This window comes from Brevibacillus sp. NRRL NRS-603, from assembly GCF_003013445.1.
In the GTDB taxonomy this organism is placed as follows: domain Bacteria; phylum Bacillota; class Bacilli; order Brevibacillales; family Brevibacillaceae; genus Brevibacillus; species Brevibacillus formosus.
The window spans coordinates 57,672-115,342 of sequence record NZ_PXZN01000009.1 but is presented as its reverse complement, the minus strand read 5'-3'; the positions used below and the strand labels follow the sequence as shown (position 1 = coordinate 115,342).

General features: G+C 47.6%; 49 protein-coding genes (2 of these 49 cut by a window edge). 4 read left to right on the top strand and 45 right to left on the bottom strand.

The annotated features are described in order from the left end of the window. From C7R94_RS05260 to C7R94_RS05250, 3 genes are all read right to left on the bottom strand, one after another. On the bottom strand, positions 1-2,670 hold the 5' portion of the coding sequence (locus tag C7R94_RS05260) for a salicylate synthase (RefSeq protein ID WP_106778771.1). Its footprint begins 291 nt before the window's first position; 2,670 of the gene's 2,961 nt are visible here — the first part of the coding sequence; its start codon is at positions 2,668-2,670; its stop codon lies off the left edge, out of view. A gap of 311 nt (positions 2,671-2,981) precedes the next feature. Next, positions 2,982-3,716 (bottom strand): 4'-phosphopantetheinyl transferase family protein, encoded by a 735-nt coding sequence (locus C7R94_RS05255; RefSeq protein WP_106778769.1) that lies wholly within the window; start codon positions 3,714-3,716, stop codon positions 2,982-2,984. Between the two features lie 4 nt (positions 3,717-3,720). Then, positions 3,721-4,500, bottom strand: coding sequence for a thioesterase II family protein (locus C7R94_RS05250; RefSeq protein ID WP_106778768.1), 780 nt, complete (start codon positions 4,498-4,500; stop codon positions 3,721-3,723). A 444-nt stretch (positions 4,501-4,944) separates the two neighbouring features. On the opposite strand from C7R94_RS05250, the gene C7R94_RS05245 reads away from it, so the two are divergent. Continuing rightward, positions 4,945-5,553, top strand: a complete 609-nt coding sequence (locus tag C7R94_RS05245) for an MptD family putative ECF transporter S component (protein WP_106778767.1) — start codon at positions 4,945-4,947, stop codon at positions 5,551-5,553. An 82-nt stretch (positions 5,554-5,635) separates the two neighbouring features. Here C7R94_RS05245 and C7R94_RS05240 read toward each other — a convergent pair whose 3' ends face one another. From C7R94_RS05240 to C7R94_RS05070, 34 genes are all read right to left on the bottom strand, one after another. After that, on the bottom strand, positions 5,636-5,911 hold the full coding sequence (locus C7R94_RS05240) for a hypothetical protein (RefSeq protein WP_106778766.1): 276 nt from the start codon (positions 5,909-5,911) through the stop codon (positions 5,636-5,638). A gap of 40 nt (positions 5,912-5,951) precedes the next feature. Then, positions 5,952-6,233, bottom strand: coding sequence for a hypothetical protein (locus C7R94_RS05235; RefSeq protein ID WP_106778765.1), 282 nt, complete (start codon positions 6,231-6,233; stop codon positions 5,952-5,954). Between the two features lie 26 nt (positions 6,234-6,259). After that, positions 6,260-6,889 carry a hypothetical protein gene (locus C7R94_RS05230; RefSeq protein WP_106778764.1) on the bottom strand — a complete coding sequence of 210 codons (630 nt, stop codon included), beginning with the start codon at positions 6,887-6,889 and terminating at the stop codon, positions 6,260-6,262. Continuing rightward, on the bottom strand, positions 6,886-7,407 hold the full coding sequence (locus C7R94_RS05225; protein WP_106778763.1) for an imm11 family protein: 522 nt from the start codon (positions 7,405-7,407) through the stop codon (positions 6,886-6,888). Before C7R94_RS05225 ends, C7R94_RS05230 begins: the two co-directional genes overlap by 4 nt. Before the next feature lie 15 nt (positions 7,408-7,422). Beyond that, positions 7,423-8,526, bottom strand: coding sequence for a pentapeptide repeat-containing protein (locus C7R94_RS05220; RefSeq protein ID WP_106778762.1), 1,104 nt, complete (start codon positions 8,524-8,526; stop codon positions 7,423-7,425). Between the two features lie 18 nt (positions 8,527-8,544). Then, the gene (locus C7R94_RS05215; protein ID WP_106778761.1) at positions 8,545-10,020 is read right to left on the bottom strand and encodes a contractile injection system protein, VgrG/Pvc8 family; all 1,476 of its coding nucleotides are present in this window, start codon (positions 10,018-10,020) and stop codon (positions 8,545-8,547) included. A 237-nt stretch (positions 10,021-10,257) separates the two neighbouring features. After that, a complete protein-coding gene (locus C7R94_RS05210; RefSeq protein WP_106778760.1) occupies positions 10,258-10,497 on the bottom strand; it encodes a DUF7660 family protein in 240 nt (79 codons plus the stop codon). A gap of 185 nt (positions 10,498-10,682) precedes the next feature. Further along, positions 10,683-11,378: a hypothetical protein gene (locus C7R94_RS05205; RefSeq protein ID WP_106778759.1), complete on the bottom strand. Its 696-nt coding sequence runs from the start codon at positions 11,376-11,378 to the stop codon at positions 10,683-10,685. A gap of 479 nt (positions 11,379-11,857) precedes the next feature. Then, a complete protein-coding gene (locus C7R94_RS05195) occupies positions 11,858-12,331 on the bottom strand; it encodes a hypothetical protein (protein ID WP_106778757.1) in 474 nt (157 codons plus the stop codon). 22 nt (positions 12,332-12,353) lie between these two features. Next, on the bottom strand, positions 12,354-12,854 hold the full coding sequence (locus C7R94_RS05190; RefSeq protein ID WP_106778756.1) for an SMI1/KNR4 family protein: 501 nt from the start codon (positions 12,852-12,854) through the stop codon (positions 12,354-12,356). 835 nt (positions 12,855-13,689) lie between these two features. Then, positions 13,690-14,202, bottom strand: a complete 513-nt coding sequence (locus C7R94_RS05185) for a hypothetical protein (protein WP_047071488.1) — start codon at positions 14,200-14,202, stop codon at positions 13,690-13,692. A gap of 18 nt (positions 14,203-14,220) precedes the next feature. Next, positions 14,221-19,602 carry an RHS repeat-associated core domain-containing protein gene (locus tag C7R94_RS05180; RefSeq protein ID WP_233220484.1) on the bottom strand — a complete coding sequence of 1,794 codons (5,382 nt, stop codon included), beginning with the start codon at positions 19,600-19,602 and terminating at the stop codon, positions 14,221-14,223. Positions 19,603-19,811: 209 nt separating this feature from the next. Further along, on the bottom strand, positions 19,812-20,267 hold the full coding sequence (locus tag C7R94_RS05175; RefSeq protein WP_106778755.1) for a DUF6630 family protein: 456 nt from the start codon (positions 20,265-20,267) through the stop codon (positions 19,812-19,814). 22 nt (positions 20,268-20,289) lie between these two features. Continuing rightward, positions 20,290-21,264, bottom strand: coding sequence for a hypothetical protein (locus C7R94_RS05170; RefSeq protein ID WP_106778754.1), 975 nt, complete (start codon positions 21,262-21,264; stop codon positions 20,290-20,292). Positions 21,265-21,282: 18 nt separating this feature from the next. Further along, on the bottom strand, positions 21,283-21,408 hold the full coding sequence (locus C7R94_RS30800; protein ID WP_255576533.1) for a hypothetical protein: 126 nt from the start codon (positions 21,406-21,408) through the stop codon (positions 21,283-21,285). 544 nt (positions 21,409-21,952) lie between these two features. Next, positions 21,953-22,546 carry a hypothetical protein gene (locus C7R94_RS05160; protein WP_054974813.1) on the bottom strand — a complete coding sequence of 198 codons (594 nt, stop codon included), beginning with the start codon at positions 22,544-22,546 and terminating at the stop codon, positions 21,953-21,955. Between the two features lie 3 nt (positions 22,547-22,549). Beyond that, positions 22,550-23,377, bottom strand: coding sequence for a hypothetical protein (locus C7R94_RS05155; RefSeq protein WP_106778753.1), 828 nt, complete (start codon positions 23,375-23,377; stop codon positions 22,550-22,552). A gap of 16 nt (positions 23,378-23,393) precedes the next feature. Continuing rightward, a complete protein-coding gene (locus C7R94_RS05150; protein WP_233220483.1) occupies positions 23,394-26,126 on the bottom strand; it encodes a contractile injection system protein, VgrG/Pvc8 family in 2,733 nt (910 codons plus the stop codon). 10 nt (positions 26,127-26,136) lie between these two features. Further along, the gene (locus C7R94_RS05145) at positions 26,137-26,562 is read right to left on the bottom strand and encodes a DUF4280 domain-containing protein (RefSeq protein ID WP_106778752.1); all 426 of its coding nucleotides are present in this window, start codon (positions 26,560-26,562) and stop codon (positions 26,137-26,139) included. Further along, positions 26,549-27,100 carry an imm11 family protein gene (locus C7R94_RS05140; RefSeq protein WP_106778751.1) on the bottom strand — a complete coding sequence of 184 codons (552 nt, stop codon included), beginning with the start codon at positions 27,098-27,100 and terminating at the stop codon, positions 26,549-26,551. Before C7R94_RS05140 ends, C7R94_RS05145 begins: the two co-directional genes overlap by 14 nt. Next, the gene (locus C7R94_RS05135; RefSeq protein ID WP_106778750.1) at positions 27,097-28,242 is read right to left on the bottom strand and encodes a pentapeptide repeat-containing protein; all 1,146 of its coding nucleotides are present in this window, start codon (positions 28,240-28,242) and stop codon (positions 27,097-27,099) included. The genes C7R94_RS05140 and C7R94_RS05135 overlap by 4 nt, the downstream gene beginning before the upstream one ends. A 72-nt stretch (positions 28,243-28,314) precedes the next feature. Continuing rightward, entirely contained in the window at positions 28,315-29,739 is a 1,425-nt protein-coding gene (locus C7R94_RS05130; RefSeq protein ID WP_106778749.1) for a contractile injection system protein, VgrG/Pvc8 family, read from the bottom strand. Then, positions 29,736-30,404 carry a hypothetical protein gene (locus C7R94_RS05125; protein WP_106778748.1) on the bottom strand — a complete coding sequence of 223 codons (669 nt, stop codon included), beginning with the start codon at positions 30,402-30,404 and terminating at the stop codon, positions 29,736-29,738. Before C7R94_RS05125 ends, C7R94_RS05130 begins: the two co-directional genes overlap by 4 nt. A gap of 14 nt (positions 30,405-30,418) precedes the next feature. Further along, a complete protein-coding gene (locus C7R94_RS05120; RefSeq protein WP_106778747.1) occupies positions 30,419-31,198 on the bottom strand; it encodes a DNA and RNA helicase in 780 nt (259 codons plus the stop codon). A 44-nt stretch (positions 31,199-31,242) separates the two neighbouring features. Further along, on the bottom strand, positions 31,243-33,906 hold the full coding sequence (locus C7R94_RS05115) for an acetate and sugar kinases/Hsc70/actin family protein (RefSeq protein ID WP_106778746.1): 2,664 nt from the start codon (positions 33,904-33,906) through the stop codon (positions 31,243-31,245). A gap of 57 nt (positions 33,907-33,963) precedes the next feature. Next, positions 33,964-34,659, bottom strand: coding sequence for an iron-dependent peroxidase (locus C7R94_RS05110; RefSeq protein ID WP_106778745.1), 696 nt, complete (start codon positions 34,657-34,659; stop codon positions 33,964-33,966). Then, positions 34,650-35,927, bottom strand: a complete 1,278-nt coding sequence (locus tag C7R94_RS05105) for a normocyte-binding protein (protein WP_106778744.1) — start codon at positions 35,925-35,927, stop codon at positions 34,650-34,652. The genes C7R94_RS05110 and C7R94_RS05105 overlap by 10 nt, the downstream gene beginning before the upstream one ends. Next, entirely contained in the window at positions 35,924-37,819 is a 1,896-nt protein-coding gene (locus C7R94_RS05100; RefSeq protein WP_106778743.1) for a PP2C family protein-serine/threonine phosphatase, read from the bottom strand. Before C7R94_RS05100 ends, C7R94_RS05105 begins: the two co-directional genes overlap by 4 nt. Positions 37,820-37,839: 20 nt before the next feature. Then, the gene (locus C7R94_RS05095; protein ID WP_106778742.1) at positions 37,840-38,679 is read right to left on the bottom strand and encodes a PP2C family protein-serine/threonine phosphatase; all 840 of its coding nucleotides are present in this window, start codon (positions 38,677-38,679) and stop codon (positions 37,840-37,842) included. 5 nt (positions 38,680-38,684) lie between these two features. After that, positions 38,685-39,215 carry an FHA domain-containing protein gene (locus C7R94_RS05090; protein ID WP_106778741.1) on the bottom strand — a complete coding sequence of 177 codons (531 nt, stop codon included), beginning with the start codon at positions 39,213-39,215 and terminating at the stop codon, positions 38,685-38,687. Between the two features lie 69 nt (positions 39,216-39,284). Further along, positions 39,285-39,839 (bottom strand): FHA domain-containing protein, encoded by a 555-nt coding sequence (locus C7R94_RS05085; RefSeq protein WP_106778740.1) that lies wholly within the window; start codon positions 39,837-39,839, stop codon positions 39,285-39,287. A 193-nt stretch (positions 39,840-40,032) separates the two neighbouring features. Next, positions 40,033-40,485 (bottom strand): J domain-containing protein, encoded by a 453-nt coding sequence (locus C7R94_RS05080; RefSeq protein ID WP_047071458.1) that lies wholly within the window; start codon positions 40,483-40,485, stop codon positions 40,033-40,035. Positions 40,486-40,587: 102 nt separating this feature from the next. After that, positions 40,588-41,013, bottom strand: a complete 426-nt coding sequence (locus tag C7R94_RS05075; RefSeq protein ID WP_047071455.1) for a hypothetical protein — start codon at positions 41,011-41,013, stop codon at positions 40,588-40,590. A 151-nt stretch (positions 41,014-41,164) separates the two neighbouring features. Next, the gene (locus C7R94_RS05070; protein WP_106778832.1) at positions 41,165-43,333 is read right to left on the bottom strand and encodes a transcriptional regulator; all 2,169 of its coding nucleotides are present in this window, start codon (positions 43,331-43,333) and stop codon (positions 41,165-41,167) included. Between the two features lie 550 nt (positions 43,334-43,883). Between C7R94_RS05070 and C7R94_RS05065 the strand changes: the two genes are divergently transcribed. Then, positions 43,884-45,920: a VWA domain-containing protein gene (locus C7R94_RS05065; RefSeq protein WP_106778739.1), complete on the top strand. Its 2,037-nt coding sequence runs from the start codon at positions 43,884-43,886 to the stop codon at positions 45,918-45,920. On the opposite strand, the gene C7R94_RS05060 is transcribed toward C7R94_RS05065, so the two are convergent. Next, positions 45,901-46,827 (bottom strand): serine/threonine protein kinase, encoded by a 927-nt coding sequence (locus tag C7R94_RS05060; RefSeq protein ID WP_106778738.1) that lies wholly within the window; start codon positions 46,825-46,827, stop codon positions 45,901-45,903. The genes C7R94_RS05065 and C7R94_RS05060 overlap by 20 nt on opposite strands. A 98-nt stretch (positions 46,828-46,925) precedes the next feature. On the opposite strand from C7R94_RS05060, the gene C7R94_RS05055 reads away from it, so the two are divergent. After that, positions 46,926-47,297 (top strand): VOC family protein, encoded by a 372-nt coding sequence (locus tag C7R94_RS05055; RefSeq protein WP_106778737.1) that lies wholly within the window; start codon positions 46,926-46,928, stop codon positions 47,295-47,297. Positions 47,298-47,370: 73 nt separating this feature from the next. Here the strand turns inward: C7R94_RS05055 and C7R94_RS05050 are convergent, their stop codons facing one another. Further along, complete coding sequence (locus tag C7R94_RS05050) at positions 47,371-48,591, bottom strand: MDR family MFS transporter (RefSeq protein ID WP_233220482.1); 1,221 nt, start codon at positions 48,589-48,591, stop codon at positions 47,371-47,373. Positions 48,592-48,738: 147 nt separating this feature from the next. On the opposite strand from C7R94_RS05050, the gene C7R94_RS05045 reads away from it, so the two are divergent. Then, entirely contained in the window at positions 48,739-50,592 is a 1,854-nt protein-coding gene (locus C7R94_RS05045; RefSeq protein ID WP_106778735.1) for an SgrR family transcriptional regulator, read from the top strand. Between the two features lie 418 nt (positions 50,593-51,010). On the opposite strand, the gene nagA is transcribed toward C7R94_RS05045, so the two are convergent. From nagA to C7R94_RS05010, 6 genes are all read right to left on the bottom strand, one after another. After that, positions 51,011-52,180, bottom strand: a complete 1,170-nt coding sequence (nagA, locus tag C7R94_RS05035) for an N-acetylglucosamine-6-phosphate deacetylase (RefSeq protein ID WP_106778734.1) — start codon at positions 52,178-52,180, stop codon at positions 51,011-51,013. 44 nt (positions 52,181-52,224) lie between these two features. Then, positions 52,225-53,304: an NAD(P)H-dependent flavin oxidoreductase gene (locus C7R94_RS05030; protein ID WP_106778733.1), complete on the bottom strand. Its 1,080-nt coding sequence runs from the start codon at positions 53,302-53,304 to the stop codon at positions 52,225-52,227. A gap of 54 nt (positions 53,305-53,358) precedes the next feature. Next, complete coding sequence (locus tag C7R94_RS05025; RefSeq protein ID WP_106778732.1) at positions 53,359-54,375, bottom strand: VOC family protein; 1,017 nt, start codon at positions 54,373-54,375, stop codon at positions 53,359-53,361. A 205-nt stretch (positions 54,376-54,580) separates the two neighbouring features. After that, positions 54,581-55,612: a FecCD family ABC transporter permease gene (locus tag C7R94_RS05020; RefSeq protein WP_106778731.1), complete on the bottom strand. Its 1,032-nt coding sequence runs from the start codon at positions 55,610-55,612 to the stop codon at positions 54,581-54,583. Positions 55,613-55,614: 2 nt separating this feature from the next. Further along, positions 55,615-56,670 carry a FecCD family ABC transporter permease gene (locus C7R94_RS05015; protein ID WP_106778730.1) on the bottom strand — a complete coding sequence of 352 codons (1,056 nt, stop codon included), beginning with the start codon at positions 56,668-56,670 and terminating at the stop codon, positions 55,615-55,617. 129 nt (positions 56,671-56,799) lie between these two features. Further along, positions 56,800-57,671 carry the 3' portion of an AraC family transcriptional regulator gene (locus C7R94_RS05010; RefSeq protein ID WP_106778729.1) on the bottom strand. It continues 721 nt past the right edge of the window, so 872 of the gene's 1,593 nt are visible here — the last part of the coding sequence; its start codon lies beyond the right edge, outside the window; it ends in the stop codon at positions 56,800-56,802.

Genomic DNA, 57,671 nt, shown 5'->3' with positions numbered 1-57,671 from the left:
GCGGAAGGCATCCCATGAATTGCATTCTTGTTTCAGTTTCCCTTTCAAGCGAGAAGCGATATGCTGAACCGTTCCTCGGCTAGCTACTGACATAAAATCGTTCAAGACGATACTTGTTGAGTCGCAAACGATTTTCAGCTCTTCGAATGCCAGCTTGACAGAAACAGCGTGCTCGGCAATTTCCTTCGGGTCATTCAGCAGCTCTTCTTTGAGCCGGTTCGCCTCGTCCTCACTGCTGCCTTTTGCCCGTGTTCCCGCGAGTGGGAAGGTACTCACCCATCCGTCGCTATCGACTTCTACTACTGTCTCCGGGCTAAAACCAGCCGCACCGAGACCATCCAAGCTAACGAGGAAAGACCGTGCCGGCGTATTCACTCGTCTGCCCGCAATATAGCTCGCAACCAAATCAAGCTCATGATCAAGCGGAATTTTTCGTGACAAGATGACCTTGTGGTATTGGCGTTCCTGAATTTCGCGTACAGCTTCGGCCACGTTTTGCATATAGGCTTCGGCGTCGTATGTATCGGCTTGCGGGACGGACAGCTTTGGCTTGTCCACTCTTTGGGTCAGCTGTTGCTCGGCTTGCATATTCATCGACAGCTCCCGCAGCAATTGGCTGAATTCGCTTCGCTTCTCTTCACGCAAGGCTCTCAATAGAACCGCGCCTTTGTTGAAGCGCAGCTCGACCTCAGGAATAAACAGCTTGAGCAGGCAATCCTCTTCAGGCATGAGCGGCAAGCCTTGATAATAACGCGCCATGCCAAAGTTGACGGTTCCATAAGCGCGCCAGTTTTGAATCGGCAACTGTGCCATTGCTTTTTCGAGCGTCTCACTAAGCTCGTTGTTGTCGAAACGGAGAGTCTCGTTGCGATAAGTCAATGTCGTCTGCTCCCCATCCACGTAGAGAAGCGCATGAATCCCCATTCCTAGCGACAGCTCATCTCCGTTTTCATAGAGCAGGTAGTTTTCATACCCGCTGCACTCTGCAATCAGCGCCGCTGCCATATGCGCATCACCCGCAAAAGCGAACGTCTCTTCCAGATAAGCGATTTGCGCTGGCTTCGTCTTAGACTTTGGCGCTAACGCCAGTTCTTTTAGCTTGGCTTTATTGACTTTTCCGACGCTGGTCAGCGGCCAGTAATCGATGCGTTCGATTTGGTCTGGCATTTTGTAGCGTGCCACTCCTTTTTCCTGGAAGAAGGCATGGACGTCCGCCAAGCTGATCGTTTCGTCGTCGGTGATCAAAAATGCGCAGCTTTTCTCGCCCAACACAGGATCGGGAAGTGTGATTAGCGCTGCGTCTTTAATTGCTGGGTGCATGCGGAGGTACGTCTCGACTTCAGCCGGCATGATTTTTTCGCCCGCTCGGTTGATTTGCTCTTTGATCCGTCCACCGATTTGAATATTTCCTTCTGGCGTGATCCTAGCCTTGTCCCCAGAGCGATAGAATCCATCGGGTGTAAAGCTCTCGCGGTTTTGTTCCTCCGCTCTGTAGTAGCCGCGAATCGTATACGGTCCCCGTACAATCAGCTCTCCGTATTCACCTGGCGCGACATCGTTTCCATGCTCATCCACGATTCGCACTTCATCGCCTTCGGAAATCGGACGGCCCTGGCAGCTGGTAATGATCGAATCTGGATCATCCAGTGATGTGGAGCAGATGAGCCCCTCGGCCATTCCAAATACTTGCTGGAGCTTGCATTTCCATTCTCGCGTGATACGGCTGGCGAGATTATCGTCCAGCATGGAGCCTCCCACCTGAAGAACCTCCAGACTCGACAGGTCGCTTTCTGTATCCCATTCCAGCACTTCCTGCCATACTTGCACGATCGAAGGCACGAGACCGGTAATGGTCACACGCTCTTTCTCAATCAGCGGAAAAGCTTCGTCGCAGCTGGTAGTTTTACATAGCACGATCTTGCCGCCAACGGACAGTGTGCCTAAGATGCCTGGGCAGCACAGAGGAAAATTATGGGCAATAGGCAGAACTGCGAGATAGACGCTTCGCTCTGTCAGTTGGCAACGAGCTGCGGTTGCTTTTGCATTGTAGACGTAATCTGCGTGGGTTCTAGGAATCAGCTTGGGTATCCCTGTCGTACCGCCAGACAACAGCAATAACGCAGTGTCTTTGTACGAAGGGACTTCCAGCTCAATTGGCGGTCCGCTTATCTCTGCCAAGTTCCTCCCGATCGGACTGTCCCCATCCGTCATGACGAATTTGACCGACGCATGTCTTTTGACTAAATCTTCTGCCATCTTTGTGTAATCAAAACCGAGAAACGTTGTTGGAATGATGTAGGCAACTGGCCTCGCGAGTGCAAAAATCCCGTCCAATTCAGCCTCTCTGTGGGCAGGCAATACGAGAATCGGCACAGCACCGATGCGAAACAGGGCAAAGCAAGTCAGTATGAAAGAAATTCGATTGGGAAGCTGGACGGCTACATGGTCGCCTTTTTGAATACCCATGTGATAAAAACCGGACGCAAGCGCATCCACCTTGCTGTCGAGCTCGCGATAAGTGAGTCTCTCCTCGTCCTCCACGAGCGCTTCTTTGTTCTGGTACTGCTCCGCCCATTTGCGCAATTGCTGCCCAAGTGTAAGCGGTTCCCAATAACCACGCTGTTCATAAGCTATTGCAGCTTGCTCATACCACTCCGTACTTACTTTCATTCCGTCCTCCTCCTGTGTAACTGCGGGTCACTCTTGGCGCCCGAAGCCGGATCATGCAGAGACTGCCTTGCCGGTGTAGGCATCATGTTGTTTGTCTAACAACAAGATATTGATAGTGATTCTCATTGTCAATTTCATATGTAAGCTGTTTTTTCTACATTTGGGAAAAATAGGGTAGATTATCTTCCGTTTTCTCATGATTTCTTCGTTTCTCACAGTGGGATTTCCATATTCTTACACACTTATATAGTTCTATTAAACCCGATAAAGTTTATCAGTATAATAGAAGATTCTCGTTTCAACACTCCGATTTACGGTCTTCCAGTCCCGATTGCAACTGCTCCCGCATAGCCTCTGACCGGCGTAAACCCGTAAACTTCCCACTCTCCGCTTCTGACTCCATCTCCGTTTACCGTGAAGCTGCCATCTTGTTTCTCCATGAAAAAAGAATCGAGAGGACGGCTCAGACCCTCCCCAGTCGCTTTGACAAAAGCCTCCTTGCGTGTCCAGCAATCAAAAAAGGCCTGTTGTCGCTCATCAGAAGATAAACGCAAGATTTGCTCTCGTTCCACAGGATGAAAGTAGCTCATGAGCTGTTCCATTTCCGGGATGTGTCGCATATGCTCCACGTCAACGCCGAGAAGGCGATCGCGTGAAAAAGCGACCGCCACAAGCTCATGCGAATGTGACAAATTGAAAAAAAGTGCTTCGGAATCACTGCTTGGTCCACATAAAAACGGTTTCCCGTTCGAATTGCACTCCCATTGAACCGCATGAGGAGAAATCCCTTGGTACCGCCCAGTCATCCTTCTCAGCAGTCCATGTGCGACAACATAGCGCTCCCTGTCTGCGTGGAAATGAAATCGCGCCCGTTTATCGAGTTCTTCGGCAGACAGATCACCTTCCAGCTCCTGCATCCTGTGTTCCCATGCTTGCACAGACGTCAGCCAAATATGTACTACCCCTTTTGCCAGTTTCAACGAAGACGATTCCTCCAGAGCTGATTTTGTCCCCTCAGACAAGTGGGTTATTCGCACCTGCTGCATCCCTTTAGCGCTCCCCTTTTCCTGCTACCGTACTCCGGTAATGTCCGATCATTTTGGTTACAGATTGCAGGAGCACGTCTTTGTTTGTCGTCAGGAAAAAATGTCCGCCGTCTATCATTTCCAACGTAAATCCGGCACTTGTATGGCTAGCCCAAGCCTCCATTTCTTCCTGCGTGGCTTCCTGATCCTCTGTTCCGCAATACGCAGCAATCGGGCAATCAAGCCGAGGCTCCTCGGCAAACACATAGGTTTCGTCGAGGGTAAAGTCCGCACGCAACAACGGCATGAACAACTGCATGAGCTCCTTGCTTTGTAGGATCGCTTCTGGTGTCCCGGAAAAGCGTCGCAGTGCTGCGACAAATTCATCTTCAGGCAAATGGTAAATAGGCTTCGGCTCCGGGAAGTGTGGAGCTCGTCCTCCTGAAACGATGAGGCCAAGCGGAAGTCGCCCCCATTTGCTCCGTACGGTACGAGCCAGCTCAAAGGCAATTCGAGTCCCCATACTGTGACCGAAAAATAGAAACGGGCGATCCAAATACGGATGAATCACTTGGGCCAGCTCTTCCACCAGCGCTCCCATATCTGAGTACGCTCGCTCGGCAATTCTGTTTTCCCTCCCTGGCAGCTGAACCGGGTAAACACCGACATCACTGGGAAAAGCCTGTGCCCATCCCCTGTAAATCGAGGCCCCTCCCCCTGCGTAAGGAAAACAAAACAGGCGAACGCTGTCTTTTGCTTGCGGCTGAGCAAGCAGCCATGATTTCGCTATCGTATCCATGCTCATATGTACTCCTCCCTTTCGTCTTGCTTAGGCGCTTTGATACAACGTACATGATAATGATTCTCATGCATCGTTGCCAAATACATACAAGTCCCTCCTTTTCCGTTTTCTGGTACATATCCGCGATTATCCCTGATTATCTCGTCCTACGTTCACCAGATTGATTATTTCGCAGATCCTCCAACCTGTAATATTTTGGCGATTGCTCAAGAAAAACGGAAAAATACGGAGCTAACAGGCGAAAAAGCTCGAAAAAATTCCCAAAATGTTGAAATTCGGGCTTTTTTTATTTTGACAACGATTCTCATTATCAATATTGTGTTCTTATACTGACAACCGTGCGCACTACTAGGCAAACTGTTTTCCAGCATTCCTGCAAAAGGGGGATCGCAAGTAGAGAGAGTTATTCAAGCAGATCAGCTACTTATGTCTGAGGGAGGATGTTACATGCAAGCCCAAACATCATTAGCTGCCCAAAGCGGCAGATGGACTATCCGGGATATTATTACGCTCGCGATCTTTAACGTCGTCATGCTGATACTGATGACGATTGCCCCGATTATTACCGTTGTTTCTCATTTACTGGTTGGCGGCTTTACTGCGCTACTCAACGGTCCAATTTATATGGTCATGTCCAATAAAATCGCCAAGCCCGGGACTTTATTTTTTACAGCCGTCTTGACCGGATTGTATTTTGTCGGTTTTGGCTACGCGAATTACTTACTTACCTTAGCTGTTATCGGACTCATCTGCGAATTGATCCTATGGGGAAAAGGCTCTTATCTGAATCCTGTACGCAATGCGATCAGCTACTCTGTTTTTTATGTCGGCTATTCGCTTTGCGGGGTTGTCCCGCTTATTTTCTTCCGCGAATCGTATCTCGCGACTTTGGAAAAAAGCTATACACCCGAGCAGCTTTCTGCGATGCTCTATTACTTTGAAACCCCCAGCATGATTCTCATCATGTGCTCAATTTCGTTTGTCGGTGGATTGCTCGGCTGCTATTTCGGCAATCTGTTGATAAAAAAGCACGTCAAAAAAGCGAAGCTGGTGTAAGGCATTGCGTAAAAAAACAAGGCATATTCCTCCTCGGTGATTCGAGTTGGAATATGCCTGATTGACGTCTTAGTATCGTCCCTTATTGTCCTTCCATGCCGATTAAAATAAACGTGATAATTGCGGTTATCGTACCAAAGAGGAAATATATACCCAAAATAATGGCCATAAATAACAAGCTAGCTTTGGCAAAGTTTTTACGATTCAGATTCCCATCTGAACCAAAAGCCCAGACAAATAAAAAAACAATATTCGCAAACGGAAGCATCAAGAACAACGAGACGGGTATCCAATCTTTCATTTTCATAACCTTTTCGTTTTCCGCTACGCTTCCTTCCACATACGTTTGGTGATCCATTCTATACCCTCCACGTTTTTTTACCATTCAACTGTTCTTGCTATTGTTTAACCGATGTCGCGATGAATGCCACGATCATAAGTAAAAAGAATACGCATAAGTACAATCCGATGCAAACGCCCATAATCAGCAAGTTCGCTTTTGCCCAGTTCTTCCTGTTTAGATTGCCTTCACTGCCAAATGCCCAAACAAAATACATCACGAGATTGACCACGGGCACCATCATAATTAAAAAAGTAATCAGCCATTCCTTGACCGACATGACCCGCTCATTTTCAGGAACACTCACTTGCCATTGCTGTTGATGTTGCTGCTGTTCCAATTGGAAACCTCCCTGTTCTGTCTTGATCAAATGTTCTCTACCCGCAGCGTGCGAATCAACGCATGGGCCAAAGGCTGCCATACGAGCACTTCCTCAGACTCAAAATGAAAGCTCCCGAGTAATGCCCGCCCGTTTACTGATGTCGCGAACAAAATTTGATAGTAGGTTTTGTCCTCGACCGGAATGATGAATTCGCTGCAGGCAACTCTGCATCCATTCAGCTCGATTAGCTCATGATGTACGACCTGCAAGCCTGCCTGCGCCTTTTTGACTTGTGCTGTCATCGCCTGCACAAACGGTTCCACACCGCTCATCGGCAACTGATGTGCCATATGATTCATGCCGAGCATGACCGCGCTCTCTTCCTCTTTAAAGGAAATTTGCTCGTGCTGATGATTCCCTGGGCTATTTGACCCACGTCCCCTCGGCATGAGCTGCATCGAACGGGGCAGCTGAATTCCCAACTGCCCGTCAAAGAGTACATTCTCCGCGAATTCGAATCTGCGTCCTTCGTACTCCAAGTAGCCTTTTCGCACGCCATCCAAACACTCCGCAAGCGTCAATTGCACCTGCTGTTCTTCCATTTCAGCGAGTTGACGCCGTGTCTGGATGCTGTTCCATACATCCAAAATCTTTTCATCCCAATAGATCGTCATAGCTCCCTCCGCAGTGCCTGCTCTACTTTTTGCAAAACAAATCCGTTCAAGCCTCTGCGTAGGAAGCTTTCCGCAGCATCCAGACTTACCACGATATACGGCTCCAAAATCCCTTGAACCTTAAAGAAATGATGTACCTTTATCTTATCGGTATCTAATACAAGCCTCTTTACCGTTCCATTCAAATGAAACGCAGTCTCCATGGAAAGGCAATCTACAACAGGTACTTGCATGGCCCAGTAGACGTTTCGCAGATTGGTTTTGCTGTCGATCAAATCGACGCGCTTCCATTGTATGCTCGGATTGTATTTGGCAGTAATAGTTTTCATCCGCTCTGAAATCATCGGCAGTGGCTTTTCCAACCAATCTGTGTAGGCATGAGAACCATCCGTGTTGACCTCAAGAACGGATATCGGCGGGAGTTGCTCGAAGGTGTTTTCCTTTTGCAGCCCCAGGCCCGATGGTACGACCTTTTGAGCCATTCGACCGTCATCTGCTAGCAAATAATAATCGCGCATGTCATCCCGCCTCCTTTATTCCGTTTTCCACTCAATCTGCTGCATCTGTGTTTCACTCAATGCAAAGCGCTCACGATCCTTCTCGAAAAAAACGGCATTCCGCATATTCGCTCCATGAAAATTCGCATGATACAGACGAGAATGGCGAAAATCTGCTCCTTCCAAATCAGCATAGGCAAATTGGACGCCGAGTAAGCCCGGTACACGATGCAGCTCGTCCGCACTGACTCCCTGGCCCTCGGCATAAGAGAAGATGGCTCCGCTCAAGTCAGCATGACGAAAATCGGCATCACAAAGAAGCGAATGGCTGAAATCGGTGCGTTGAAGCTTGCTTTTTACCCACCTTGTTCCGAATAGGACACACTCACGGAACTGACTGTCTGTAAAATTACTGCCACTAAAATCACAATAGCGCAAATCCAGTGCATCTACATTGCTTCGCGGCAAATCCATGTGGGCGAATGTTTCATGGGTGCAAAATGTTCCTTTTGGTTGCCCAAGCAGGCTTCTGCTCTCCTTCTCCTCCCGCTTGATTCGCTCTTCTACGTACACCACTTCACTGATGTCTTTGAATTCGCCCAATCGTATGTACAGACGATCTGCTTTCCTGATCTGTTGGTACTCAGGCAGGTTAATGACCTCTGGAATTGCCACTCGAGCAAGCGCTGTGACAAACTGAGCGAAAAGCTCCATTTCCCTTAGCACCATAAACTCGACATCAGCAGCGTGTATGATCCCCATGTACATTTTTCGGCGCTCGTCCAGTAGCGAAATGAGCTTGGAAGCCTCTTGCAATGCCCATGCTGCATCGTAACGTGCATAGCATTCCACTGGCTCCCAGTACCATTGCTCCGTATAAGCCTCCATCAAAAATGTGTGCGTGCCATCCAATACGGTTGTCCGAAGCAATGAATAGTGAATAAAACCGACAGGGGGAAGCTCCTGTTTGTTCTGCATGAACTCAATATGCAAGAGCATTTGCCGAAAAGACTCCACGAACTCCCGGACGAGCTTATCCTTGTTTTGCTGGAAATAACGCTCGAGTGCCGCTACGCTTTCAGCCAATGCTGGCCGGAAGGTGTTATCGTGCAGATGCTGGAGCGCTTCCTCTTTCTTCATGGATGCAAATGCCCCCCTCTAGTTCATCTTGATTTCCGAACCTTTCAGCTCGATCTTGTCTTCTAGTTTGATCGTATTTCCCTTTCCACTCAGCTCTATTTTATCCGCACTAATATGAAGAGAAGCAGCTGATAGCTTCATGTCCTTATCCGCCGTTATATTCACGTTCTGGCTACTCTTGATATCGATTCCACTCGTATCACTGATCGTGATCGACATATCTCCTGTCGTGATCACAATTTTGTCAGGAGCCAGCACGATTTCCTTGCCATATTTGGTACGAAACGTCTTTACAGCAGGGTCCTTCATCCGGTCTCCCCCGCCACCTCCCCCCCCACCTGCATTGCTTTTCGGTGCGGCTTTCTTTTTGGGAGCTGGCTTGTCGTCGTCTGGGATTTCCTTGAGAACTGAGCTGATCGCGATACCATCCTCTTCTTTTTTGCTCGGGAAATAAATCCGAATCTGGTCGTTCAGCTCTGGCATGACATACCATCCGGTTTGATCCTCGGAGGCATAAATGGTGGAGTAAGGGAACCAATATGCCGTGCTCTGATCCTGCTGATCATCCATGTCCAGCTTGGCCCGCACATTGTCCTTCTGGACTTGCAGCACCCGGCCCTGGATGGACGCCCCGATGATGGCATGGTTATACTGCTTTTTACGCGCCAGACCTAGGCGTGGATAAAGCTTGTATGTGTGCGTGACAATGCCTTCCTTCATCTCCGTGACCGCTTCTCCGACGACAAGTGGTCTGGACTTGAAGTTCACCTCATTGCCGACCTCCAGCACTCGTTCGCTCTGTACTTCATAAACGGTATAGTCCTGGTCATCGATTCCCGGAACCTTGTTCTCCGCATCACTCTGGTAATCTCCGACACGCTTATGCACCGTATAATGACTAACGGCAAGCTTTCCTTTATCTTGACCTTTTGGCAAACCGAAATAAAACTTGGGAATGTCAAAAGCCGTTGTCGGGATCAAGCCTGTATAAAAACGCGATGCCATCCTCTTCAGAAACTGCCAATCGGTTTCCTCATACTGCATCACAAAAGTATTCAACGCTTTGCCATTCGTAACAGAGTCAATAAAATCAGCTTTTCCGTACCCGGACAGCACCGTTTTTACGAGCCCCGCATAGGTCATCGCCGGGTTTTGAAACGAACGCTTTCTCGTTTTGACATCCAACAAATACGTATGAGAAACAGCCTCAAGCGACAAGTAATATATACCGCGAACCGCTTTGACATGGACGCGCAAGACGATACCCTGGAACCATGTTTTCGGCTTGCCCGATTCATCCCCCAGTGCCACGCTGATCAGTGTTTGCGCATTTGTCTGGTTCACGTAGCTATCTTTTCGCTCTTCAGAAATGATCCCCGTGAGCGTTAGGCGTGCATGCTCGTTCATCTTTTTCACGACTTTCATCGTTTGCAAATGCGTAAACTCATAGGGCGAAACTTGTATATCTCCATAAGTGAGTGTTCGATTGCTCATGGTATCCCCTCCCTGCCAGATGAACCCCCTCCTCCGATACTCCTAGGGAAATGGATTCACCCTTCCAAATTAGACCATTATTTTACACACAATCTTACAATCGGTATTATTTGGTATTTTATGAATGGGTCATTAGTCCTGAATGGTATGATTTTGAGGCATGGAGAGGGCCTTCGCACCTATGATAACCCTTATATCGTCAAAAGCCCTTGAATTTGGTTCAAGAGCTTTTCCTATTTACTCATAACGGCTTCCTGCAATTAAAATGGTAGCAAACAAATTCCAGTCTACACCTTCAAGATCAGCTAACATATTATCGCAATCCTCAATCCATGACTCCATCCCACTTAGGAACTCTTCAAGTGATATATTCGCCCACTCTATTTTATTTTGCTGATAATCCTTAATCAAATGAGAAATGAATTGAACCATATCCTCTCTACTCTCAACCGTACCCGCTCTCTCTAGAATATCCATGTGAAACTCCTCCTGCCCCTATGTATTTATCTTCCATCTTAGTATAGATGGTTCAAAGGAGTTTGACGAATTGAGGAATGAAAAAAGCCCGCTGGCGTGCAACGGGCTTTCTGTCTCTTATGTGAGGGGGAACATCTGTCTAGTCAATAACAGGATTCGGGTGTCACTATTCTCGTAGACGTTCCTTATTGAATAATCTCGGAAATCGCTTGCTTTTGCTCCAAAATCTCGCTTTGTACCTCGATCAATTCTTTCAACAGATCAGCAGCCTCTTGCAAGGATGCAGCTGCTTGCTCCTTGTCACCAGCCTTGAATGCTTCTCTTGCTTCTTTCACTTTGTTCTGCTCATTTGTTTTTAGTTCTTTTGCTTGCTCTTTGTTCTCTTTCTTTTCCGTGCGGATTGGCTTCAATTGTTGGTTCATCTCTTTGAAGGACGCTTTTTTCTCTTTAACTTGGGTCAATTCTGTTTGGATATGCGCCAGTTTTTCTTCGATGGCGGTATGGTTTGCGGCGATTTCAGCCTTGATGCTCGCTACCTTTTCTTTATCCTTTGCTTTTTTCGCTTCTTTCAGTTCAGCAGACAGCGCTTTGTTTGCTTCGCGCAGTGGCTTCGTTTCTTCCAGAGCACTTTTTACCTTTTCACGTACTTCTTTCGTCACATCGCCCCAAAGAACGTCCCATGCCTGTTGGTTGATTTGCGATTGTGCTTTCAGTTTATCTTGCAAAGCTTTTTGCTCTACTTGCAATGCTTTTAGTGATTGAACTTCAGGCAGGCTGCTCCACCCTGCTCCTTTTCCTTCTTTCTCCGCCGCAAAAGCTCCTACCGCACTCGTTACCAGCAAGCTGGCTGCGATTACAGATACGGAAAGCATTTTTTTCATGTGTGAACACTCCCTGGCTCATATGGTTTCTTTCTTACAAACAAATCGTACCGTATGTGCGCCTGGAATGTTCGGCATAACCTCGTGAAAAGTATGGGGAAAGTGTGGGATTTGGGAAAACGCAAAAAGCCTTGGAGAGTCCTAGGCCGATCTGGATTGTTAATTAGAGAAAACTATTCGATATAACCGTTCTTAGTGTAATCTACCTCTACTTGCAGAATGACATCATGTTGCACTATTATGATGAGCCAAAAGTCTTTTCCACAACAGGGACAACATACATATCCTTCCCCTGTTGCATTTCCGCCCGATGGTCTTTTTTGGTGAGGGGGTTTACACTGCCCAGACGCCCATCTGATTTCATCACCAAGGTTGTAGGAATCTAGATTCATATAGCCCATTTTAAATTCTGCTTCTGTACGCTCGATTACGCCACATCTGGGGCATTTTTCTTTTATGATGAGCAGATTATACATGTTTTAGCTCCCATCATTCGATTTCATTTTCAAAACAACAATATTTCCTGCGTTTTCAAAACAAGAAGCATGGTACAATCCTTCCAAAATATGCTCTTTATGAAATTCCCCAACAAATATGCGATCTTCATTCTTTTCATCATGAGCGTATCGAACAAGGATTACTGTGGCATTCTGCACATGCTTGTTTTGCACGAACAATTGAATATTGCGGCTGAAACTTAAAATATCAACTGGTACTTCCTCTCTTTCCAACCACTCGTCAAACTCTCCAATGAATTCTTGATTCACCATTTCAAAAACGCTTGAATGAAGAAAATGTCTCAAATGAGCTATCTTATTGGGCAAAATTTCATCTTTCGGTAACACTTTGAATTGATTGGCAACTTCAAATTCTTTCAAAGATACAGCAACATCAGCTTCATTATCGGAATCAAATGAAATGAACTGTGTACAATCAAATGTTACATATGACATAGCCTCACCTCATACTGCTCGATTAAAATGATGCAAAGTTTACGCTATTCTTCATGATTTTATCTAAAAACTGATTAAACGAAGATGCAATTTGTTCAGCTTCTTCAAATTCAGGTTCAGAACCGCATACGATTGAACCAAATTCACTCCCGAGATCTATTGCATAATAGGTATAACCATTTCTTACAGATAAAGCTATGGGCAAATACCTGTCCCAAAATTTTGTAATCTCTTGCTTCCACGAGTCATCGTCGCACGCCGATTCTAAACTTATTTTCTTAAACTCATCCCAACTAAACGCTAGTTCTACTTCTCGGTTATAATCGTTTACACATAGAAACCAAGATTTTTCGTCTGCTGCTACACAAGTATCTACCCGTTTAAGAAATTGATCAAATTGTTCTGGTATTACTGGATATCGATTAGCGATTTCATTCGTCAATGTTAGTTCACGATCGATCCGTTTTTTAACTTCCCATCCTTTTTCTTCAGCCCAAGTGAGAAATTCTATTATTTTTTCCATCAGGCTATTCCCCCTGATCCAATTTTTTCTTTTCATGATATGAATTACTCTTCTTTGTAAGCTAATCATCTTTACTATGTGTAGTATTTTTATTTGTTCTTGTTTCTCTTGTAATCGTTAACTTTTGGAGATTTATCACCTGATCTGGCCCTTGTTTTACAACTTTGGTAATTGGGACCTTACCGTTCGGGGTGTCAAATGACTTGTTTATTGATTATTATGCAGAATTTACCATTTTAGGGTTAACCTCAATTATGTATCCCCACAGATAACGTCCCGGTCGAGTAAATGCTTTAGCCCGGGAGTGTAATACGGTACCCGCATGTAATACAAACCATTCGGGTCGGCTATTACTCCATCGAGACGATTATAACTAAACGGCTACTTGTGCCATCTCTCGTTCTTTTCCGCTTAATATCCTCGGATAATGTCCGTCCTTATGGTCAACTAACTGGTCAAAGCTCTTAGCCCTCTCGAGTAACATCCCGATATCTGTTGCTACCTATAAGAGCATCTCAACTCTGCCGCCTGTTACCGTAACTCTCGTACTCCTAGCAATAGTCAATGACATCCTCGTAACCGATAACACTGTGCTCATGCCTGAGTAATTAAACCTACTTTATTCTGCACTTGTTTTAGCCATATGCTTTTCTTCTTTCATCTTGGATATGAAAAAAGCTCATTCCTTCTAAATGTTCAAGTTGGAATAAGCTTTCTAAGTTTATTAAGTTTAGTGTATGGTTTGAGGGCTTTATTGTACTGCCTTTGTTGTTATTTAATAGAGATTTAGAATAAATCCATGTGCCTAAAAACTATTATCCGAGATCAATAAATTTTACCATTCTACCTCCTTCCATTCAAAAGAATATGCTAACACATCAATGCAAGAATCATGTCCACGCAATACCCAATGCTTTACTCTAGGGGATATGAAACCAAAAGTTTCTTTTAGGTTCGATTCAACAACTTCATAAAATCCTGGATTTGGGCAAATATCGGTTTTGTTCCACTCATCACCTATAGACAAACCTCCATAATAGTAAGGGTCAAATATGCTGAAATCATATCTCTCATAACCATCCATTTTTCCATATATATTAAAAAGACATATTGGAGTAAATTTAATTTCGATGATTACACTTCCAGCTTTATTATATTCTTCGTCTGGTATGTCACCTCCGTATTTCAACTCTAGGTTAGCAATAACCTTATCATAGTGTTTAGTATTATATCCGCACATAACTTGTACACTTACTTCGCGATTTTCATGACCAATAAAACTAGCAAAATCATGAGATGGACTTATCATCCATGGCACCTTAACAGGTACAACTTTCATTTTGATCATATATTCACCTCCGCATCTCTATGGAAGTCTTACAATATCTAGTATTTCCAAATTGTTCGGTCCAACAGTTACTGGAATTGCTCTCCCAGGCATATTAAATGTCTCACCACGATACTTTATTGGTTTATTTTCCAACAAGCTTGGATCCAATCGATTTAAAACCTCTTGGCTAGGTATTATTTCTTTTGTTTTAGTTGGTTTTAATCCTGCCATACTTAATACTGCAAGAGTTCTATTACTTTCAGCTACTTTTTTTCCACTGTTAGGGTCAATGAAATATTTAACTTCAAATTGATCAGGATGTAATTTACCAGACTCCAAATCTGCCGCTACATCTGCCAATTTCCGTCCCTCAATATAATCTGGTGCACCACTGTTAATTCTAAATGTATCGGATATACGCCTTTGTCCGAAGAGTATTTCCTGAGTATCACCTGTCCCCTTTTTCGCAGGTGCCCATTTCCCTGTTTTATTATTGTAATCATAGGTTCTTTGTTGCTTACGTTTATAATATCCACCATAAGCATCAATACCCGTCTCTTCTTTACACTTCATCAACCCCAACGGATCAATGAACCCAATCGGATCACCATTCACATAAGCAAAACGGTTAAACGTCTGCCCGTCCGTCATATTTCCTTGGAGAACATCTCGATTCAGGAACCGCTTCAATCCGGGATGGTAATACCGTGCCCGCATGTAATACAACCCATTCGGATCGGTCATGACTCCATCGCGGCCGTTATAGCAAAACGGCTGTTTCGTCCTGCCCTCGTGTACTTCCAGTTCACCATACAATCCGTAGGTATAACGGTCAGTGACTCGACCATGCTCGTCAGTCAACAGGGTCGTGCTCCCGCGCGTATCCGCGTGATAGGACAAATAGTCGCCTTGCACATCCTCACGGCCAATGAGCCCCAGTCCATATACATAATACGCTTTGGCTGCTCCATTTTCCTCCAGTTCCATAAGAACTTGAGTCAGATCAGCGTTTTGGTCAACCACATACCGTGTCGTCTTTCCATTCCAAGTCATCGAGGTACGGATGTATTCTGCATCATAGGTGTAGCGAGCTTGTCCAGCACGAACAAGACGATTGCGGGCATCATACGCATACGTTTCTGGCTGATGTTTGCCTGGTAGTAACAGAAGGTTGCCGTCCTCGTCATACTTAACGGATTGACCATCTACCGTGTCCAACCGATTGTCCTTGGCGTACGCCATCGTTGTAGCAAGACTCGAACCTGAATCCCCAATTGCGGTAATATTCCCGCCCTGGTCATAGGTATAGAGAATCTTTCGTCCTGCCATAGCTCCGCTCGTAAGGCGCCGCAGAGCATCATAGGTGTACTGCTTTTCTTCCTCTTGGATGATCTGCCCGAGCTCGTTGTACACAAACCGATATTGCTGGAGCATGACGCCTTGCGCATTTTGATCCCAAAGACGCAGAAGCTGTCCGGCTGCGTCATAGTGACGCTGCTCTACCGTGCCGTTCGGTCGCTCTGTACGGATGAGGCGGTAATTTTCATCGTACGTGTACCTTGTAACACGACCTGCCCAGTCTGTGACCGTGGTCAATTGACCTGCGAGATCGTAGGTATAGCGAACCGTCTTGCCATCTGGATAGACGAGCGTTGCCAGTCTGCCTCCCGCATCGTATGTGTACTGTAGCGTATTCCCATACTGATCTGTGCTGGAGACGATTCGCCCCAAAAGATCGTAGGTACGACGCTTGGTGTCTTTTCCATCTTCTTTGACACTTACTACGCGACCCTCGGCGTCGAAAGTCCTGCGAACAGTCCCCGCTTCGTCCTGCTGCTCAATGAGCTGTCCGGCTGCATCGTAGCGATAGTGCGTTTCCTGACCGCGCGCATTGGTCTTGTCGGTCAGCCATCCGCGCTTGTCATAGCGGTAGGTCGTTCCTTCTCCGGTAGCATTGCGCTCTGCTAATAGCAAGCCACTGGCATCGTAGGAGAAGGTGGTGGTGGTGGCATTGCCATTGGCATCTGTATAGCTAGTTAGGCGGCCTTCTCCGTCGTATTGCTGCTTGTAGACAGCTGCTTCATTTTCCAATACCTCTGTCAGACGTGCGGCTGCATCATAGGAGAACTTGGTTTTCTGTCCAGCCGCATTCGTCGTGGCAATAACTTGATGGAGCTTGTTGAATTGGTATTGGGTTGATCGTCCGAGTCCGTCTATATGGGCAAGAATGTTTCCTGCGCCATCATAGGTGAGCCCGCTCACCTTCTGTCCGGATGCATCATAGACAGCCGTTAAGCGCCCGGCAGCATCGTATTCATAGCGCTGGGTGTTTCCCAAAGGATCTGTGACTGATGTCACTCTGCCCATGGCATCGCGTTCGAGGCTGGTTTTCGCCCCGGTTGGGTCTACCACACCAACGATCTGCCATTCCTTGTCATACTCATAACGAGTGGTTTCACCATACGCATTTGTTATGGATTCTACTTTTTCTGTAATCGTGTACCCGATCTTCGTCGATGCTCCGCTAGGCGTAGTCTCCTCTACTCGACAATCCTGTGTATCATAGGTGAAGGAATGCATCCTTCCGAGAGGATCTATGACACCAACAAGATTATCATTGGCATCGAATACCTGACGCAGCGAACCCCCATAAGCATCTGTAAAGGTTGTCATCCTGCCTGTAGGGTCAAAGCCAACACGGAAGATACGCCCTTCTGGGTCCTGAGCGGAAACAGGCATTCCCTGTCCATCGTAGTGATAAGTGGTTTTTGCTCCTGTAAAATCAATATAAGTGCTTCTTTGCCCGTGCTCGTTATACCCGATGGAAGAGGTGCAGCCGTCTGGTCGTGTAATGCTAACCAGCCGATCGTGCTCATCATAGGCGTAAGTCGTGACTCCGCCTTCCGCGTCTTCTTCTGCTGTCAGTAGGTCATTCTCGTTGTACGTATACGTAGTCGTATTGCCAAGAGGATCTGTCTCCTTTACCAGATTCCCGCGATTGTCATACGTGTAAGTGGTTGTTTCGCCCGCTCCGTTTGTTTCAGATGTCGTTTGTCCCCACTCATTATAGGAGTATTTGGTGACCGTTCCATCCTTCTCAGTCTTCTCCAGCAACTGACCATTGTCGTCATGGATCATGACCTCGACATGCCCATTGCCGTCTGTGAAGGTCGTGACCATCATGCCTGGGCGGCTCTCGGTGTCGTAGTAAATATAACCAGGGATGCCTGCCGCGTCTGTCTGGCAGATGATGCGTCCTTCTTCGTCAAACGTATTCGTGTAGACGATGACGCCATCGGATACCAGAGATTCCAGTTGGTCATCTCCTGTATAGAACAAGTCAGTGACAACACCATTCGGATTGGTGTAGCGTGTCATCCTGCGGTCGGCATCATACGAAAAGCGAAGGGAACGAGTCCCATCGGACAATGCTGACACCAAGCCATCCGCCCCATATTCCAGTGAAAACGCTCGACGACTCCGCTCTTCTGTCAAGCGATTCAGCCTGCCATGCTGGTCATAGCTGAAGAGCAACGACATTCCGGCAGCCACCGTATGGCGAAGTGCTTGTCCATTTCTGGCAAAATCGTACGTCTCTCTCGTTTCCTTGACCCACAGCGTATAGCCGTCTTGTCTTTCCCTCAGTTCGTCAAAAAAGACGTCCGCATCGCTGGACCGATATAAACCGTCCTGAACACGAGTAAAGGTATTCGCGCGGCCAGCATTCCACCAAACCATAATTTCTTCGCGTGTCTCATCCAGGAATTCCAGGCGCATTTCGTAATTGTGCGTCCATGCTTTGCCCAGTGCGCCCTCTTGCAAAAGCAGGGAGTTGTAATGCAGCTCAAACGTCCACGTCTCGGCTCCATACAGCTTGAGGGCAGGATGAACGATAAACTGCGCTCCGGTGCCTCCATGGATAGGGTCTTTGATGCAGCTTTTCGGTTTTACTTTTTTGACGTTCATCTTTCTTACCTTGCCTGGTTTCTTGTGCTTCCCTTTGATTCTTTTCCGAGCCCAGGCCATTCCCGTTACGGTCGAGAAGACACCGTCCGTTGCATAATCTAATGCCTCAGATCCCGCTTCTTTCAACACTTCCTTCACAACAGGCTTCTGCATGAACTTGCCGACCATGCTCTTCTTCAGCTTCTGCACAGCGGCAAGCTTGTCCATACTCTCCTGAATGTTCCGCGCAGCAGTGACGACCTTGCCTTTCACTGCGCTTGCTGCATTGGCCGTCGCCTTTACCGCTTTCGATACACCCAGTGCTTTGTCCGCTGCCTTGACCGCTTTTGTTGCCTTGGTCATCGCTTTTGTTGCCTTCACTGCTTTCGTCGTCAGCTTTGCCGCAGTTACTGCCGTACCCGCACCTGGAATCGCGGCCGCTAGCGACATAGCCGCACCCGCATAATCGCCACGTGCGACAGATATCCCTGCATTGACGACGTCTGCAACCTCTCCGATGACAGGGATCATCCCGACGATATCGAGTCCAAGCTGTAAGCTATCGAGGAAACCCCATCCAGACTTTTCCTCTTCCTGCTCCTCTTCAACGACTTCTTCCTCTTCTTCCTCCTCCTGCGGCAAATCCTCCACAACCACAGGAGCCTTCGTCAGCCCGACCATCTCAATCTTCGGTGCTTGAAGATCCACTTCCCCGTCCAAAATCATGCTGCTGGTGCTGCACATGAGGTAGATCGCTTCCTTGGCCTTGATCTCAACTTTCGTATCTGACGTAATCTCCATATCCTTTTCCGAAGAAAAAACAATGGGATGCATGCTGTGAATCTCGATGCCATCCTCTTCATGTAGCTTGATGAAAATATTGCCTTCCTTGCTCTCCTTGGCAGTAAGAACGAGCTCCTTGCCGCCCATCATTAGCTCTTTGCCAAAGTTGGTTCCCCAGTATTTGATGCCGGGATTACCCGTTTTCGCCGTGCTGCCTCCACCTTTTCGCACAGAACTGACTGCCATGGCGCCTTCTTCATCTGGTGTGGAGAAGTACAGCTTGACGGAGTCGCCCATTTGCGGCATGCAGTGAAAGCCGCTGTTGCCCTCTGCCGAGTAGACCGTGGCATACGGGAACCAGCTCGCCTCTGCCTTGGGCTGCTTCGGATCGATGTCGAGGTGGATTTTGACGGTATCCTTCTGGATGTCGATGATCTTGCCTTCCAGGGCAGCGCCGCATATGTCGTCATTGCGGATGGGATTTTGCCGGATGCCTGCTTCGGGCATGAGCTGATAGGTGTGAATCAGCAAGGCATGGTCGATCCTCGTGGTGGACCCGGCGACGACCAGCTCTTTGCCTTGGTAGTTCACGCGGTCTCCGAGCTGGAGGACCTGTCCGCTTTCTACTTCATAGGTGAGAAAATCGTTTTCCGACATACCTGCCGCGTAGCCGTTTTCTGTCGTTTCCATATAGGGAGAAAGCCTTTTGCTGATAGTGTAGCTAGCGTCTGTCAGTTGAGCTGGAAAGAAAAGCTACAAAAAAAACAGGTCAATCATGTTAGTAAATGCACATGATTGACCTGTCTACCAATGCTAGAATAATATTCTTTTGTTTTAAAATCCTCGTCTTCACGTAGTCACTGCCGCTTTTGAATCATGGATCAGCAGTTTTCCCCATCTTAGGAATAATACTTTATATATCTTTCTTTTAAAGGAATTCTTTCGTCAGCAAGTAGCTCTACTTCCAGTAATCTTGTTTTATTCTCCAGCCGGGCGATGAATAATGCATAAAAGTCACCAGAGGTCGGATAAGTAAATAATCCATATCCCCTTTGTGATAGTATCCTATTTGCTTCCCTTATCTTTTCAGGTACATATTCATACTCAAAATTTCCGAGCTCTTCAAGTTCTTCTTGTGAAGCTAATTCATTTTGAAGATTGAATTCATAATCCAGAATATAATTGACGATCTCCTGATACTGTTCACCTTTATAATCAAGAAACAAAAATTTCTTTGTGGACAGTCCATATTTTAATAAGCTTTCGTGTAAGTCCAGTTCTTCATGATCACTAATAAATTCTTCTAAATCTTTGCTATCTGGGAATATCAGCTGTGCTATACCTTGACCATACATATTGACTTCCCCCGTATATTATTTATCGAAACAATACTCCATGTTTGTTCGGGATATATTCTGGGTAATTTTTACGATAAAAATTATCTATCTGGAGCAACAAAGGGTCCCATTCAGGGTATGGTTCAGGGTCTCCAAACACCATCTTCGCTTCTGGGGTATTCATCAATAGATCTTCAAATTGTTTCGGGACATACAAATCCATTTGTTTCCTCACATAAAGCAAGAACAAAATTTCAAAAGGATAGAATCCATATCTGAAGTCACCAAATTCACCTAGTTGTCCTATTTCTGAGGCTAATTGTGAATGATACAACACCATTTTCCCGACCAAATTTTCGATTTCTTCCGAACTAGGTGTTGACCATCTTTCCAACACTTCACTATAAACACCTATATCTTCAGGTATTAAACCGCATTGTAGCCCAGCATTCTTAAATTTTTCTTTCACATTTAGATGTACTTTTTCTTTAGTTCCCATAATTGTATTATTTCTATATTGCAAATATAACTCTAGTAAAAACCAGGTGTGTTTGTTCCAATCGTTTGCTTCCAATAAATTACTGCCAAAATGTTCAACAATAAAATCAAATAGTACTTTTTCTTCTTTCTCCCAGCCAAACATTGTGAAATGTATTAAGGTTGTTATTACCTCCCTAAATGAATATCCCAGTATCATCTCAGGATAACGAATTTTATAAAGATCTTGCCCCATACATTGATAAAAAACTACCATTAGCATGCTTTTTAATCCTTCGGGTCTGTTACCACCATTAATCAATACATCGTTTTTCCATTGGGACAAGTAGAAAGAGAAAATTTTGTTGAGATTTACCAACAAAATATGATCCTTCTCTATTGCATTCGATTCAACTATACTTTCAATTTTACTTTTGCTAATATCATATTTTTCCTTAATGTCATTAAAATTGATCCCATCAACAAAATTTTTGCTATATCTTTTATAAGCCATGTCTAATTTTTTTTGGTTTAACATTTATACTCTCCTAAAAGTTTAATCTATTTCTTTATTCCAGTCTTTTACCTTTAATTCATCTACACCAAATCCTGTTTTTGTTATCTTTATATCTGTTTCAACCCTAATAAAATCAAATTTAAGTCCAGGGTTTTCTTCCATCAAATTTTTTCTAGCTTCTCCTTAAAATCAGCATACCCAGAATCACCATTATTAAGCATTTGTTGAAAATACTCCTTGCCACCTAATTTTTGTTTATCAGAATAACTGAAACTAGCAGAATCTGATGCTTTCGATTCGATCATTGTTAATTTTGGAGGCCCTTTTGATAAAAATGCCGAGTCTATATCGTTCCTAAGTATTTGGAAGTACTTAAGGTACAGACGACTTATTGGCAAATCCCCCGGCTTAAACGCTGCTACGTTTATCTACCCAATCCACCAAAGTATCGATTAGAACTGTTTATCTTTTGTGAAAGGACAAAATTGACATGAACAAAAAAGCTTATTCCTCCTCTATAGTTCAAGTGGAATAAGCCTTTGAAAGTTGCTAAGCGTGTTTGTCAGGTTTTTTAGTGTTTGGTTTGTTGGTTGTATTGTACGATTTTGTTGCTGGGATTGAAATCTGATTACACAAAAATTTTAGGCAGACCCTGACAGACCCAGGTAACCCTAGAAATATTAAATTGAGATTTAGTTTGTCAAATCTATTAAAACGTCATTAATAAACCTCGCTTCGCTTCTGTTGCATCTTTATAGAGGATTACGAGTTCGTCATAAGCCTCTATTAATTCTGAAAAAGATGCATGATATACTAAATCATTTGACGGCAAACCATTACTTATTAGGTTTCGTTTTAATTCAAGTAGTTCGTTATACATACTAGGTACGTCTTCAGCGTATACAAATCCCAGTCCCATTCCTCCTGGATCAAGAATAAACATTTCTGATTCTAATGGACGCCCGAGAATATAATAATTAGGATCAAATTTAGTAGGTAGCTTAACTAGTGCTTCAATCAGTGCATCCCACAAATAAGATAATCCCTGTTCTTCATCTGGAGAATAGTAACATGTCATAGCAAAATCAGCTAGTTCTTGAACCTCACCATTTTCTAATTCTTGTTCCCACTCTTTATCTAGCAGTTCCCCTGTGTATACAGATCTAACAATTCCCAAATGGTTAAAAATAAACTCCTTCAATAATTTAATATTATTCGTAGTACCCGAAGTAATGATAGTCTCACTTAATTCTTTCATAAAACCATTTGTATCAAATAAATAAGCTTTATGTTCCATACCCATTTTCTATTCGATTCCCCTTTCATTTTGGCGGAGAATCTGAATTGATTTTTCTAGTTCCTTTTTGACATCACCCTTTGCGCGTCCATTCATAATAGGTTCTAACATTAAATAGGCATACTCGGGTGACAATGCTTTTGCAAATATTGCAATGATTTCTTTTGCATAAGAATCTATCTTCATTTTCAACACGTGAGTCCCTACTTCAACTAACTTTTCATTGTATTCAGGATCTAAATTTCTTAACAAGGAACTATCTTCGGCTGCTGTCCAAAGTGCCTCTAATCCTTTAATTATCACATCTTCATATTCATCTTTTTTCATTTTTGCCATCCAGAATTCACTCTTATGAACATACGCTTTCAGTGCATTAATGATAAATTGCACATCTTTCATAGTTAAAACTAAGTTGCTAGAATAATTATATAACAACCCTGTCTTAACAATAGGAAGGATATCTCCCTTGAAAAATGCTTCTTCAGTGCCATTTGGCCCTTTTTCAAGACGTATGAGCACGGACTGGAGAATTGCCTTTTCACTTATCGGAGCGTTAAAATCATCCTCTAAGATCGCTTTCTCCTTTTCTGAAAGTATAGAGACACAGCCAATATCATTTAGACTTAGCAAACTATACATTGCCTCAATTCGTATCCGTTGTGTTTGATGAGAGAGAGCTTCAAGTAGTCTCGGAATATACTTTGTATCGTGTGAAGCACCCATAGCAATTATTATCTCAACAGGTAACTCTACCCCGTTTTTATGAAAAGCTTCATTCAATTGTTCATCTGTAACAATGACCTTATAATTGTTTTCGTTATAAACCTGATACTCCATAAATTCCTCCTATACTTTATGGGATCTTAAAATCATTAGGATCATAGGTTTCACGACCAGCTGGAGCTCCTGTTTTTGGATCATATCGTTCTATTATTATCTGTTTAGGTGGTTCACCATACTTGATCTTATACGCATCAATAAATCTTCTTATTTCTTGCTTGTCTTTAGAAATTGGTCTACCCAGTGGCTTATCATCAATGATATTTCCTTCTGGTGGTCCTTGTACAGCATCGGGTATAGCTTTTTGAGTTTTCTTCGAAGGTCTGCCCTGCTTGTCTATTCTTTTTGGTACTTCAATTGTTTTTCCATCTTTATCTTTTAAAGGTTCATTAACCAAATCGTAATCGCCACTAGCACGACGCTCATCTGCCTTTTGCTTATGGACCTTCTTACCGGTTTTAGTGCTACTAGTTTCACCAGTTATGTTTTTCTTCTCTTCACCCGTCCCCTCACCTTCTTGAGGCTTACTAGGTGGTTTCTCCGTATCTTGACCATTTCCTCCTCCCGACTTCTTATTTGTATCCCCTTTTTTCGGAACTTCCCCGGAATAATCTGAATCTCCATTTGCCACTTTCCGTAACTTCTGTTCATTCGCTTGATCCTTGTCGGGTGACCGATCCTTTTGGGTTGCTTGTGGTTCTGATCTACCCGTGCCAGACCCGCTTGCAGAACCGCCAGTCTTCCTCCCCCTACGCGATCCTGCGACTCCAAATGCCAATGAAGCCACGCCACCTGTTGCCTCGTCCAGAAGTTCCATGCCCACTTCCAGAGCAACTTCTTTTCCAATCTCTATCGATTTCTGTACCGCAGGCTTTTGCATCGCCTTGGCCAGCATGCCATCCTTCATCTTCTGGACAGCCTCCAGCTCGCTCATGTCCTCTTTTGCATTGCGCGCTGCGGTTCTCACTTTTCCCCTGCCATTTCCCGGAGATTTATTCTTCACGATAGCTTTTGCCTTTTTCGTAGCGCTTGTCGCATTCTCTGTGGCCTTGGCAACTTTCTTCCCTTTCGTGACAGCCTTGTGAGCCTTCATCCCCAGCTTTGCACCCGTAGCTCCCCATCCTGCAAAGGGGATACACGCCGCCAGAGATAGCGCCGCTCCTGCATAGTCTCCTCGAGCGAGCGAGATTCCCGCATTCGCCAAATCCGCTATTTCTCCCAGACCCGGAATGAGACCCACCAGATCCAGTCCAAGCTGCAAGCCATCCAGAAATCCACCCCAGCCAGACTCTTCCTCTTCCTGCTGCTCCTCTTCCTCTTCTTCCTCCTCCTGCGGCAAATCCTCCACAACCACAGGCGCCTTCGTCAGCCCGACCATCTCAATCTTCGGCGCTTGGAGATCCACTTCCCCGTCCAAAATCATACTGCTGGTGCTGCACATGAGGTAGATCGCTTCCTTGGCCTTGATCTCAACCTTGGTGTCTGACGTAATCTCCATATCCTTTTCCGAGGAAAAAACAATGGGATGCATGCTGTGAATCTCGATGCCGTCCTCTTCATGAAGCTTGATAAAAATATTGCCTTCCTTGCTCTCCTTGGCAGTAAGAACGAGCTCCTTGCCGCCCATCATCAGCTCTTTGCCAAAGTTCGTTCCCCAGTACTTGATACCGGGATTGCCCGTTTTCGCCGTGCTGCCTCCCCCTTTTCGCACGGAGCTGACTGCCATTGCGCCTTCTTCGTCTGGCGTGGAGAAGTACAGCTTGACGGAGTCGCCCATTTGCGGCATGCAATGAAAACCGCTGTTGCCCTCTGCTGAATAGACCGTGGCATACGGGAACCAGCTCGCCTCTGCCTTGGGCTGCTTCGGATCGATGTCGAGGTGGATTTTGACGGTATCCTTCTGGATGTCGATGATCTTGCCTTCCAGGGCAGCGCCGCATATGTCGTCGTTGCGGATAGGGTTTTGACGAATGCCTGCTTCGGGCATGAGCTGATAGGTGTGAATGAGAAGGGCATGGTCGATCCTCGTTGTTGACCCGGCGACAACAAGCTCTTTTCCCTGGTAGTTCACACGGTCTCCGAGCTGGAGGACCTGTCCGCTTTCTACTTCATAGGTGAGAAAATCGTTTTCCGACATACCTTCCGCATAGCCGTTTTCTGTCGTTTCCATATAGGGAGAAAGCCTTTTGCTGATGGTGTAGCTGGCGTCTGTCAGTTGAGCAGTACGTCCCTCTGGCAAGCCGAACCAGAATTTTGGCGTATCTGCCACTGCCTCAGCGACGAGAATGGAACCGAAGCGGGAGGCCAGTCGCTTTAAAAACTGCCAATCTGTTTCCTGATACTGGATGGCAATGGTCCCAAGCGGCGCTCCGTTCGAAGCATGGTCCAAATAATCCGAGCCGGGGTAGTCCTTTGTGATTTCATCCAGCAGACTGGCATACGTCATTTGTTTATGCTGAAAAGAGCGCATTTTGCGCTGACCATCCATTCGCTGCGTATGCGAGACCGCTTCCAGCTCCAAATGGTACACACCTCGAACGAAGTTCACACTGACGGAATCCACGAGTCCTTTGAACAGTGTCTTTGTAAGCGAACCGTTTTCCACCAAATTCAGCGCGACTGTATCCTCACTCGTCGCCATCTCAATGTAACGGTCGCTTTTTTCCTCCGGGATGATTGCGGTGACGAACAATCTGGCGTGCTCATTGACTTTCTTCACGATTCTGACATCTTGCAGGCTTTGGATTTCAAAGGGCGAGACCAACTGGATGTTCTCGTATCCAGCCAGCTTCTCTGTCGTATTCATACAATCCCCCTCACGATTGCTCCTGTCCGTCGTCTTCGATGCGTATGCAGCCTCCATATATGCACATGTTTGTGCTGGTGTTTAACAGGGCGGGATGGTTTTCCACGAGTACATCTGCCTTGCCATCGATCCAGGGCATGGTGACCACAGGAACGCATGGCATCGGCTTGAGCACGCCGTTGTTGGCAGCAGTAGCAGCTGCGACGGTTGGATTTTTCTCGCATTTGCATTTGCCAAACGGCATAATGTTCACTTTCGGCATATAGTCATTCACGTTCATTTGTGCCTGGTTGCGAATGTACACGCCATGACTAAACGGCGTTTTCAGCTTGTTCTTCTGGCTCCCGTAGTCGCACGAGAGAATCGCACCTGCCACGACGTAGCTTTTCTTCGGAGCGGACGAAGGCACTACATTGACATCTTCAATCATGGGCATGACTCATTCTCCTCCCTGCTTGCTCCACTTTTTTCAAACGGATGCCAGAAAAGTCCCTGCGCAGCAAAGCCTCTGCCAGCCGCAAATCGATGATGATATACGGTTCACGAATCCCTTCGATTTGAAAAATCGTATGGCGTCCAATCTTTTCTGGATCGAGGACTAGCCGTTTGAGTGAGCCGTCCTTGTGAAACTCGCTTTGCTCTGACAGGCAGTTCACACGCGGCAGGATTATCAGCCAGTACAAATCCTGCTTGACCCGCTCCATGTCCACCAACACGACGGATTTGACAAACAGCTTCGGTGCGAACTTGTGGATGATTGTCTTTAAGCGGTTGGAATAAAGCGGGATGGGTCTGTCGAGAAAATCCAGGTAGTTGTTCTCTTTCTTTTGCTTGATGTCGAACTGGATGATCGCCTCGTCCAGCTCTTCCTGATAATCCGGGGTGAGCCACTCCTGCCGGATGACGTCAAAAACGCCAGTTGGCTCTACCGGACTCGCGATGCGCTCGTCCTGTGACAAGATGAAATAATTCATGCCTGACTCCCCTCTCGCCAAACGACATGCCGCTCCTGAAGCTCATCCAACAGAATGGACTCCCTGGCCTCCTCCGAGAATACGGCTCTCTCCAGAAGCGCGCCGCTAAAATTCGCTCCGGTCAAAATCGCATCTGTAAAGTCTGCGCCGCGCAGATCGGCTCCAGTAAAATCAGTTCCGGTCAAGTCCGCCCCGACGAACAAGACGCCATCAAAACCGGGCATCTCCCACGCATCTGGTTCCAAAAGACCCCTTGGCCCGGACGCTTCACGAAAGCTCGCGCCTAGCAGATTCGCTCCGGTAAAATCCGCTCCATGAATGAGACTGTCTCCGAAATCAACCGCTTTTAGCTGGGCACGATGCCATCTCGTTCCGACTAAAACACTTTCGCGAAGGTTTGCTTTCGTTAACTGACTGTCAGAGAGGTCCGAATAACGAAGATCAAGACCATCGAATTGCCCTTGCCCCAGATCGAGGCCAGCCAAAACCTTGTAGCCGTATTCCAGCTCTTGCTTTTCTTCCAGCCAAGCACGGATCATCTCGGAATCTTTGTGGCGAGTGTCCAGACAGTACACGATCTCGCTTTGATCCAGATATTCTCCGACACGCACCTCCAGCTCCGGCTCCTTGTCCACCTGTTGAAAAACCTCCAGCTGAACAGCCTGCACCATGGCATAACGGATCAGGTGAACGACATATTGATGAAACTTCTCTGCCTCCACGAGCTTGATCCGTTCGATATCGGGAAGTCTTACGTGTCCGGCATACGCTCTGGCAGCCTCGTTCCATTCGTCTGCGAGCCGATCCAAAAAGCGGAATGCCCAGCTCGCATCATAGCTGGCTTGACACTCCACCGGATCGAAAAACCAACTGCTGTCCGTAGCTTCCAACAAATACTGACTGCTTCCAAGAAGAAGCTCCGTCCGCAGCATGGAATAGGTCAAGTGCGCCAGCTTGCCTTTTTCCCCTCGCTCCTGCATGTCAACGACTCGTCGGCAAATCTCTTCAAATGAACGGAGAAATTCTTTTGCGAGCCTCTCTTTATTCGCCTGATAGTAAGCATCCAAGGCATGCAGGCTGGCAATGGTTCTCTTCGGCACCTCGTGCTCCTTGAAATGCTGCAAGGCTTCCTCTCTCTCCATGCCAATCCCCCCTTCTTCTCACCGTTTTTGCATACACCAAACACACGGTTACCCGCGTGGCAACCATGTGTGTCAATTGGTTTTGAGCTCCTGCCCGACGATGCTTGTATTTCCGTCCATCTTGATGTTGCTCTCTTTGCAGGTGAGACTGATCTCCTCTTTCGCCGAGATAATCACCTTCGTAGCAGAGTCCATCAAAATGTCCTTTTCGGAGACAACCTTGATATTTTTCTTGCTGAAAATCTGGATGCCGTCCGCGTCGGTCATGCGAATGAGGATTTCCCCGTCCTTTGCGCTAAGCAATACCTCCGACGGGCTGAACATCAGTTCTTTTCCGTTGGCTGTGCGGAAGTATTTGATATCGGGATTCCCGAGCTTGTTCGTTTCGCCCTCGTCTGAATTTTTCCGGACAGAGCTGATCGCAATCCCGTCACTTTCCTTGTTGCTCGGAAAATAGACACGTACGTAGTCATCGAGCTCCGGCATGCAATACCAACCGCTGTTTCCTTCGGCCGTATAAACCGAAGAGTACGGGAACCAGTGCGCTTCGCTCTTACTCTGGCTCTCATCGATATCGAGGTGGATTTTGACGTTGTCTTTTGCGACCTCAATGACTTTCCCCTGAACCGATGCCCCTACGATGAGCGCATTGTGGAGCGGCTTTTGGCTCATTCCTTTTTTGGACGCGAGCAAATACTTGTGCTTGAGCAAGCCTTTCTTCATCTCGGTATGGGCTTCATACACATACAGGCTCTTCCCTTTGAAATCCACACCGTTGCCCAAATCGAGCACGCGATCCGTCTCTACCTCGTAAAAGATGTAGTCATTTTCATCCACGCCCTTGACCCCGTTTTCCGAGGAATGACGGTATTCATTCAAATTTTTGCGCACCCGGTAGTGAAAATCGTCCAGCTTGCCCTTTGAAGCACCCTCTGGCACACCAAAGCTGAACTTCGGCTTTTCAAAAACGGATGCTGGCATCAGTCCAGTCTGAAAACGCGAAGCAAGCCGCTTGAGAAATTGCCAATCCGTCTCCTGATACTGCATAGTAAAGGAGCCCAGCTTCCCGCCATTGGAGGCCATGTCCATAATGTCCATGCCTGGGTATTCTCCTGCGATTGTTTTCAAAAGGGAACCGTAGGTCATCGCTTTGTTTTGAAACGAACGGCTCTTGCGCTTCACGTCGAGATTGTACGTAGGTGAGACAGCTTCGACGTACAAATAATAGACGTCTCGTACGGCTTTGATGCCTATCTCCAAAACGATCCCCGCAAAAAGCGGCGTAGCGTTGCCGTCGTTATCCACCTGACTGATCTCGATCGGGGTCTGTGCTTCTGTCATTTCTACATAGCTGTCCTTCAATTCTTCTGGTACAATCCCCGTAAATGTCAGGCGGGCATGCTCATTGATCTTTTTCGTAATCGTCAGTTCTACCAGATGCGTCAATTGATAAGGAGAGATTTGCAAATTGTTGTAGGCAATGACAGGAAGACTCATATTTTCCCTTCTCCCTTCCCATTCTCATCTGAATTGGCGGATACGAGCGACAAGGAATCCATGATTCCCCAGCCTATTGGCTTCCAATCTGACAGCTCCTGCTCCGTGCAATTGAACGTGCAGAGAAGAGCGCGTCCCTCTAGGGAGACAAAGCTGATCAGGTTGTAAATGTCTGTATCCAATGCTGGTGCAACAAACTCGAAAAATCCGACGCTGGTCCCGGCAATCTCACGTATTCCTTCCTCCTGCCAACGAGCAAGCGGCTGTGTTCTCCGCAAAACCTGCTTCATGACATCCATGAAGCCTTTCAACTGCGCAGGAGAATCCGTCAGCTTGCTCTCGGTATAGGTAAAAGCCAGGTTAATGGACGCTGTTTCGTTCGTAAAAATCAGGGAAGGCCTACGTTCCGATGGATACTTCAGAGCTGCTACTTCTGGACTCATGATGGAAAATGTCTTCGGGAGCCGAATCTGTACGAGATCGTCGAGGACGCGCTTGTCCTCCATGGGAATTCTCTCTTCACCGACTGTAATAAATGATTTGTTCACCACATCCAGTCGGTTTTTGCCCTTAGGACCAAAACGTATTGCTGCTGGCTGTGCATCCTCACCGGAAAGCTCATTCAACATGCCGATAATACTTTCATCCATGCGCGCCATTTCCATTCCCCATCCTCTCGTTAATCAACAATAACCCGCTGACGCCCGCCTGTTTTCCACTCCGTTTTTGAGGACCTTCCGCCGCTCTTGGCGTCATCCAAGATACGTGCGAGGTATTTGAGAATCTGCAGGTTCGTGTACTCGCGGTAACCAGTCCCCAGTCTGTTCCCTATATAATGAAGAATGAGCCCCCGCTCTACTCTGTCTGCATTCAAGCACTGCATGGCAAAGGCAAGATCATACGAGTGATTGGTGACCGTTTTCAGCATTTCATTCGCAAAATACCACAGGATGTAAGGAGCAAGTGTTGGCTCGTTTCGCCCGGCATGTTCGACATGCACGATATTCCACGTATTGAATTCGGTCGCCATATCGGCTAAGTCCTGATAATCCCCGCGAAGCCTTGCCCCTTGCTTGAGCTTGAAGCGCCCCAACTCCCTTTCATCCTGGTTTGACTCTATCTCCTGATCGAGAACATACGACGTCTCGTAAACGTAATAGTCGGTCAGCGAAGTCTCCTCGTGAAAACGAATCTTGAGCACCGTCTCCATGCCTGTGGCCTCATAAGGGACACGCTCTTCGCGGTCGAACAAGTAAATCCGTCCTTGATGCTTGACGATCCCTCTGCCGACAGTGAGGTGCCCCTCGTCTATCGTTACATCCATCCCGGAAATAATGCCGTCTGTATAATCCTGAAAGTATAAATCTACAAAATGCCGCGGGTAATCACGCAGATTTTCAAGCATCTCTCGCTTGAGAATTCGCCCTTTATGAAAATTGGGATAGAGATGGGAAAACACCGCTGTTCCCCCTTCCTGTTCATTTAAGCTGCCTAGTTATTTGATCATTTCATCCCGTCAAAGAAATCCAACTCGGACAAGTCACTCTCGAAAGCAAAGAAAACCTTTTTCCCCAAAGCAAGCTGTTCATTCAGACGAGCTACTGGCACGACATGGAATCCCCACTCGCTGCCGCTCGCAAAAACGAAGTATTTCGACTCGCCATTTTGAATGGAGTCAGTCTCATCCTGCGGGATATGCGTACCGTACTTGTTCGCAATGTCCTCATACAAAACCGTTTTGTATTGAGCAGGATCATCCATGTACAAGTACCGCTGGCGCAGCTGGCCGTCGCTTTCCTTGAGATAAAATTCAACCTCGCTCACACCGTAGGGACGCGAGATAGAGCCATGCACGAGACTCAGCTTTTCCTGACTGTGAATAAGCACTCTCTCTTGCTTGTTATGCGTGAAGGCGGTCACGGAATACGGGACGATCGGCGCATGATTCGTAATGTTCGCTTCGATGAAACCCGCCTTTTTGGCACTTTGATAGCGCAGTGCTCCACGCAGGCAAGACAGCTTCAGGTCTGGCACCTTGCCCGCATCCTCCGACTTTTGCCGGAACTCGATGCTGCGTCCAGGGACAAATTCTTTGAGCGCTTCACGGAAAACATCAATCCGGCACGACTGCCCAGTCAGCTTGATGATCGAGAAGTCAGCCAGCCTTCCCTGTTGGTAAAAATCGTCCAAGAAGACGCGCAAAATCTCGTAAATATCGGCCTTGATCAGGTGATTGATCTCTTTGGCGTTGAAAACGACATCTGGAAAATCAAACACATCCCGGAAGCGACCATCCTCCCGTAACGACAATACCCACCGCTCGACTGCCGTCAGCTTTAGATCAGGCTCTTGACGATTTTCTGTATCGGATGTGAAGCGATTGCGCAGAATGCCTGTCTGACGGAAAAACTCTTTTTTCATATGGTCAGCGAGGTCCCATAAAAAGTGAAAATTGTTGCGGACACGCTGATACTCGTCCCGGCTCTTGTTCTCGTACTCTTTGTAGCGAGTCGGCAAAATTGCCTCAGCTTCCCGATATCTCGCCTCGAAGCGTTCATAGATGGAGTCGACGCCGTATTCATCCACGTATCGGAATATCTCCGAACCAGGGATGTCGATAATCTGGTCGATGTCGGTCACTTGCCGCCCTTTTCCGTAATAGTCCGCGAAGACGATTTTCATAAATTGCATGATGCGGTACGTAATGTTGTTGCCGCCAAAATTGGTGTCGCCGTTTTCATAGGTCGTATCGATATCGATGCGATAGGAGATATGTCCGTCCTCGATCCGGAAATGGCAGGATGACAGATCCGTCGTGCCTCCGCCGCAATCGATGACGAGCGCTTGATAGGTCTCCCCGTCCAGAAAGCTGTTTTTGTCAATTTGATCCGCAATCGTGTTAAAAAGGACAGCCATTCCTTCATCGAGAGCGTGCTCTGCTTCGATGCGATACTCCGGCAAAATCTCGGTGAACATCTCAAGAAACTGCGTTTTCAGCTTGACCGGACTTGTGATATGCAGATGACGAAAGCGACATTTGAATTGATGCTCGGCCATTTGAATGACGTGAAGAAGGTACTGGCGCAGGATGTCGCTTCGTTTCACAGTCGCGGTATTTCCTTGGCTGTCCATGACCTCTTCGATCTTGTGATAGCTGTTCACCCAGCGTTTGATGCCTTGAAATACGGTCGCGTTCGTACTGTATCCATTCTTTTTCATGTGCCGAAGTGCTTCATAACCGATGTGAAAGCGAACGTCATGCGGGGTGGAGCAATCCGCCACGCTGACAGCCGTCGGCAACACCTCTATCCATTCCTCGTTTTTTTGCGTCGTATCGGGGAAAGAGACGTAATTGATCGCATTCAAGCGTATACGTCCATTCAACAAGTCGTTGCTGGAAGGGGAGCTGACATACTGATGGTCGAGAAAAGCACCCGCTGTCGTCGAGGAGGTACCAAAATCAATCGCGAGAACGGCATCTGTTTCTTCCAATTCCCTGATCTCGAGGTCTGTCACCGGTACTTTGTAGTAGTGGAGATTAACAGGCGGCAACGGATGGTCCTGATGATACGCCTTGTACAAATACTCCGAATCCTGCTTGCGGAAAAAGAGCAGGCTGTAGTTTTGATTGACCGTTTTTCTCAGTTGAGCATCTTGGCAAGCGTGCAGCGTAAAATGCCCGGCTCTCCTATCGTCTTTGTCTTTGCGCAGATGCAGAATGCCGCATAGCTCCATATGGTCATTCACCAAAAGCACATTGGATTCGGACAAGCCTTGGGAGGATTCGACGCGATAATTGTCCAGCCTGTCAATGGCAAGACCCATGTACAAGCACATCTTCGCCGGAATTTTGATCGCATCTACACCTGGCAACGGAGTTTTCAAATATTTATGCAAAGCTTCTTCGAGCCGTTCGAAACCTCCTGGAACAACCCGCTCAATCAAGAGTCTCTCCTCTGCGCCGAGAAAACGTAGAACTGTTCGTATTAAGCCTTCCCTGTCTAGGTTGTTCACCAGTGAAGTAACCAGCTTTTCTTTGTAACAGATATTTCGCAGCTGAAAAGTAGTCATCTCCATCAGTTCATCCTGCGTGTATGTTACTCCGCCTTGATTTTTGCCATCCCCGCTGCCCTTTTGGAGATGAAGCTTATATGAATAGGTAGACATTCAAACTCTCCTCTCTCCCATAGTGAAAACGTTACGCACTTCGGGAGTGATTGCCGCCTAATACAGTGCAACACTGTCGATTTGCATCGTTTCCTCGACATCCAAAATGCCGAAATGGTTTCGCCAATAAATCTCTGTATGGAACCGAACCGGTAGAAAAATATCCTTGATTAAAGCGAGCTTGGCATGTGCGGTTTCACTCTCCGACTGCCCGACGTAAATCAGCAGCTCATCTTTTTCTTCGCAATTGGCGTAAATGGTAGAGTGAGAGAATATTTTTCGCATGGTATCCTTGAGCAGGTACACCGCTTCACCGGTCTCATACAAGCGCAAAATATTGCCTGCGATAATCTCTCGCTCCTCTTTGGTAAATAGTCGGATATTTTCCTGTACCCGACTGCCGAACAGCCCCGCTTCCAAGTCGCGCAATACAAAGCGGATGTGGTATTCACGCTTGTTCATCCCTTGCGACAAATCGATCTCGGCCAGCAAATGGATGATGATATCAAACAAGGTATGCCGAAGCTCTGCATCGTCCGAGTAATTGGCATCAAAAAGGTCACGGAAAATATCATCGAAGCGGTAGTACGGATTCACCTCTACTGTCTTTTCCACCGTTTTGGCGTTGATGGCCTCATGACTCAGCTCCATGTAGGGCGAATACACTTTGGCCGCTTTGAACTGGATGTCTTTTTTGGCGATCCCGGCGCGTTTTGCACGAATAACCAAATCCCAGATGTAATTCAAGCCCATTCTCCTTCACACTTGTATTCCGGAAAATACATCTGAACCTCGGAGACGAGAAAGCTCATCATGTCTTGGAGAATAAAGCTGTTCGCCCCGCGTCTCCGAAAGCCGAGAGCCATGATCTTCTTGTCGTTTTCTACACGGACGTTATCGCTAATAAACGGATTCAAACCGTATGTGGCGGCAGGCCGATTGTTTTTATCCCGGATCTCTACATTCACTAGCTCCAGCTGATCAGCCGCCTCAAAGGAATGGACAATTCGGATAATCTCTCCTTTGGCTCGTACGGTCATCGCCTGCTTCCGCGCATAGCTCCCAATAAAGCTGTTTTTGCGACGATTGGACACCAATTCGTAATCGAGTCTTCCGATCCGTGTCGTGACTGGCTGCGTAATTTTGCATACGTTCCAAACTCCCGACTTCTCCTGAGGGGAGACGATCGTCAGCTCTTCCGGTGACCGCTTGATGTAGCGAATCAGCTCTTCATCTCCATCCACCAAATACCCGTGCTCACTGCCTGTCTTGCGTAACGACAGGACATGCTCGAAGTTCACCCGGTCTATAGCAGGTACGGGAAAGCCGATGTTTTTTAAAGCCAAACGTTCGATGTTCCACAACGGGATCACATCCAGCTTTTTGTAAGGCTCCCACTCATCGAGGGTAATCGACATTTCCAGTATCTCTTCGTCTTCTGTAAACGTACCCTCACAGGCAACCAAAATGACATCGAAAAACTTGCTGGCGTAAGGGTGATTCACCGTTTTCCACGGCATCCCGTTCTTTTGAAACATGTTGTACAGCTTTTCCAGCTCATCCATATACACACGACTTTGTTGCAGGCGCACCTCGATTGGATAGTGATTGCCTGCCGTGTTCAGACGCCCCTTGAAGGTTCGCTTGCTCATCATCAGCGCCTGAATCTTGTCGTATTCACATTCTAAAAAGATCGTCATCATGACCGCTTCTTCCCGATTGCTGAGCCTGACCGCCAGCTCTTTGCGATCGCATATCTTCTTTTCCTCATCGCCAGGGATCATCGGGTACAAATACTCGTGGATCGGGTCAAAGTCATCACGATGACAGAGGGTTACGTAGATGTCATGCTTATCTTCCTTGTCCTCGATCTCGGTAAAAACACGCTCCTCCAGCTTCTTCTGCATCTCCTCCTGATACTCGACCAGGTTGAGGAAGACACCGTTCATGATCTGCTTGAGCAACCTGCGCTGCTCCAGCTCCTCCATTTTGTTCAAACGATCCAGTACGATCTCTTTCATGGCGTTTTCGCTGCCTCCTCCTGTGTCGGATTGGCTTTAGCTGGTGGATTAGCTTGCGGTGGCTGAACTGGCTGAGTCGCCGGAGCTGTCGCGGCTGGCGGAATTGCTTGAGTGGTCGGCACGACTGGAGGCACCGGATTAACTGGGACTGTCTGGTGAACCGGGGCCGTTTGGTTATTCGGCGCCGACTGGTTCACCGGTGCCGTCTGATTTACAGGAGCCGTCTGGTTAACTGGTGCGGTCTGGTGAACCGGGGCCGTTTGATTCACCTGAACTGCCGGTGGTTGACTCGCAGCGCTCGTCCCTTGCACAGGTGGCTGTCCTGCTGGCGCACCTGCCGAAGGTGGAGCAGCAGGAGGATTCAGCTTTTCCTCTGCCTTTGTCACCTTGCGTTCCATCGCCAAAACTTTCTCCAGCACACCAATCTCCTGATAAATTTCCTGCGCCATCATATACGACTGGATCGCTCCCTCGAAGTCTTGTGCCGCATAGCTCTCGTCGCCTTGCTTTTCCAGCTTGTCGCCGTCGAGCGTCTTCTTTTCCTTATCGATGCCGGTCTTTTTGGAAGCCACCTCGTCTAGCTTGGTGCGAAGCTCCTTTTCTCCTGTTACAAAAGACGTTTCCAACGCCAGCTTGCGCGCCTTTTGGTAATAGGCCTCCGCACCAGCGTAATCCTGCGCCTCAAACAAGAGATCGCCTTCCTTTTTCCACTGCATGACGAGCACATACGATTGCGTCTTTTCTTTTTTCTCCAAAATCTCCGGTTCGTTAAAATCATCGCGCCCTTTCATTTCCTTGAGCGCCTTGTCGTACTTATCCAATGCTTTGGCGTACTGCTCATCCTTTACAGCCGTATCTCCATCCACGATCAACTGTGTAATGCGGATCTTTTTGGCCAAGAGGGCAGCCTGAACTTTGTTTTTTACAATATTTGCGGCATTTCGTGCATCGCTGTATGCCTTGAGTGCCTTCGGATAATCTCCCTCCGCAATGAAAGCGTCTCCGGCTGTTTCATGCTCAAACATCCCTGTCGCAGCATCCGCGATGCGCTCCGCTTCCTTCATCTTGTACAGCAGAGCTCCGCCTCCAGCCAAGGCAAGCACGAGAAGGATGAGGGCCACCCGTTTGATTATCCGCCATTTTTTTTGCGGGTCTGTCTTAAAAATTTTGTTCGCAAAAATAGCGGCTGCCGTGTAGTTTTGAACGATATGCTCTTGCTTGCTCAAAAGCACATCCTCCAGCGTATCGATCCAGGCTTCAGGATCTTTCGCCTCTTGAAGCCCGTCCTGCATTTCAGCCGGATTCACTTTCTCCCACAGACCAGGGGTGGCAAGCAGAAAAACATCACCGTCATAGAGCGGAAGCTTCTTGGAGACAAACGGACGAAATTCATTGGGTGTCCCCAAATAGCTCAAGAGATTATGTCGCTCCTCGTGCTGATCAAGCGCGTCCTCTGCGATTTCCTCCCCATCCACCATCTGTTGGGCAAGACTCTGATCCTTGCTCTGCCATTGCAATCGGCCATTGCGAAACTGATACAGTCGGGTGTTACCAGCGATCCCGTACCTCACTCTGGCATAGTCCGTTACGACTACGGTCAAGCTCGCTTTTAGCCTAACGCGATGGCTCTCGGCTTGCAGGACACGATGGGCCTCCTGCAAATAGCGGCGAATGCGATACCGCGAAATGGACGGCTTTTGCAAAAAGTAGCCCAGAACACTTTTGGCCGCCAACTCTGCACTTTCTACTTCCTGATCATTGTCCAATCCGCGGGCGATTACCCAGCACGCGATATCATCCAGCTCGGCGTAGGCAAAGTAATCCTTGTTGCGAACAAAGCTGCCTGATTCGGATAGAAACCCGGTAATGAATTCACTGTTGTCCTTTCTCATTCGTACTACCCGCTCCCCCGTTACCAGCCTTTTTCCAGGATGAGAATGGTTGCATTGTCCTGATTGGCTTTTTGCTTGCTTTCCACCGCTTCAATGATTTGGTCAGCCGCGTCATGGGCAGCGATATTTTGGAATAAAACCTGCTCCAGCTCCATCTCGGTTAACGTATCATAGACGCCGTCACTGCACAGAATGACCTTGTCTCCCTTCTCAAGAGGAAACGGCTCACGGCCAATTTCGATATTTTGAAAATTCTCGTAGCCCAAGTAGTTGATCAGCTGTTTTTTCTGCGGATGCTCCAACGCCTCGTCCTTCGTAATCTCGCCGGACAGAAAACGAGCCTCCAGCACCGACTCATAAATGTCTTTTTGATTGATCGGGATGAATTCTCCATTCCGGAAAACGGTAATGATACTGTCTCCAACTGCTCCCCAATACAGCTTGTCCTCTACGATTACACCAGCGACCAGTGTTGTCCCACCCCGACTTCCTCTCAGCGCCTGCAAAATCTCCGAATTCGCAAGAGAAGCAGCCCGGGAAAAGAAGAGGGACATATGCTTCGGGTTGTCCAGCTTTGTAAACTCGCGGATAAATGTAGTCACGGCAAGCGTTGAAGCAAGTCTGCCGTTAGCCAGTCCACTGATTCCATCAGCCAAGACCGCAATCGTCCCATGAGACGATGTTGCTGTCGAAAAGTAATCATCCTGTTCTTCTCGTCTGCCGATCGTCTGTCCATTTCCGATCTGGATGACGGGATTCATTTCTTGCCGGATCAAAGCTGCACGCAGACGAAACAAAAGAGTAATGGCAATAATCACGCCAAGGACGATAAGATACGGGATTGCGCCCTGTTGAAACATGCTCATCATTCCTTGCCTTTGTTAGAGTTGTCCCACTCGAAGTGAACTCCGCACAGCGGGATGAAAATAAAGGTACTCTTTCCGAGCTGGAGAACATCGTACGCAGTGAGCTCGACTGGTGTGTACACCGCTTCATTGTTATGATAGGCAAGTCCCGAAGCATCGCCCGGGAGCAAGTAAAAGTTGCGTTTTTTCGGATCGTAGACAATCACTGCATGATTACGGCGAGAGATCGTGTTGTCTCCGACGATTCGGATATGCATATCCTCTGCGCGACCGATGAAGTTCTTCTCCGCCATAATGCGGTAATCTTGACCTTGTTGCGGCCCCTCAATACATACCAGCCATCCGGTAACAGGTTCGATCCCTTCTGTTTCTCCCAGGTATGGCATCGTCTTATCATCGTCTGCCACTCTCGCTGATGCTTTGTTGTCCGATTTCGCTCCAGGCTCAACGACCATACTGCAATAAGGGCAGGTGCTTCCGTGTTTTCTGGTGCTAAACATGTGACCATTCGCGCATCTTGTCAAACTCATTCTTCTGCTCCCCCGTTTCGTTCCGTGCAAGGACGATATGTATGTGTAAAAGCGATGTTTCCCCCGTTGTTATTTCAGCAACAAGCGGGTATTGGCTATGTAAATGATGTCGCCAGCCTTCACTTTATGCGGCTGTTCGATTTCCAGCTTGCTCTTGTCGCGTTTGTTCGGCTGCTTGATGCCTGTGCCGTTTTTGGAATGAATATCCTCGATGAACCAGTCCCCGGACGCTTGATTCAGAACCGCGTGCTGCTTGCTGATCAAGGCAGCGTATTCCGCGTCCGCCAAGTCGATGTCGACCTCGTTTTGAGCGGAGCTTTTACCGATCAACAGGGATGTTTCCCCTTGGATAAACCACTCCTTCACGCTCTCTCCCTCTTCATCTAACAGAACCAGTTTGGTGACGCCATCCACTTTTTTGGGCGCCGGTTCGTCAGGGCTTCCGAATTTGACGATAATGACCCCGAACAAAAAGAGTCCGAAGGCAATTCCTGTAAAGATTTTCAGGGTGTTGCTGTCCGTATAACCAAATACATAAATAAGTGCACTAATCACAAGAATGGAAATCAGCAGCTCTATGAGCTTCACTCTGATGGACTTTTGATACCCTTTTTTCTTCGCCACGTCTTTCCCCCCAATCAACTACCTCTTGCATGTAAATCGTGATCAAAAAACGAATTTTTGAACTTCGTCTTATGAAAAATGCTCCGAGCTTTGGGAGAATGGTGTATGTATGGACATCCATCCAAAGACAGGAGCAGGTTGCTACTACCTCTATGTCATGAAAGAGCTGTCATCCAAGCCCGATTTTTCCCTCTTATTTTTTCTTCATGCGGAAAAACTGTTCAAACATATCCGTCGTATCCAGTGGATTTTTCTTTTCGGATTTCATGGTGTTTGGATTAATCTCGCCTGTCTTCGGATGAAAACCAAAAAATCGTTCAAAGGTGCTTCCCAAATCTTCGAAGTTCACTCCTGGCGCAGACTGCGCTTGCTGTTTGCTTTGTCCTTGTTTTGTACTGCTTGTATGACTGGTCTGTTGTTGTTTCTTTTGTTGAAAAGCCTCGTAGCGTGCGTCGTACGCCTCGCGCAAGGCCGGGTCCTGCAATGTCTGATAGGCCTCGGTAATTTCTTTAAAAATTCGCTCTGACTCACTGCTCCCGGCATTGACATCCGGATGATGCTGCTTTGCCAGTTGACGGTATGCTTTTTTGATGTCATTCGTGGAAGCTTGTTTGGTTAGCCCCAGAATCTCGTAATAATTTTTCATGCGCGCACCCTCTGTCTGGCAATGATTTTGGTTATTTTGTAGAGCCGTACCTCGAACACGGCTTTCGAGATACGGCTCTTCCTACCTTACTTGTTTCAAAACCTAAACAGCGTAGCCGCCTTCGATTTTGGTGAACTCGGTTTTGTCTTTCTTTTGCTTGATGAAGAGGCTGAATGTTCCTACACCCTCGGTATCACCGAAGCTCTCGGTGTAATCTACTACGAATGCGTTCGGGAAGTAGATTTTGCGGATCACTTGATCAGCAGCGATTACTTCCAGAGTCACTTTGCGGTAGCAATCCGCTTTTTCTGCTGGTACCAAGGACCAGAGAGCCAGCTTCATGGTGTCATCTGCACTGTCGCCGTCTGTTGCGGTGATGATTTTGCCAGTAATTCTTAGCGTTGCACCTACATCTGTAGAGCGTGCGTTGGAATCGTCTGGTGTGTCAGTGTCATACTTCACTGTTTGGATGTTGTCCATGCCCAGCTCAATTGTTTCAGAACCTTCTACTTTGAGTCGAAAACCCATGAATAAAACCTCCTTGAAATGAAATCTTGCTCTCGAAGTACCTGATTGGCTTCGAGGCTTATGTGTAAGGGTGCGTTTTGGGAAACACACCTCTAACCACCTGCGTAATGTGTCAAAAAGTTTCATAAACAGCTCTCCAGGGGATCAAATGCTATGCTTTGACCGGAGTTGTACCTTTGGTGATAGTGACCTCCAGGTTTTTCACATTGCCGTTGAACACCAGATCGATATGGCACAGATTGCTCTTGTCATCGATGACGTAGCTCATGTCATCGCCATCTTGAATGATGGAGTTCACGAAGCCGCGTGTACCCAGCCATTTGCTTTTTTGGCTGCTCGGATTGTTACTGAAGAACTTCACGATGTTGTCGTGTTTGAAATCACCCGTCTGGAAGCGGAGAATCCGCTCGATATAGGTGCTGACCAGTGTTTTATAGATGGAATCAAAGCCGTCCTCTGACATGGCGAGGCTGCGTGCCTTGTACACCGTAATGCGCTTGATATCTTTGCCTTGGATTTGTGCATTTTCCGAAGAGAAGACGAATCCAAAGTTTTTGCGGTTGATGGAATCTTTGATGTTGTTGGTGAAGCCGGAGATTTCTTTGGCCATGGTGGTAACAGCACGCAGTCCGTTTTCACCTGCTTCGATGTCAAAGCGCACACCCGGATATTCGCGGCTAACCACTTTGAATGTTTCGCGCAAGTATTCTGGACACTGGTACGCTGCTACAATCCCTGCTGCTACATAGCTCGCACCGACGTAAACACCCTCGATCCACAGCTTCAGGACGTCTTCTTTTTCCTGGGACAGCTTCACGCCATCTTCGGTTTGCAGCATTCTGCTGTCGATAACAACCCCTGATTTGTCTTTTGGAATAATCGTGAAGTTCGGAATGCACGGGATCGCGAATTCACTGAATTCTTTGCGCACCAGGATTCCGCACTTGTCGATGTATTTATCTATACCCGCTGTCGCCATGCTGTTGAAGGTCGTTTCTTCACCGGTACTGAAGCTGAAGAACACTTGCACCTTGAAGTCCTTGACGACCTGGAGCAGCATAGTGAGCGATTCCATCGTATTGCCGTCCTGCTTGACGACTTTTTCGTTCCCACGGAAACGCTCGCGAGTCACTTTTGCTTTTCCGGCGGAATCCATATCAACAGATGGAACGATTCCGAACCAGATCGTATCCGTGAAGTCGTTTTTCGCGTTGACCGTGTTCAGGTAAGTTTCCAGACGTGGAATGTTGCTGCTTTTCACGAGCATGTCGAGCTTCGTATTCGTGATCAGCATCGCTGGCTGCATCCCTTTGTTCTTGGTCACGTACTGATCGAAGAACATCTTCACGCCCAAAATTTTCTCAACCAAAGGCTTCACCGTTTTTACGAAGTCGTCCTTGGCATTTTTGTAAAACTCAAGATACGTATTGTAATTTTGTACTTCTGTCTCAATGTTGACTTCGGTATGTACCGTCGGAAGTGGGCAGAAGGTGCGCACCACAAGATCTTTTACATAGGAGGATGGCGTCTCAGTGATCGACTCGTAATCCTCTTCGAAAACGTTCATCAGTCCGTTTCCGCTGTTTTCATCGAGAACCATCAGCTCGCGGCTGTCACTCTTCGGTGCCTCGATGATCTTCAGTTCGCCGTCTTCCCCAATCGTCAGCATCCCGATCTGAATCGCTTCGGATTGGTTCTCCTCTTGAGCGCCGCCCAAGAGCAGTCGTGTTTTGATATCTTCAATCGCCAGCGGCAGCATCGCCATGACGTTGTTGTAGTTTTTGCTGGCATCCTCGAACATCGTGTTCAGCTTGTCACCGAGATCGAGCTTCTTCGGATCGCCATCATCGAGCTTTTCGTAATGGCCGTACAAGTAGTGAATCTCTTTGCGCACCTGACGGATGTCATCCATCACTTTTTTCGGGGAAATCATATCGAGCAAATTCTCGAATTTGAAATCCACGTTGGTGATCCCTTGGCTGCGCTTTGTATCAATCAGGGTAAACAGCATTTTCAAGAAGTCGTTGCTTTGATCGATTTTGATCTCGGAAATCGCATCCTCTGCAATTCCGTCAGGTTTTTTCAAGGTGTACATCACTTTTTGGTTCGCTGCATTGTAGAACGAATACACACTCGGGGAGAACTTGTCCAAAAACTCATCGAAGCTGCGCACGAGAAGATGCTCGTTGATCTCCTTGATCTTGTCGTCGCTGAGACTGTCGATGCCTTTTACATCTCCAACAATGGTGATCAGGTCCAATTTTTCCGGGTTGATCTCTTCGAACAGCATGGTTCGGTTGGTCTGGTTAATAATGTCCATAAATGGCCCCTTTCTGTTGTCTGCATAACCACTTAGTCCTACTTGATAAATGATGAGTCCTACTTCACGAATAAAAATACAAAACGTGACATTTATACCAAAAACAAACAAAAAATCTTGCCTCTAAATTAAACTTTGCCCGCATTATTTGTCAACATTCCGCATAGTGTGACATTTTTCCTATACCAATGTGACCATTCTCAGTATTTAGACCCATTTTATTCCATAAATCTTCCTTTTCTTGGATTCCCGTTTTATGCTGAAGACACAGAGTCTCCTTTCCTAGGTCTTCGAAAAAATAGGGATAAGCCTCGCCTTGCCCACTCTCTTACTAGGAAAGAAGCACAAGGACTGATAGATAATTCTCCCTAGTTGCCGCTGGGGAGCATTATGCATTCACCTCATATTTACAAAAATGGGTGCAATTAACTTTTATATACATCGGCAATATGAAACCGATCTTTTATACGAACAATCATTTATAGGTAAATCGTCCCATTTTAGTAAGTCATGAACTTTTTAAAATTTTTTTCAGAAAAAAGGTGAATGTATGCACAAAAATCGTCAGTCAACCGTCTCTATGCCGCCACTTTTTCGAATGGTGGTCATCGGACTGCTCCTCCCTATGCTCTTTTTGTCAGCCCCTCTTACTGCTGGGGCAAACGGAACAGCAGATGCGGGAGTAGACGCGGTCTTTGTCGTTGATACGAGTAATTCCATGAACAAAACAGACCCTGGCAAAACAGCCGCAGAGGTCATGAGTATGTTCATTGATATGAGCGAAGCCACGCGTACCCGCATTGGCTTTGTCGCCTATAATGATCGAATTGTACAAGCTCAGTCTCCAGCGAGCATGGCCGAAGCAAGGAATCGGGAACAGCTCAAGCGAACCATTCAAGGGTTGCGTTACTCTGGGTATTCGGATTTGGGACTCGGCTTGCGCAGAGGGGCAGAGATGATTGAAAAAGCAAAGGACTCGGCTCGCAAGCCATTTTTGATCCTTCTGTCAGACGGGGGAACAGATTTGCGGCAAAACGCGAGTGGCAGGAGTATGGCAGGATCCAACAAGGACGTGGAGACAGCTATCTCGAAAGCAAAAGCGCAAGGCTATCCGATCTATACGATTGGCCTCAATAGCGATGGCTCCGTCCAAAAGGATCAATTGAAAAAAATCGCAGAGGCAACAGGCGGAACTTCCTTTGTCACACAAAGCACGGATGACCTGCCCGAAATCTTCAATCAGATTTTTGCCAAGCATATTCAATCGCAGCTCGTATCAGTAGCGGCTATGACAGCTACCGGGGGCTTGCAGGAAGTGACCGTGACTATTCCTAACTCCAGCATGCAGGAAGCGAACATCATCCTGTTGTCCAACAATCCGCTGCTGGAATCGCAAGTGTACTATCAATCGCAAAATGTTCATTTTATGAAATCGAAAAAATACTCCCTGATGAAAATAGAAAAGCCGAAGAAGGGGAACTATCTCGTTAAATTTAGGGGCAAACCTGGGGATTTGGTGAAGATCAATTTACTAGGGAATTACAGCTTGATGGCTGGTGTAGAGGTCAAGCCTGAACCTGTTATCAAGGGGAATCCTACCACGTTTACTTCCTATCTCCACCATCTGGAAGGACGTCTAGATGACAAGGATGTGTACGCATCCATGAAAGCAGAACTGATCGTAAACGATCTCGCGGGGAAAAAAGAAGAGAAGGTCCCGATGAAGAATCTTGGCGATAGCTTTACAGTCGACTACGTCTTCCCTCACACAGGCAAGTACCAGTGGAAAATCTTTATGAGCGGCCCGGACTTTTATCGCGAGACGGCTACAAACGTTTATGACATTACGAATATCGCGCCAGTTGCTGCCTCGGTCAATACCTTGACGATCGAGAAGGAAAACGGCGAGCAGGCTATCGATTTGGGTTCATTCTTCACGGACGCCAATAACGACAAGCTGACCTATACCATCGTCACCGCTGATCCGGAAGAACGATTTGTCGCTACGATTCAAGACGCGGCTCTGAAGCTGTCACCAGAGAAAAGCGGTACATCAGAAATCACCATCACCGCCACGGATGCAGAAGGAGCAAGTGTCACAGGCCCACTTGTCATTACCGTGCACTCGGTGTGGGATCGCTACATCACCATCGGCATGATTGTGTTGCTCGTAGCTGCAATCGGCTACGGTGTTTACCTGCTTACACGTCCCAAGCCTGCATTTGTAGGTCGTCTGGAGGGTTATTTCCTGCACACGGCAAGCGGCAATGACATCCCCGTCAAGTTTTGGCCTCTCGCCTCCTTTGGCAAGAAGCAGCGGATCACGTTGCAGGAGCTATTCACCAGTTTGGATGTGAATGAGCATTTGCCCGAAGCGCAGAAGATTTACTTCCAGCCGGGAAAAAATCAGACGTTGCTCTTGGTGAATCATAGTCAATGCACAATTGAGCGGGGCAAGGAAACCATGCCCCGACATAAAAAGCTCGTCCTCCAATACAACGACAAGGTGTATGTGACCTTCGAGGATCGGATGACCGAGATCGAAATTCGCTTTAAGAAATCGTCGTCTAATGAGGAAGCTTCCTAAGAGAGAAGCGAGCCTTTCCCTTCCAAATCAGATGCTCTGCACGAATCGCTGTCGCAAAAAGCTTGAGTGTGGGGCATCTTTTTTTTGAGTCGACGGCCAATCCCCACATAATGACATTAGCCAGCAGCAGCGGAACATCAGGGTTCCGTGTTCGAATCGACGGCAAGGTATCCTCAATGACTCTTGCCGCCACATCAACGGGACGCTCTTTGGTCAAACAGTAATACAGCGTGGCAGCCAGGCTGTAAATATCCGAGACTACTCCTTGCTTGGATTGACCCGAGTAAAACTCAAGCGGTGAATATCCCTCTGTCGTCACAATCGGCTTGGGTTCATCACTCACGAAGTAAATCGCGGAGCCAAAATCGATCAGCACAGGCTGGCCAGCTTCAGTGACCAAGATGTTCTTGGGCTTGATATCGCGATGTATGATGCCTTTTTTGTGCAAATAGTCTAATCCGTCACATATCGGAAGTACCGTCTGATGCAAAAATACTCCCAGATCAAGCTCGGGTTGGGCCAATACATACTCATCCAGCGTCTTTCCTTTGCTATAGTCCACGACGAGATAACCTGTGCCATTTTCGGCAAAATGGTCAATGTATCCGATGATATTTGCATGATTGAGTTCTTTGTGTAGGGATGCCTCTTGCCAAAAGCTGTCTAGCAGCCTATCGAATTTGCTTTTTAACGTTGGCTTGCGACAAATGACCTTCACGTTATCCAAATCTCGCATAGCCAATGCTTGAGGGAAAAACTCCTTGAGAATGAGCGTCCTCTTGCTTTTCATATGGTAGACCACATACACATTCGACAGCCCACTTGTGGAAATGATCTTTTTGATCCGATAAGCTTTTTGCAGGATCGTGCCTTTTTTCAGACCTCTTTCCCGTTCTACCTGCCCCATGTCATGGCCTCCCCTATCTTTCCTCTCAAAAAATGATAACGAAAGATGGGGGATTCTGGCAATATGAAGAATAAGAATGGAGAGGGGAATGATTGATCATGGCACATTTGGAATCGTTGCTTCACGTACAAGTTCCCGTAAAAAATTTGGAAGAGGCCATTGTCTGGTACTGCAATCACCTTGGCTTTTCCTTACAGGCGCGGTATCGTACTTCCGCTTTTCTTGCTCTGTCTGCGGGACCCACCTTGATGATATGGGAAACCGATGAGCAGACGTCCACAACCTTTACCGTTAATCATCAACCCATGCCTGTCTTTTTGTTCACCACTTCCGATGTGCATGCACTCCATGATTATTTGCAGACCCATGAAGTCTCGATTACCCACTACCAAAACGATGGCTTCGGATGGGTGCTCAAGTTTTTTGACCCGAGCGGAAACATGTGGGGAGTCATTCAAAAGAACAACTAGTTAGTTGGATATGGAAAAAAGAAAAAGAAGCATGCCTCAACAGCGTGCTTCTTTTCGATGTAACGCACCCTATTCAAATTATAGCTTGAGAAGATTTTTCACAGCTTTTTCTTTGCTGTTGCCGCTGCTCCCATAAGTGCTGGCCGCGTTGATAGAACGGAAGCGCGATAAAGGTCAACAGCATAAGGATCGCGAAAATGAGCTGCCCTTGTCCAAAGCCGAGTACCTGGAGCAACACCCCGCCGATCCACGCACAAACACTCTGTCCAAGGAAGGCAAAGCCGCTGGCGCCGTAATATGCTCCACGTAAATGCTGGGGAGCGATCTCCCCGATGAGGATATCTCCAACGACAAAGCATAAGATTTCGCCAATCGTAAACACCACCATCGACACAGAGAGCCAAAACAAATTCGTAAATAGCCCGAAACCGAACAGCCCCAGTCCAAACAATAGACAGCCCAGCTTCAATGCAGTCATCGATGAGTACCGCTTCATAAACTTGGCAAGTGGATATTGGAGTGCTAAAACCGAGATGGTATTCACAACAAATAAAAAGGAATACGCCTCGATTCGATCATGCCCAATGTACTGGGAGAGCGTGGTGTCCAGATGCGAGTAGGCACCAGCAACGAATAAATTCCCGAGCAACAAGTAAAGAAATACTTTGTCTGTAAAAACAATGCGTGCCATCTGATTCATGGTGACTGGATCAGCAGCCACGTCCTTCTTCCACTGTTCCTTGAACATGACCATAAATACCACCAACACAGCTGCGTACACGGCAAAAATGATAGCTGTGACAATGAACGGCAACAAGGATGTGCTTCCTGCTCCCAATTGCAAGCCGATCAACGGACCGATTGCTCCACCCAGGTTAATCGCGAAATACCTAGCGTTGAAAACAGCTGCCCGCTGATCATCTGTCGTGACATCTGCCAGCAGGGCCCGGGCTGTCGGCTCAAATACGTTTCGAAAAAGACCGTTGCAAGCACTTAAAACAAAGAACATCCACGTCTCCGTCGCAAAAACGTATCCGATCAAGACGATGCTCCAAGCTCCCATCGCAGTGATCATCACTGGATATCTGCCCAATCGATCTGACAGGGCTCCCCCAGCAAAGCTGCTAATCGTTCCAACCAGCAAGCTAAGTGCGAGGATCGAACCAACGATCGCCGGATCAATTCCTTTTACCTTTCCTAAGTAAATGCCCAAAAACGGAAGCGTCATAAAAAAGCCTGTACGTGACAAAAATGTTCCGATAATGACACCCCATGCTACTGGATGAAATCTCATTCTCCCCATCTCTCTTTCCCATTCCCGTTTGTTATCTCTCGTGTTATCTTCAGTATATGGAACTAGAAAAAGGGGAAAAAGGGTTCGGTTTGAGTGAATCCGATCACCTTTTTTAGCATGCATTTTAATTGAGAAATGGGGGCCAGCATGGTTACCGTTCTGCATTTTTTAGAGCTTCGTTCGTTTTTTCATCAAGAAGAAATCGGGAAACCGTTCCCTGTTACCATCGAAAAGCTGGCCGGGATTTGGCATTGTACGCCTCGTTATGCCAAGTTGATTGTCCGTAAGTTAGTCGAGCTGAGTTGGGTCGAATGGAAGGCGGGACGCGGGCGAGGGAATGTATCGGTCATGACGCTTCATGCTGATTCCGATGAGATCCTTCTTGCCGAGGTCAAGCTGCAAATAGACAAGGGCGACGTCAAAGAAGCAATGGAGCTCATGAATCGCTACGGAAAAACAGCCGTCAAAGACCAGGTCATGGATTGGCTCTCCGAAGGAATGGGCTTCTTACGCCACTCGGTATCGAACCGTTCACAAGATGTCCTGCGCTTTCCCGTGTACCGCAGGATTGTCACGCTGGACCCTGGTCTGGTTTACTACCACTTCGATGCACATCTCGCGGGACAAATTTTCAATACACTCGTCCATTATGATCTGAATAGTCGTTCGATTTTACCTTCCATCGCCCACTCATGGGAAAGCAGTCCAGATGCTACAGCGTGGACCTTTTATTTGAAAAAAAACGTGCTGTTTCATCACGGACGTGAGCTGACTGCTCATGATGTTGTCTTTTCCCTGAATCGGCTTCGCTTGCATCCAGACACGTATGAAGCAAGCTGGATGTGTCGTGACATAGATCAACTCATCGCCATTGATGACAGAACCGTGCGCATCCTCCTAAAAGAGCCGAATTACTTGCTTCTGAGGCTGTTGGCGACGATACCCGCAAGCATTGTTCCAGAAGAAATTGTTCGGCAGGATGAAAAAGGCTTTGGAGAAAAGCCAATTGGAACAGGACCCTTTCAACTGGTGCGCCTTAACGAGGGGATCTGTATTTTAGAGGCATTTCCTGCTCATTTTCTGGGAAGGCCTCAGTTGGATCGTGTGGAAATTTTGATCTTCCCCGAGTTGGACATGGGTCGCCTAAAAGAACCGAATTGGGCATCTGTAATGGTGTCGCACGGTGTCCAGTCAAAAGCACTGGCATTGAAGGAAGCTGTCATTCAGGATGGCCAGGACTGGTGCGATACGGAGGCTTTTTTTTCCTGCTGTAATTTGCTTGTTTTTAACCAGTGGAAGAGCGGTCCGCACAATCATTTCAAGTTTCGTCAGGCGCTTGATCAGCTGATTGATCGGGATCAAATGATTGCCGATTTGGGCGGTGATCGCATCTACCCAGCAAAAGGCTTCCGCACGTATCACCCTGTTTTAAGAGAGGTAAGAGCGAGAGAGAACGAGCAGCCCTGCCTTGCTGAAGTTATGTCCCTGCTACAGGAAAGCAACTATCAGGGAGAAACATTGCGTCTCGTCACCACAGCCTACCATGAAGAAGATGCGCTATGGATTCAACAACGATGCGGCGATTATGGCATTCATCTGGAAGTCGATGTAAGAGAACCATGGGAATTTTCGAATCCCGATTGTTTGCCCGAACATGACTGCCAGCTATACGGCAATGTGTTTAGCAGCGATCAAATTAGCGAGCTGGAGATGTACTTGCAAAGAAATTACTTTCTCCCCGCATTTGATGAATCGTTGGCTTTGGCTATCAACAAGGAGATTCGCTTGACGTTTCAGGAACCAGACCGGCTTGCTCGGGAACGCCATCTCGCCAGGATCGAAGCCATGATCAAGGAAAACTATGCTGTCTTGTATCTGGTTCAGAAAAAGACTCTTACGTCGTTCCACAAGTCTCTACGAGGCGTGTCGATCAATTCGTCGGGGTGGTTGGACTTTCATAAAATATGGTTTCAACCGGATGCGTTGCAGCAGCAGTTATGAAAAGGGGGTGCGGTGGGGGAAGAAGTGCATTTCCAGTCTACGCTTCGGCCTCCGCCCCGCAAGGAGTATCACTGTCCGCTTCGGAAAAAATGGCGGGAGCGCTTCAAACGTAGAAGTTTCGAGGAAGTAGTCCATAAGTGAAGCTGAAATTCCCCGCCTTTCATTTCTACGCTGGGGAGGGCTCCAGAGGCGCTTGGACTGGAAATGCACTTCTTCCCACGCGGCTTTTGTTCACACCATTTTGAAAGGTCATCCTAGAAGGAGGCGTTATGAAAGCTCTCCCTGAGAAAGACCTTCGAAACTGGAAAACATGTGGCAGGGCTTCTCCCCGACCACACTCCTAGAGTACATCTTTATTTTTTCATGCGAAAAAAAGCAATCCAAGAGCGACCTTGGACTGCTTTTTTCTATTAAGAAACTATTTGGACTGGTGATAGACTTCTTTACCCGCAACAAAAGTCATAGCCACGTCAAATTGTGTATTCAATACCGTAATATCTGCATCATACCCTGCTGCCAGACGTCCTTTTCGCTCGCCAAAGCCAAGGATGCTTGCTGGTGTCAGGGAAGCCATTTCTACTGCATCTGACAAAGAGACACCGCTCAGCGTTACCATATTGCCGACTGCCCGATTCAGCGTCAGGATGCTTCCGGCAAGGGTTCCATCAGCGAGCTTTGCCTGATTGTCATGGACGTGAACCTCTTGACCCCCAAGGTCGTATGTCCCTTCGCCCATCGCGGCTGCCCGCATGGAATCGCTGACGAGCGCCAGTCGTTCTGCCGTTTTGACCCGATACAAAATCTTCATGACTGCTGGATGCACATGGATGCCATCTGCGATCAGCTCTGTGCTCAACTGCTCGTGATACATCGCGGCGCCCACTACACCCGGCTCCCGATGATGTAGCCCTGTCATAGCATTGAAGCAATGTGTAAAATGGCGTACGCCGGCATCTACGGCTTCCGTCGCTTGGGCGAACGTAGCTCCTGTATGTCCAGCAGACACGATAACATCGCGTTCTTTTAACCACGCAATCGCTTCAAGTGCTTCCGGTTGTTCTGGGGCGATCGTCACGACCTTAATCAGACCTTCTGACAGTCCGTATAGCTTTTGCACTGCATCGAGCTTGGGTATTGCGATGTTTTCTTCTTTTTGCGCTCCCTTATAACGAGGATTGATCCACGGGCCTTCCAGATGGATGCCGATCGCTTGTGCACCCGGAAGCCCCTCCCTGCTGTACTGCGCGATGTTTACCAGCACCTGCTCCAATTGAGCATAAGGAGCCGTCATCGTCGTCGCCAAAAAAGACGTCACCCCATGCCGCGCGAGTGCAGTAGAGATGGCCTGAAGGGATTCCGGCGTCCCATCCATCGTGTCGTATCCGTCAATCCCATGCATGTGCATATCGACGAATCCAGGGCAAATCCAGCCATCCTCTACTGTCACCACATGATCTGGCAAAGCTTTTCCATACTCATCAGCCTTGCCAGCATAGGTGATCGTTCCATTTCCCACGACTACGAGACCATTATGCAATTCCTGTCCATCTGCGACAAGGTTCCCCTTGAGAGCATATTCCTGGCTCAATTTGATTTCCTCCGTTTGTAGCGTGGCTTCGTTGCGCGCTTATTCTACTGGGGATGCCCGAGACTGCTGCAAATTCTCGTCGTCTCCGCTGCCAGCTTTTCAACAAGCTCACTCGCGCTGATTTCTTGGCTGAGTGGAGCTGCCTGCCCCGCCCACATCGACATGTAAGCAATTTGCTGCTGCTTGCCCGCTGCCGCTCGAATGTCTTTGGTCAGGGCATTTTGCACCGGATAGGTCGGGAGCTCGTGGTCAAGTGGGGCGAGTGTGGTCATAAACTCATTTTGAATGCCCCTTGCCCATTTTCCAGAGAACGCACGTGTCATCACGATGGACTCTTCGCTCGTCTCCAAAATTGCTTTCTTGTGCAGGGCATGTGCTCCGCTCTCCTTGCATGTCAGAAAGGCCGTTCCGAGCTGTGCCGCGTGTGCCCCGAGGGCGAGTGCTGCTGCGATCCCCCGCCCATCCATGATCCCACCAGCCGCGATTACAGGAATCTTGACCCGATCCACTATTTGCGGGACGAGCGCCATCGTTCCAATCATATTGCTTGGTGAGTCCGGTAAAAAGGAACCTCGGTGCCCGCCTGCTTCGCTGCCTTGGGCGGAAATCATATCGACTCCGCTCGCTTCCAATGCAATCGCTTCGCGAACGGTTGTCGCCGTTCCGATGACAGTGATTCCCCGCTGCTTCAGCTCTGCCATCAAGCGATGATCAAGAACACCAAAGGTAAAGCTGAAAACGGCAGGCTGCTCCTCCAAGACGACAGCCATCTGCTCAACAAACGGCTCTGTAAATTGCGTCACCTGTGGATTGTGCGGGATGCCCAATTGATCTCGCACATCATTCATTGCCCGGGCAACGCCTTCTGCGATCGGCTGGTCGGCATCGAAATCTTCGGGAATGAACAGATTCACGCCAAACGGTTTGTCCGTTAACGCCCGAATGGACTTGATCGCCTCACGAATCTGCTCAGGAGACATATATGCGGCACCAAGCGTTCCGAGTCCCCCTGCTTCTGAGACAGCGGCTACCAGGGCAGGTGTGGTCGCTCCCCCTGCCATTGGCGCCTGAATAATCGGCCATTTCAAATGTAAACGCGAAGTGATTGGATTGTTTGTCCACATGGTTTTTTCACTCCTCAACTTTTTGAACAACCGCTTTTATTGTTTACTCGTTAATTAGTCGTCGCTGTGAATCCATTCAAGAAACTGAGCCAACACCCGGGCAGTTAACCCCCAGATGACACGTCCATCCACCTCGTAAAACAAATGCTCGATCTTCCCTGTTCGCCACGGATATCGCTTGCCACCCGGGATCAGATGATAAGGAAAATCCTCTTCGGGCTCGGTCATGACAGTGGAAAGATACTTCGCTGGCTGCGTTGCCAACAGACGATCGAGTGGAAGGATAAAGACCTCACCGACCTCGTCTGGATTCGGCTCCATATCTGGAATCCCTTCCACGTATCCAATAAAAGGCGAAATGACGGAGGAGCCCGGCCCAATCACCTGATCGAGCTCGCCTACATAATGAATGCGGTCAAGTGGAATCCCCAGCTCCTCACTCGTTTCCCGAGCAGCCGTCGCCCAACGGGATTCGTCGCTCTTCTCAGCTCGCCCTCCCGGAAAACATACCTCATTAGCCTGTCGTCTCATCGTACTGGCTCTTTTTTCAAATAAAATGCCTAGCTGATTGTCAGCCATTTTGACAAGCGGTAGCAAGACACTGTATGTGCCGCTCGTCCCTCGTTGACGTTCTTGCAATCTCTTGGAAATCTCCCTGATGGCAGGAGCAAGGGAATCCTCCCCTGTTTCCTGTGGCAAGTACTGAGAGACCTCGATTAAATTTTGATCCGGATCACGTAAATATACCGAACGAATTGGCCCGATGGCCCCTGTTCTTTCAACAGGTCCTTCCACCAAATGGACGCCGCATGCATGAATATGCTGGATGACTTGTTCCAGTGGAAGCGATGTGATAAGACACAAATCAGCGGAGCCTGCAACTGGATGCATCGCCTTTGGCTCCCATTCTTGTCCGATTTGATGCAAATTGATTTTTTGCTGGCCGAAGTGCAGGGCCCTCCTGCCGTCGCCAAAGGTAACAACCTTCATACCCAGGACTTTTTCGTAAAAGTGACAGGTTGCCTCGATGTCTTTTACCGTCAAAACCAGGTGGTCTAATCGATCGATCATATGCCTTTACTCCTTCTCGTCCCGATACATGCTCATGCTGTTATTATAGCAAACACAAGGCGGTTGCTTCTTCTCCCCATTGTCCTCCAACAATTCCCTCTTTTCAATTCCCAAATTGCCTAATCCCCACTTCGCCCTATAAAAAAACGAGCGTCTCCCTCGTACCTAGACGGGAAAACGCTCGCGATATTCACCATTTGCGAAGCTATGCTTTTGAACGTGCCAGCAAGTACAAGAAATACGGAGCACCGATTACGGCTACAACTATACCAGTCGGAATCTCTGACGGCTGCATGATCCAGCGACCGATGGTATCAGCCACGATGACCAATAGCGCGCCAGTCAGCGCTGATGTAGGCAAGAGCATCTCATGCTTTGGCCCTACTAATCTGCGGGCCAAATGCGGACCGATCAAACCGACAAAACCGATGCCTCCACTCACTGCCACGCAGGAAGCGGCAAGCCCGACAGCGGCAGCCAGCAGCTTCAATTGCTCTTTGGCAACGGGTGCACCCAAGCCTTTCGCCAATTCTTCCCCCAAATTGAGCACGTTCATGACACGTGCTTTGTAAAAAACATAAGGGATTAAAATGGCGAGCCAAGGCAAGAGTGAAAGAACGAACTTCCAGTTGGTCCCCCAAATACTACCGGCGAGCCAAGTCGCCACAAACTGGTACTTGTCCGGGCTCAGCTTCAGCGTCAAGACAATCATCGCGGCACTCATCCCAGCCGCCACGGCAATCCCCGTCAATACGATACGGGTCGGAGACAATCCCTTGTGCCTTTTATAAGACAATGCGAAGATCAGCGCTGCTGTCACACTGGCTCCAAGCAACGCCAACACTGGCAGCAAAAAAACAGGTGCCGCAGACGTTGACGGATAAAACGAAATGAACAGCATCACCATCAAGCCAGCACCAGCGTTGATCCCTAAAATACCAGGTTCAGCCAGCGCATTCCGGGAAATTCCTTGAATAATACACCCTGATACGGCAAGTCCTGCCCCAATCAGGAGGGAAATCACAATCCGCGGCAAGCGGAATTCAAACAAGATCAGGCTTTGCTTGTCTGTTCCAGAACCGATTAGCGTCATCAGCAGATCGCTTGGTGACAATCGTATGTAGCCTGTGTTCATACTGATGATAAACGCCACGAAAATGAGGATAGCGAGTATCGTCATAACCGCAAAGGCTCTATTTCTTTTGCGGGTTTGGTAATGGGAAAGCATTTGCTGCATCATTACATCTCCCTTCTTTCTTTACGCGCCAAGTAAAGGAAGAACGGTACACCAATTAGCGCAATAAGTGCCCCTAACGGCGTCTCATACGGCGGATTTACCATTCTTGCGGCCAAATCGGCGAAAACGACGAGCAAGCTGCCCAAAATAGCAGAGCAAGGAATGATCCATCGGTAATCGACTCCAACCAAAAAGCGGGTCAAATGCGGAACGATCAATCCAATAAAGCCTACAGCCCCAACAACGGCGACTGCTGATCCAGCCAAAATCAGAACGATGATCATCCCTGCCAGTTTGACTAACGCCGTGCGCTGCCCCAATCCTTTTGCAACATCTTCTCCAAGACTGAGCATCGTGATGGAGCGCGACAGCATCATCGCCCCAATCAGAGCTGCGACAATCCACGGAAACATGACTTCGAGCTGAAACCATTTGGTTCCGGCCACACCGCCTGCATACCAGAAGGCCAAATCTTGTCCAATTTTAAAGTAAAGCGCAATCCCTTCGCTTAACGCAGACAACAGTGCGGTCAATGCGGCACCCGCCAAAACGAGGCGCACCGGAGTCAAGCCGCCTTTTGCCAAGGAACCAATCCCGTAGACCATACCTGCCCCAACGCCAGCACCCAAAAAGCTGTAGAGAATCAGGTACATGAATGGCAGACCCGGGAAAAAAGCGAAGCAAAGAGCCAAAACAAATCCGGCACCTGCATTCAAACCAAGCAATCCAGAATCTGCCAACGGATTGCGTGTCATCCCTTGCATAATGGCACCTGCAACAGCGAGGCTGGCCCCGACCATTGCACCGCCGAGCAGACGCGGCAAACGAATCTCCTGAATAATTTGATGTTGGGTAATATCTGGATTAAATTGAAAAATAGCTTCCCATACAACTGCGAAGTGGATGTCGGCTGCTCCAAATGACACAGACAAAAACATTCCTAGTATTAATGCGAAAACTCCACCGGTCAAAATGAGTGTCGCTGCCCAAGGGCGAGAGCGAAACGCAACCGGCTTTCCGTTATTCCCCTCTTTCAGGGAATGTGCGTGTTGACTCATACGTGCCACCTTTTTTTCATTAGTTTGGAGCTGAGTTGTTGGTGATAGTGATTCTTATTATCATATAAGGATTTTAGGCGATGCATGAAAACACTGTCAATGGACAATCGCGAAGTTGTCTTTATACATTTACGCTAATACTTGTAGGACATCGTCGACCTTTTTCCCGTTGGCGATCACACCGTGATTCATCCAGGTCATGAAATCCACCTGGTACGCCCGCTTGCTTTGGACAGCAGGAAGCGCTTGCCACATGGGATGATCGAGATGTAGCTGCTCGGCACCTGGTTTTCCCTCATGCCATTTGTCAAAGGCGAAAAAGATATGATCGGCATCCAGTGTAGACAGCTCTTCCCACGACACCCCTTCTCTCACTTGCTTGGCAAATTGTTTTTTTACCAGCAGGGCCGGCTCTATTTCCAAATCTTGAAACAACACCTGCGATGTGTAGTTTTTCTCCACGAGGATTTGATCAGCCGAGATGCGCAAGAAGGCTACCTTCTGCCCTTTGAGACTGCGTCCCACTACATTTTTGGCAGCTCTTACTTTTTGTTCATACTGCTCGATTGACCGCTCTGCCAATTCACTTCGGCCCAACCGATCACCGAGGGTCCGCAATGTTTTTCGCCACTCAGGACCGAACTGCCGAATCACGCATGTAACGGCAATCCGGGCACATTTGGCATACACATCCGCCCTCCAGCCTGTACACTCCCGAAGCATAATGACATCTGGGGCACGACTGGACAAAAGCTGTACGTCATCTGTCAGCACATCGTAGGTCGGTACATCATGCAGGCCCAAGTAGTCCTGATGCCCCCAATATGTATGCGCCCATTGAACGACGGGTCGAATGCCTATGGCCAGCAAATAATCCTCCATATAAAGAGAGATAACTCGTAAATCATCCCGATGAATGTTGCGATATTTTCCTGGCGCGAGCCCTACACGCTGCTTAAAACGACGATTGAAATAATACTCGCTGTTGAATCCGACGTATT

Coding starts and splice junctions, on each gene's coding strand:
- C7R94_RS05020 (WP_106778731.1), bottom strand. CDS start 55,612: ATGCAGCAAATGCTTTCCCATTACCAAACCCGCAAAAGAAATAGAGCC.
- C7R94_RS05160 (WP_054974813.1), bottom strand. CDS start 22,546: ATGGGTATGGAACATAAAGCTTATTTATTTGATACAAATGGTTTTATG.
- C7R94_RS05105 (WP_106778744.1), bottom strand. CDS start 35,927: ATGAAAGAGATCGTACTGGATCGTTTGAACAAAATGGAGGAGCTGGAG.
- C7R94_RS05030 (WP_106778733.1), bottom strand. CDS start 53,304: ATGTGGACAAACAATCCAATCACTTCGCGTTTACATTTGAAATGGCCG.
- C7R94_RS05145 (WP_106778752.1), bottom strand. CDS start 26,562: ATGCCCATGATTGAAGATGTCAATGTAGTGCCTTCGTCCGCTCCGAAG.
- C7R94_RS05125 (WP_106778748.1), bottom strand. CDS start 30,404: ATGGAAATGGCGCGCATGGATGAAAGTATTATCGGCATGTTGAATGAG.
- C7R94_RS05050 (WP_233220482.1), bottom strand. CDS start 48,591: ATGAGATTTCATCCAGTAGCATGGGGTGTCATTATCGGAACATTTTTG.
- C7R94_RS05210 (WP_106778760.1), bottom strand. CDS start 10,497: ATGGATATTCTAGAGAGAGCGGGTACGGTTGAGAGTAGAGAGGATATG.
- C7R94_RS05180 (WP_233220484.1), bottom strand. CDS start 19,602: ATGGAAACGACAGAAAACGGCTACGCGGCAGGTATGTCGGAAAACGAT.
- C7R94_RS05255 (WP_106778769.1), bottom strand. CDS start 3,716: ATGCAGCAGGTGCGAATAACCCACTTGTCTGAGGGGACAAAATCAGCT.
- C7R94_RS05230 (WP_106778764.1), bottom strand. CDS start 6,889: ATGACGATCTATTGGGATGAAAAGATTTTGGATGTATGGAACAGCATC.
- C7R94_RS05130 (WP_106778749.1), bottom strand. CDS start 29,739: ATGAGTCTTCCTGTCATTGCCTACAACAATTTGCAAATCTCTCCTTAT.
- C7R94_RS05195 (WP_106778757.1), bottom strand. CDS start 12,331: ATGTCATATGTAACATTTGATTGTACACAGTTCATTTCATTTGATTCC.
- C7R94_RS05185 (WP_047071488.1), bottom strand. CDS start 14,202: ATGATCAAAATGAAAGTTGTACCTGTTAAGGTGCCATGGATGATAAGT.
- C7R94_RS05245 (WP_106778767.1), top strand. CDS start 4,945: ATGCAAGCCCAAACATCATTAGCTGCCCAAAGCGGCAGATGGACTATC.
- C7R94_RS05205 (WP_106778759.1), bottom strand. CDS start 11,378: ATGAAAAAAATGCTTTCCGTATCTGTAATCGCAGCCAGCTTGCTGGTA.
- C7R94_RS05175 (WP_106778755.1), bottom strand. CDS start 20,267: ATGTATGGTCAAGGTATAGCACAGCTGATATTCCCAGATAGCAAAGAT.
- C7R94_RS05220 (WP_106778762.1), bottom strand. CDS start 8,526: ATGAAGAAAGAGGAAGCGCTCCAGCATCTGCACGATAACACCTTCCGG.
- C7R94_RS05240 (WP_106778766.1), bottom strand. CDS start 5,911: ATGGATCACCAAACGTATGTGGAAGGAAGCGTAGCGGAAAACGAAAAG.
- C7R94_RS05025 (WP_106778732.1), bottom strand. CDS start 54,375: ATGATCGATCGATTAGACCACCTGGTTTTGACGGTAAAAGACATCGAG.
- C7R94_RS05075 (WP_047071455.1), bottom strand. CDS start 41,013: ATGGGTTTTCGACTCAAAGTAGAAGGTTCTGAAACAATTGAGCTGGGC.
- C7R94_RS05110 (WP_106778745.1), bottom strand. CDS start 34,659: ATGGGCTTGAATTACATCTGGGATTTGGTTATTCGTGCAAAACGCGCC.
- C7R94_RS05155 (WP_106778753.1), bottom strand. CDS start 23,377: ATGGAGTATCAGGTTTATAACGAAAACAATTATAAGGTCATTGTTACA.
- C7R94_RS05225 (WP_106778763.1), bottom strand. CDS start 7,407: ATGCGCGATTATTATTTGCTAGCAGATGACGGTCGAATGGCTCAAAAG.
- C7R94_RS05150 (WP_233220483.1), bottom strand. CDS start 26,126: ATGAATACGACAGAGAAGCTGGCTGGATACGAGAACATCCAGTTGGTC.
- C7R94_RS05070 (WP_106778832.1), bottom strand. CDS start 43,333: ATGGACATTATTAACCAGACCAACCGAACCATGCTGTTCGAAGAGATC.
- C7R94_RS05135 (WP_106778750.1), bottom strand. CDS start 28,242: ATGGAGAGAGAGGAAGCCTTGCAGCATTTCAAGGAGCACGAGGTGCCG.
- C7R94_RS05100 (WP_106778743.1), bottom strand. CDS start 37,819: ATGAGAAAGGACAACAGTGAATTCATTACCGGGTTTCTATCCGAATCA.
- C7R94_RS05045 (WP_106778735.1), top strand. CDS start 48,739: ATGGTTACCGTTCTGCATTTTTTAGAGCTTCGTTCGTTTTTTCATCAA.
- C7R94_RS05055 (WP_106778737.1), top strand. CDS start 46,926: ATGGCACATTTGGAATCGTTGCTTCACGTACAAGTTCCCGTAAAAAAT.
- C7R94_RS05250 (WP_106778768.1), bottom strand. CDS start 4,500: ATGAGCATGGATACGATAGCGAAATCATGGCTGCTTGCTCAGCCGCAA.
- C7R94_RS05065 (WP_106778739.1), top strand. CDS start 43,884: ATGCACAAAAATCGTCAGTCAACCGTCTCTATGCCGCCACTTTTTCGA.
- C7R94_RS05190 (WP_106778756.1), bottom strand. CDS start 12,854: ATGGAAAAAATAATAGAATTTCTCACTTGGGCTGAAGAAAAAGGATGG.
- C7R94_RS05060 (WP_106778738.1), bottom strand. CDS start 46,827: ATGGGGCAGGTAGAACGGGAAAGAGGTCTGAAAAAAGGCACGATCCTG.
- C7R94_RS05080 (WP_047071458.1), bottom strand. CDS start 40,485: ATGAAAAATTATTACGAGATTCTGGGGCTAACCAAACAAGCTTCCACG.
- C7R94_RS05095 (WP_106778742.1), bottom strand. CDS start 38,679: ATGTTTCAACAGGGCGCAATCCCGTATCTTATCGTCCTTGGCGTGATT.
- C7R94_RS05090 (WP_106778741.1), bottom strand. CDS start 39,215: ATGAGTTTGACAAGATGCGCGAATGGTCACATGTTTAGCACCAGAAAA.
- C7R94_RS05140 (WP_106778751.1), bottom strand. CDS start 27,100: ATGAATTATTTCATCTTGTCACAGGACGAGCGCATCGCGAGTCCGGTA.
- C7R94_RS05215 (WP_106778761.1), bottom strand. CDS start 10,020: ATGAGCAATCGAACACTCACTTATGGAGATATACAAGTTTCGCCCTAT.
- C7R94_RS05170 (WP_106778754.1), bottom strand. CDS start 21,264: ATGTTAAACCAAAAAAAATTAGACATGGCTTATAAAAGATATAGCAAA.
- C7R94_RS05015 (WP_106778730.1), bottom strand. CDS start 56,670: ATGAGTCAACACGCACATTCCCTGAAAGAGGGGAATAACGGAAAGCCG.
- C7R94_RS05115 (WP_106778746.1), bottom strand. CDS start 33,906: ATGTCTACCTATTCATATAAGCTTCATCTCCAAAAGGGCAGCGGGGAT.